Genomic DNA, 57,671 nt, shown 5'->3' with positions numbered 1-57,671 from the left:
AAAAAGCGGTAACTGACGAAATTAGTGGCAGTATTACTTCGATTGCGGACGCATCTTCTGCAGTGTCTAGTCAGGTCAGTGATGTAGATCATGTGCTGCAAGGTCTATCTTCTCAAGCCGAGCAGCTTAATGCGGAAGTATCGCAGTTTAAGTATTAAGACTACACAAATGGCCGACTCACTGAGAGTCGGCTTTTTTACTTCTTACTCTGTTTATTTTGATACATAGCTTTGTCTGACTGAGCGATAAGATCTCCAAGGCAGGGTGAGCCAAAACAGTCTTCGATATGAGAGCCAATACTTAAACTGGTTAAACTCAGCGATTCTTTGTCTTTGGTCTGGGCTAGGTACTCAGCCGAAACCCGAGCCGCGAGTTGTTTTAGCTCTCTTCGTGTATTGAGCAGCGAAAGTACAACGAATTCATCTCCGCCTAAGCGAGCGATAACGTCACTTTGTCTACACGCTTCTCTTAAAGTTTGAGCTAGTATGAGTATGCATTGGTCTCCTGACTCATGACCACCTTTATCATTGACCTGCTTTAAGTTGTCAATATCGATGTAGAGCATTCCGATAGCTTGCTGATATCTCGGCGCATCTTTTATTTTCTGCTCTCCGAGCAAAGTTAACCCTCGCCGGTTAAATGTGTTAGTTAAATCATCTTTTAAGGCGAGTTCTTCAGCTTCTTGGAGCCGGCAAGCGGTATCTAAATCTAATGTGACCAATCGAGCGAGCTGGCACAACACTCTAATTAGGGTTTTGTCATACGAAGTTGCATTGGTATCGATAACGCAAATGGAACCAAAAGGCTTACCATTTGGCCAAAAAATAGGTATTCCGCAATAAGAACGAACGGCACCCTCTGCGACAGGGGGCGCAGCAGACCAAACTTCATGGGTTGCTGCACTTGGTACGTATAGATCTTGTCGTGTTTCGACCATATGGCGACAGAAGCTTTTCATGTTCCATGGCCAGTTCATTTGCGCTTCTAAGTAGTGATCTGGATTCTGGCTCGATACAACCACATTAAACTCGTCATTTCTAAGTTGGACGATTGCTCCGGTTGCCGCTCCAAATAAATCAGCCAGCAGATTAACCATTTCCTGCCACTTTGATAGGTCAATCAGTTGCGTGTCCGGATCGGTTAAACATTGCTGTGTATCTACCATTTGTTCTTCCCTAAATGCTGTACTGTTAGTTAATTATAGAGCGCCATTATAGAGTTTTTGAGGAATAAACACCTTTTTAATTATGAATCAATATCATAGACTTAATCTGTTTTAACGGGAGTGAAAAATGGAATTAAGTGTATTTATTGAACAACTGAATCAAAGCCCAACTATGGTACAGTTTGAACAAACAATGGCAGTGATTGACGCGAATTACGAGTTTACGCCAACGGCCTTCATCAATGGCGAAACGAAAAATGAAGCTAACCAAAACAATGGTTCGTGCAAAATATTCGCGTTCGCTCGGTTGAATCAGCTAACTGAGCAGGACACCTTAGCGTGCTTTGGTCGCTTTTATCGTGAAGATGTCCTTCAGAATCCAGACGGCGACGATCACGCCAATATCCGTAATTTTATTAAGTTTGGTTGGCAAGGTATTCAATTCGAATCAGATGCACTTGTTAGTAAATGATGGTTCTAGGAGCGTTATCGCTCCTTTTTTATAGGTGAATGAATATGAACAACAAACAGCTTGCTGAGTATCTGGACACCTTTATGAGCGCAGAGTCTGATTATCCTTTTGGCCCAGAGGCGTTGGTCTACAAAGTGAAAGGAAAAATGTTCGCCATTTTGTCGATGAGGGAAGGGCGCGAATACGTAACTGTGAAAGTAAAGCCTGAAGATGGTGAAGTGCTAACCTCCCAATTCGCAGACATTACACCGGGATACCATACAAATAAAAGGCACTGGGTGACGGTTTACTATCGCGGCGACGTCGAAGATGGACTGATTCAGGACCTTTGTGAACGCTCATATGAACTGATTGTGAGTAAATTACCCAAAGTACAAAGGGCAGTGTTAGGATACGATTAGAGTTGAGTTGTGCAAAAACTCGCAGGTTAGATCAAATAAGCAACCATTTGATTTAAATGTCAGCAATCAAACAGGAAAGAGATATTTTTGTTTGACTCTCATCGCTCAATCCGTAAAGTATGCATCGAACGCAGCGGTGGGTAACTAAAGCGTTAAAAGAAAAGGCGCGTTGGCAGAGTGGCTATGCAGCGGATTGCAAATCCGTGGACCTCGGTTCGACTCCGGGACGCGCCTCCATTCTTTTACTCTTCTCATTACATATCACATAAAATCACTTTCTCAATACTAAATAGAAAACCACATCCTTGTAGTTTATTAGCTGATTACAAATCGTTTGACGTTAAGAATACAGATTTGTCGACTTTAGAAAAGATATCTTGATAAGTTTTGGCACTATAAACAGGTTGAGACCACGACGTGCCGCCAGTATTGGTCAGTGCTTTAGCAACGATGTTCAAACGAACACGAACTGACTGGGATTTTTCCTGTCCAGTTGCTGAAACTTCTACACGTCTAACCGTTTGGTAGGTGCCAGAGCCAGGCCCATAGAAGAAATCATTAAAGCTTTTTGTACCGTTATCGAGTTCCTCCAATTCCATCGCCGCAGTAACTAACCCGAGTTCTGGCTCGACAACAGTGAGGATGTAGCCTTCGTCTTGAAGAGCCCCTATCACTGCGCGAAGCACGTTTCGCTCCGATTGTTCAGAGTATTCACGGGTTTGCATCTGACGTACTTGAAGTTGAGTCATTTCTGGTTGCTGGGGACGTGTCGAGGACGCGCATCCGGCTAATAGCGTCAAAACAAGCAGCGCGAATAGCCAGCGATGGTGACTAGAACGTAGACGAGTGATATTTAAAGTCATCTACGATCCCTTCTTTAAAGTTGATAATTACTGTAAGTGTCTTCTGAGTGGTTGAAGTCACGCCAGTTTGCTCTTCATAACCTGCGGACGCACCTCCGAGAAGTGGATATTTCCCGCCTTTGCCACCGAGAATGAGCGCAGAAACGCCACCGGAACTGGTTGAGTAGGCTGTTTGTGTGCTTATTTTGTCGTAGATCCAGCTTTCTTTGTCTGTACCACCACCAGTAACGATGTTTGGCGAGCCAAGCACTGAAGCCACATCTGCTTGCGTCATGCCCTGACAAATCTCTTTCTGTACTGTTCCCACTGTTGTCGTTGATTCGACATTGTTCGGCAGCGAGTTCGCGTGCTCAGATGTACTTTTGCAGCCTACGAGTAGTAGGCTTCCCGCAGCAAGAGCGATAAGTGTATTGATGTTTTTCACTTGAATATCTCTTTGTTAAATTCCGATTGGATATTGTTGTAATTATTAGACTTTCAGGAGCTTGCACAATGCGCTGTCTGAAATTGAAAGCAATAACGCAAGATTAATGAGCGTTTAGTTTGTTTCCTGCGATAGGCTGACGAATATTTATAAAATATCCTCTAATAAATTAGGGAATTTAGATTTCGGTTCATTTATGAGACGGATAAAGTGATGGTTTAAAAATTGATAAGAGCTTTAGCTACAGCTTAATAGCGAATTTATCAAAGCGAGAATTGGCTATGTGGCTCAACAACATGGTGAGTATGTTGCCAAAACCATATTGAACCAGCGGAGAAACAAAAACCAAAGGTTACAATCGAAACCCACTTATGGCTTTGTTACCTACGGGGCAGAGAACAGGCGTTGCGGATCTGCTTTTTGCGGTTACCACATTGAAGCCTCTTGTTAATATGGAGCGGAAAGATTTATTTATTGCAAAGTGTATAAAGCTTTCAGAGGCAGACACCTTTGTATGCCAACGATTGGGCAAAGAATTTAGCGGACATCTTTTGCGCAAAGTGATCGTCAATTACTCTGTGAAGTGTGGTTTTTAACCATTTGAATCAAAAAGACAAAATTTTTATTGATCTCAAATCTCAATCCGTTAAAGTACGCCTCGTTCTCACGGCAAAGGCCAGTGAGAGATGGTGTTACCATCGCATGATTGCGTTGCCCTGGTGGTGGAATTGGTAGACACAAGGGATTTAAAATCCCTCGGCGTTCGCGCTGTGCCGGTTCAAGTCCGGCCCGGGGCACCATCTAAAAAATGAGGCGCGTTGGCAGAGTGGCTATGCAGCGGATTGCAAATCCGTGGACCTCGGTTCGACTCCGGGACGCGCCTCCATTCTCTACAAGAATACAGTAACCAGCTTTAGCTGGTTTTTTTGTATCTGCGTATCGAAAAAATCATTTTAGATAGTGGTTTATTATTGTTTGATTGTACTCTCCTCAGTTTGAACAACCTCTTCCGTTCGGTATTCCATTACCAGAAAACTCAACTCTTAAACGCTCGACCGAGTTCAGATACTGATTATTATCTACATTGTTATGATCAAAATTGTTAAGTGTGACGTTCCAGTTAGTGAACGGTGTTGGTTCGAAGTAGGCGTATGCGAATTTATCTGATAACGCCCCATCGGTTATGATGCTGACCTGATTGCTTAAAGCGTCATCAAGACGGTAATAGAAAGCACGTGTCAACGGATTCGCGCTGAACTTAAACTCTTCGCGTTCAAATCGGTCGTAATAGATACCACCATTTGAGATGCTCAGGTTGAACTGCTTGCCATAAGGAAGATTTTCACCCTCGAAGAAGACACGGATCTTATCAAGTCTAACTCGGTCAAACGCACAGAACTGAGATTGTTCTAGTGGCACATTGAAATTAAATTCTCCCGTTTTCACCAAAGCTGCGATTTGTTCAGGGTCATCAACGATGAAGTTGTCGATGTTGAAATCCTGTGGTGCTGGCTGGAATCGATTCAGAGCATTGACGTACTCGTTTTCAATGGCCGCTAAGTCAAACTGATAGTCAAGATAGGTTTTGTTCAGGCTTGGTTTAATGTCGCTGTCTTTAAGTGCCCAATATTCATAGGCTGCGACGTAGTTTGAAAGTGCTACAAACATAGGTCGTTTGAAGTGGAGCGAAACACGTGCCAATTCCTGCTCAACTTTCTCTAGTGCATTGCTGTCATCAGAGGCATTCGCAATTAGCTGATTCAGACGCTCTTTCTGATTAATGGTCACTTTACGCGTTAAAAGGAGATCAACCAGCTTGGCTTGTTCCTGAACAAGGTTGAGTTGTGAAGCGTTAATTGCTTTACCAAGCAAAACCTGTTTTTCCAACTCAAGCAGGTAGACTCGCGCCCCTTTAATGCCAAGAGAATCCGCGTAGCGTAGATTACTTCTAACCTCTGCTATCATAAGATCCCAGGCCAAGTTACTTTCATTCAAAGAAGGCACAGCGAAATCGAAAGAATCCATCGTTTCCGAGATACGCTGCATCTTAATTGTGGATTTCACTTCGGTTGTCAGAGACGCGATACCCGCGACTGTTTTTGTAATGCTATCGATAATACCTGTCACATTCTTTACGTTAGTCACAAGGTTTTTAGCTTTATCAAGAGCTTCTGGTGTTTTAGCCAATTGTTCAGTGACATCGTTTATGCCTGACAAGTTACCTGTAAACACGCCGCTGACCGCGCTACCAATTTCTGCGATGGCTTTGAATATTGCTAACGCCGCGTTAAGCTGCTGTTGAGTTTTCCATACTTCAACGCCATAGAGGTAATCACTGCGAGCACTTAAAGCAGTAAGTTCTTGAGTTTTGTACTGGCTTTCCACCTCAGTGACACTATCAAGCAGCTTGGCAATGTTTTGTTCTGACTGCTCAACAACAGCGTTCTGAGATTGTAAAACATCTTCGATATTGCCTAGTGCGAGTTGAGCGTTTTCAATCTTATCTTCAACCCGAGTATTTCGGTCCGCAACGACATCGCGTTTTTGCTCAAAAGCGATCATGGCATCAAGATATGCTTTGTATTTGTCCTGATAGAGTGAACGATCAAGGTAAGGAACGAAGTTGTCAGAACGACTGCTCAAATCAGTAAACTGTTTGAACGCAACGGTTTGTAAGTACAGATCAGTCAGTATTGGATCATCAGATACTGTCGTGCCTGCATTACGCATACTGCGCTCTACCCAGTTCAGCAAGGCTAGGCTAGTCTGAGGCTGTTCATCATACAGGCTGATGGCCATATCGAATGAACGGTTCACAATGTCTGAAAACTGCGATTTTGCAAGCTGGAAGTTGGCAGCAAGGTCATCGGCAAGCTGTTGTTTGATGTAATGCTCGCCAGAGAGAATAATCGAAGTACCCGTACTTTCGCTGGCTCCAATTGTGTCGGCAGTTACGCCTCCATCTGGGGTGAAAGCGAGTACATTAAATGGCGTTTCCATGTCTTCTGCGATAACGGTAATGGAAGCCGCCGCGCCTTGCTGACCTAGGACGAAAGTAGGGACGCCAGAACCGACAATTTTACGTGCAAAGATAACAATGTTCTGGTTATTCATCACTAGATTGAAGTTATCGGTAACTTCAAGAGTATCGGCAAAGATATACACTTTAGTGGGTTTAGTTTGATACAGATTTTGCTGTGTTACCCATTCTTTAAGATTGACGTACAGATCAGAAGTTGAACGAGTGATTGGGTCCGTTTTTGAGTATGGGCTATCAAGCCACTCCGGGTACTGTGTGTTTGCAGGCAGGTTATTGATGTCTAGCCAGTCAGAGGCCATAACCCCATTCGATACTGCTGCGGTAACAGCAAGTGCAAGGATTGTTTTCATTTTTATTTCCTTATGAGGTGCTACCCAAGCAAAATTTTGAGTAGCCTTTCCCGCACCCAGCGCGTAAGCGCGGGTGGGGAAGGTATTTAGGGACTGAATCCCGTTATTGGTTTATGCCGGAATTGTGTTATTCGGCTTTTTGTATGTATGCGTTGTTAGCGAATGTTTTGGCTTTTTCGCTGATACTGTTCCAGTTTTGCTCTGCAACTGCGGTGTTTGCCATCGCTCCCGCTGCGGCAAGAACAGCATTAGATTGTAGAATTTCAGTATTTGACTCAGCTGCTTCAAGCGCAACGATCAGTGAGTCGAAGTCGGTATTCATCTTCTGCCAGTGCAGCTTTAGCTTGTTGACATAAGGGATCGCATTCTCGATTTTGCTTGAAATGATGTTGATGCTTTCTGTTGAACGAGAGTACGAGTTGTAGATCTTCTGAGTAGTAGACAGTTGAGCCTCAAGCACCTTTGCTTCGTCTTGAAGCTGATTACGAAGCTTTCTTGCTTTCTCTGCTTTGTCACCGTAGACACCCATGATAGGAACCGCCACCGCCGGGAACCAAGCATAAGTGACGGCTGTCGCAGCAACAGTCACATAGTGATCGTAATCTTTATTAAGTTGGTCGATGCGGTTGTTCAGGTCATTTACTCGCTGCTGCAGTGCACTGCCATCATCTTCCAGATAGCCGCTATGAGTGCTCTTCAGCACATCCAGTTGTAACTTCTGCTCTTCAATCTTGGTAGCGAAAGTCAGCAAGTCTTCACTGGCTTTTTCTACCTTCTGTTGATTATTCACTGAGAAGTTCTTCAGCGCGCTTAAGTACGCAATAGAAAGCTGACGTGCTTGCTCGACAGCCTGAACATCTGCTGGTAGTGGAGAAATAGACTTGGTGAGGATGACAGTCAGCTGATCGCTCAGTGGGTCAATCATGTATTTCTGAATGTCATTGTAATTGGACAGCGACAGCGCCAAATCGACGATGTCAGGGTAAAGGTCCTCTTTCCAGTAAAACGCCTCTGCGTGGACCTTGCCGTATTGTTCCATCAACGCTTTAAAGTTTGAAAACGGGACATCATCAGCGATATCAAACGCAGATTTCATGCTCGCTTCTGTGATTGGTAGAGACAGAGCGCCTTCAACGTATGTTTGAATCTGGAACCATTCTTTCTGATTAAGAACAAACTCGTCTGTGTCCAAATCAATAAACGCACCGTTTTCACCCATAATGGTGTCGTAACTGATCTGGCCGATTTGTTGCTCAGCAGAGTTTGGAGTCAGTGCCTGATTTGACGTAGAAGCCTGCACACCAGCGGCGATTAAGCTTAAACAAAGTGTTGATAGCAGAAGTGGCTTTTTTATGTTTTTCATTCTAATACCTTATTTTTATTTGTACTCGACTCTGCCATTTAAAGCATTTTATATAGCGAAAAGAGTTGAGTTTTATATTTCTAGCAAGCTGTGTTGTTTTAATATGGTTCTTTATAAGTTTGTTTTTTATTACCTCCGTCAAGCATTTTGGCTAAATCTATAGCAATGATATCGATTAGAATGCGTTATTGATCACATAAAATATAATTTGCTGATCAATGTTTGTTCGCTCTATTTTTAGTAATATTTAAATTAGTAAAAGTTAAATAAATGGCAGGCCAGATAAATAAAGGTCTCAATAGTTATTAATTCATAAAAACAAAAGCTTAAGTGATAGAACTGTTATTCAAAATTATTTAATAATTTATTTCCCAAACGCATGTTTTAAATAACTGTATATCTGTAAAATATTTGTGGTTAATTTTTTAATGATTTATTTAAATAAATCATTGTTGGAACAAATTGCCCAAATAATTCCCCAATAATTAGATAAAAAAGTTAATAGTTAATTTTCAGAAGAGGGGAGAATAATTTAACAACGTTAGCCTGTGTACGTTCGTACTCAAATTCCGAAAGTAGTGCGCATGTTCAGTTGATGAAGATACCGATGAAGTGAACCACTATGGTATTGCGATGCACAGAGTTGGTGCGACTGAGAAGTGGTTGAAATGGTAACTTATTGAATTATTTAAAATCCTAGTATGGCACTGGTTTTGCTCGTGTTCAAAGTCGCGAGTTAGAAAAGAATGTACAACAACGTCACGGGCAATGAAGCCTCCTTCACTAAAGCAGTGGAGGAGGCTTTTTTATTTCAAGGAGTGAGTGATGACAACGGAATGTATAAAGACAGCCTGTCCCTATTGCGGAGTTGGCTGTGGGGTGAAAGTCGATAAAGGGAAGATTGTAGGTGACGATGCGCATCCTGCGAACAAAGGGGCGCTTTGTGTGAAAGGTTCAGCGTTAGCTGAGAGCCTCAATATGCCGTCTCGTTTGCTTTACCCTAAGTTCAATGGCAAAGAAATCAGTTGGCATGAAGCGACAGATGTGATTGCAGAAGCCATGAACAACTCAATACAAACGGAGGGTCCTGATTCTGTAGCGATGTATGTATCAGGCCAGCTTCTGACTGAAGATTATTATGTCGCAAACAAGCTGATGAAAGGCTTCGTTGGCAGTGCAAACATTGATACCAATTCACGGCTTTGCATGTCTTCCGCGGTAGTGGCACATAATCGTGCGTTTGGGGAAGATGTGGTACCGGTCAACTACAGCGACCTAGATAAAGCCGAACTCATTGTTATATGCGGCGCGAATACCGCATGGGCGCATCCGGTGATCTTCAGGCGTATCCAGCAAGCAAGAGAAAAGAATCCAAAGCTGAAGCTCGTGGTGATTGATCCCCGGAAAACGGTAACGGCTCAACAAGCGGATCTTCATCTTTCTATCCCCAACGATGCTGATATCGCGCTTTTCGACGGACTTATAAGGCACTGTATTGACACTGGATGCTTGGATACTGAATTTATTGAGCGGAACACCTCAGGCTTCGACCAATTAGCGGAAAAGCTCAAAAGTTCCAAATTCACTCTCGCTCAACTGAGCGATACACTTGGCATTGATAAACTATCACTGCTGACATTTTATCGCTGGTTCAGTGAAACGCGAAAAGTGGTTACGGTATTTTGTCAGGGTGTAAACCAGTCACAAACTGGTTCAGACAAAGGTAATGCGATCATTAATGCGCATTTAGCCACTGGCTCTATTGGTATGGAAGGCGCAGGACCGTTTTCGATTACTGGCCAGCCCAATGCCATGGGTGGGCGTGAAGTCGGCGGGCTGGCCAATCAGCTAGCGATTCATCGCGGCTTCGACCAAGAATCGATTGACGTTATCAAAGCGTTTTGGCGCTCACCTGATATTGCGACAAAACCGGGATTGAAAGCGGTAGAGATGTTTGAAGCGGTTGAACGCGGTGATATCAAGGTTATCTGGATCATGGCGACGAATCCCGTGGTATCCATGCCGGATCATGACTACGTTCGTCGAGCATTGGAACGCTGCCCAATGGTCATTGTTTCTGACATCACGCCTGATTCGGATGTTGCGAAATACGCCGATCTCCTTTTACCGGCTGCTGGCTGGGGAGAAAAGCAGGGCATGGTCACCAATTCAGAAAGGCGCATAACTCGGCAACGTCGATTTATTCAACCACCTGGGTGTGCCAAGCCAGACTGGCAAGCGATTTGTGAAGTGGGCCAAAAGCTCTGTGAGCGAATGGAAATAGCAAACGGATTTGGTTTCTCCAATGAAGTGGACATATTTAGAGAGTTCGCCGCCATGACAGCATTGAATCAAGACTCATCGCTGATGCTTGATCTCTCTGAACACGCAGATATTTCCGAACAAGAATATGACAATTGGAAACCTCAGCAGTGGGGTAAAGAGAAGCCATTTTCAGATGGGAAATTTAGCTTTCCTGATGGCAAGGCAAAATTTGTTGTCAGTGACCAGCTGCCGGAAGCTCAAGATCCGCACTGGTGGCTCAATACAGGTAGGCAGCGAGACCAGTGGCATACAATGACACGAACAGGGCACATTGCTCATCTGGCTGCAAGCGAATTGGAGCCTACAGTTTATATGAGCCAATTATCCGCCGATCTACTAGGTGCTAAAAAGGGTGAGTTGGTTAGGGTCGTGAACGGTGACAACAGCATACTGGCTAAAGCCACGATTGAAGAGAGCCTGCCGATAAAACAGCTGTATATGTCGATGCATTGGGCTGGAGATTATGCTGGAAACAGTCAAGTTAATGCTGTGGTAAGCCGCTTAGTCGACCCTCATTCTGGGCAGCCAGCTTTTAAGTCCAGTCGTGTTGAAGTATTGCCAGAGAAGATTGCTAGCTACGGTTTGTACATTGGTGCTCAATTCTCTAAAGAGGCTTTTGCTTACTGTGCATTTCAGGCGGAAAAGCAGTCTGGTATTTGGCGATTTGCTAATACAAAACGCGTATCCAAGTCTTACGGTCAGAAATCTAACCAACAGAGGATTACGCTTGATCTGCCAGTAGGCTGGTTGGCTTTTGATTATGAAGAGACCTCAAGTTGCCGTATTGTCACTTCTATCCTTGTTGTTTCCCCCAAGCCTGTTGAAATTGACTACACCAAACTGATTGATTTGATTGGTAAACCACTGTCATTTGCTGAGCTAATTACGGTTGCTTCGAGTGAGAAGTCCAGCCAACTGGTATGTAGCTGTTTTCGAGTTAGTGACAAACAGATTACTTCTGCTTTGGAGGGCAGTCGTTGTCACAATGTTTCCCAATTACAGAATCACCTCAAATGCGGCACTAATTGCGGCTCGTGTATTCCTCAGGTTGAAGCGTTAGTGAATGAGCATAGTGCTAATAGAGCAGTGATGAAATAAAGGGGCATAAGATGAAATACGATATCAATCTAAGGGAAGGTTCATATTCAGATTTGAAAGGTGCAAGCTTCAGCGAACACCGTCGACTGTATAACGATTCTTGTAAGCTAAACAAACTTGACCGCTATCGAACAAAAGGAAAAGTCTATCTAGTTGGCGCTGGCCCAAATGACCCTGACTTACTGACCGTCAAAGCGTTAAAACTAATTAAGCAGGCTGATGTGGTGGTTTACGACCGCTTAGTCAATCGAGAGATTTTAGATCTAGCAGAAAAGGCCGAGAAACTGATCTATGTAGGTAAACGTTGTGGTCAGCCTAGTTTAAAACAGGAAGAAATCAGCCAGATTTTGGTGGATTTAGCAGAGTCTGGCTACATGATCGTGAGGCTTAAAGGAGGAGACCCTTTTATTTTTGGTCGTGGAGGTGAAGAAGGGCTACTGCTGGCGCAAAACAACATTAATTATGAAGTAGTACCTGGCATCACCGCCGCCATAGGTTGTGCAGCGGCGTCCTATATTCCGTTGACGCACAGAGCGTTGGCACGAAGCGTGACGTTTGTGACGGGGCAAGTCGTATCAGGCGCGCTACCTGCTTGGGCTCAACTCGTATCGTCTGGGCAAACGTTGGTGTTTTATATGGGATTGGAAAAGGCCAGTGAGATACAAGATGGATTGCTTTGTCACGGTATGAGTGATGACTTTCCTTTAGCGGTAGTAACACACGGGTGTAGCTCTCAGCAGAAAGTCTATGTATCAAGCTTAAGCCGCCTAACAAGTCTGTCAGAAGCGCTGAAAGGTGTGAGTCCGGCATTGATTATCTTAGGGGAAGTCGTCACACTTCGTGAACAACTTAACGCGACCGTAGAGTCGGTGATTTCTCAAGAGGTAATATGAGCATAATTCAGGAATGTATTCGAACGGTGGGTCGAGGTGAACGAGGCCGTAAGCCGCTGACGTTTGATCAAGCTTTTCACGTCATGGATGATTACCTTGATGGACGATGCGACGATGATCAGATGGCTATGCTGCTGATGCTGATTCGAGTGCAAAATGAAACTCGTCAGGAAATTGCTGGCTTCGTAAAAGCATTTCAATCTCGCGTGCCTAACATTGGCGCCGATATTGACTGGCCATGTTACGCAGGTAAAAGAAAAGCCGCAGGCAAACCATGGCATCTGTTGGCAGCAAAAATACTGGCTGATAGTGGCAGAAAAGTGCTCTTGCACGGCTATCACGACAGGCCCGCTGGGCGAGAGCATGCAGAAGATTACCTGAGTGTTCTGGATGTCAAAATGGTCGAGTCAGCGGAACACGCCAAGAATGTGCTCGAAGAAAGCAACATTGCATACCTGCCGCTCAAGCATTTCGCGCCTCAAGCTGAAACCATGATTGGCTGGAAAAATCGCTATGGTTTACGTACCCCGATTAACACCGTGGTGAGAGCGCTAAACCCAGGTGGTGCCAAGATTGGCATTCGTGGCAGCTTTCACCCCGGATTCCAGCAGTTGCATGCCGAGGTAGAGAGTGAAATCGGGCTGACTCGCCATGCGGTTGTGTCCTTCAAAGGCCAATCTGGGGAGTCCGAATATAACCCTAAGGTCAGTCAAACGGTTTGGATGAGTACGCCTTCCGGTGTGGAATCGCACTATTGGACGGAACAAATGCTCACAGACATTCCATTGCCTGATGAGTGCCCGTTATGTACGCCAGAGGAAGAGCTGAATATGATGGCAAACACCGTTGTTACCACAATGGCTAGCATTCTGTTTGCTGAAACGGGCGATAAAGACAAATCCTTTGAGCAAGCGTATCAGCTATGGTCAAAACATTGTTAGTCTCGCTCATAAGCATTTTTTGAGTCCCTACCTAAGTTGACTTAATCACTCTGGCACATTCCTTGTTATGTCTCTTACAAGCAAAGAGATAAAACAAGGAATGTTATGCAAAAGAAAATCTCTAAAACTCCCACCATTGTTTGCTGCGATTCGCTGGAAGAACAAGCAAGGCTGACCACCTTATTGGCTCAGGATTATGACGATGTCATTGGATGTCAGCTAAGCCAATTTGAAGCCTTGTTGCAACGTGAGCCGGGTGCCAATGTTGTAGCGGGTTGGAAACAGCCCAGTGCAGAACTTCGTTTAATCATTGATGTTTGTCGCGAGAAACAGCGGCCATTACTCGTCGTGATTAAGCAGTTTTTATCCAATGATATTAATCGTTTACCAGAGCGTATGGATTACGTTTTGTTACCTGCCGATTCTGATCTTAGCCTTAAACCTTGGCTCGAACATGCCGCTATTGCGAGGGCATCATTGCTCGCGATGGAGTCTGAAATTGAATCCTTAGCAGGGAAACTGGAAGAGCGAAAAATGATAGAAAAAGCCAAAGGGTTGCTGATGAAAATGCATAATGTGGATGAAGAGTCTGCCTATAAAGCGATGCGAAAATCTGCAATGCAGTCGAGCCAGACCTTGGCTCAAGTGGCGAAAAACATATTGATCACTTTAGAAACCTTGAAATAGCGAGCTACCTCTTTAGGGTTAGACATAAATTTCCGTAATGGTGCAGTATGCACAACTTAATAGCATCAATCGTTTCGACTAAATGCTTCAGGTTAATAAGGTTATGAAATAAAAAGAAAAATAGTATTGGCACGTAACTTGGAACACATATTTTAGAAATTTGGTTCACACGCGATTCAACGTTACCAACGGCGGTAATGTAGGAATGCAACGGCGCTACTGCTCGAAAGAGCAGTAGCGCTTTTTATTTGGAGAAAGCGAATGAAATGGACGTCAACTTTTAAACAATCACTACTGGCATTTCCCCTAGCATTATCGGTCTCTGTACCGTCTGCTTGGGCTGAACTCGGCGAGCCTGAACTGGAAGATCTCAAGTTTGGTTTTATTAAGCTCACTGATATGGCACCGCTTGCGGTTGCTTACGAGAGAGGCTTTTTTGAAGATGAAGGTCTGTATGTCACGTTGGAAGCGCAAGCTAACTGGAAGGTTCTGCTTGACCGTGTCATTGACGGTGAGCTTGACGGCGCGCACATGTTATCTGGTCAACCTTTGGGGGCAACCATCGGTATTGGTACACAGGCTGAAGTTATCACTGCGTTTAGCATGGACCTAAATGGTAATGCGATCACGGTCTCTAATGATACTTGGGAAGAGATGAAGCCACACATCCCCAAACAGGCTGATGGAAAACCTGTTCACCCAATCAAAGCGGATGCACTCAAACCAGTTGTCGAAAGCTACCTTGATGAAGGTAAGCCCTTCAACATGGGGATGGTGTTTCCAGTATCGACACATAACTACGAACTACGTTACTGGTTAGCTGCAGGCGGGATACACCCCGGCTACTACGCACCTGAAACGGGTGATAACAGCGGACAGGTCAATGCAGATGTATTGCTGAGCGTAACACCACCACCACAGATGCCAGCAACTATGGAAGCAGGCACCATTAAAGGTTATTGCGTAGGTGAACCTTGGAATCAACAGGCGGTGTTTAAAGGGATTGGCGCGCCGGTCGTCACGGATTATGAAATCTGGAAAAACAATCCTGAAAAAGTATTCGGAGTGTCGAAGTCATGGGCAGAGAAATACCCAAATACCCACATACGGGTTGTGAAGGCGTTAATTCGAGCGGCACATTGGTTGGATGAAAATAACAACGCCAACCGAGACGAAGCAGTCAAACTGCTAGCGAAAAGCGAGTACGTTGGTGCAGATGCAGAAGTGATCGCGAATTCAATGACGGGAACGTTTGAATACGAAAAAGGCGACAAGCGAGCTGTGCCGGATTTCAATGTCTTTTTCCGTTACAACGCAACGTATCCTTACTACAGTGACGCCATTTGGTATCTGACGCAAATGCGCCGCTGGGGCCAAATTTCTCAGGAACAATCGGATGACTGGTACATGGGCATCGCGAAAAAAGTCTACCGACCAGATATCTACCAGCAAGCAGCCGATGCATTAATAGAGGACGGTGTTCTGACTGAGAAAGATTTCCCAGACTTCGCTAAGGAAGATGGTTTTCGAGCTCCTCAAACTCATTTCATCGACAACATTGTTTACGACGGTCGAGAGCCTAATGCCTACCTCAAGAAATTCAGTATCGGTTTGAAAGGTAAAGACAAGGTTTAGAGGCAATGAAGGGGAGCAATCTGCTCTCCTTTAAAAAGGAATTAAGAAGTAAAGGAGTAAGTATGCCTAGCAATGTCATATCGCTGGTTTCCAGCCCTAAGCTGGTGGCTAATAAAAGTAAACTGATTCTGTTCCCTATGATCGGTATTCTGATGTTTCTTATGTTTTGGCATTTAAGCGCCCGTCAGGTCGAAACATCACTCGGCACATTGCCGGGGCCAGTTCAGACATATCAACAGTTTAGTAATCTGGTTAACGAACATTGGCAAGAAAGAGACAAAGAACAAGCTTTTATTGAACGTCAGGAAAAGCGCAACGCAGCAAAGTTGGCAAAGAATCCTGAAGCAAAAGTGAAGATAAGGCCTTATACAGGAAAGCCGACATTCTTTGACCAGATCATCACCAGTCTAATTACGATGGCAGCCGGATTTTTGTTGGCGACACTGATTGCCATCCCACTCGGGATAATGCTGGGGCTCAACCAAGGGCTTTATCAAGCATTTAACCCAATCATTCAATTACTAAAACCAGTGTCGCCATTGGCTTGGTTACCTATTGTCACCATGGTAGTGAGCGCGACCTATGTGAGTGACGATCCTTTGTTTGCGAAGTCTTTTATTAACTCACTACTGACGGTGGCTTTGTGTAGCTTATGGCCGACTTTAATTAATACTGCTGTAGGTGTTACGAGTGTCGACAAAGATCTGATTAACGTCAGCAAGGTACTTCAACTGTCTTGGTGGCAGCATATCCGAACCATTGTTCTGCCTTCAGCTATTCCTATGATCTTCACCGGCCTCAGGTTATCGCTAGGTATTGCATGGATGGTACTCATTGCGGCCGAGATGTTGGCGCAAAACCCAGGGCTAGGGAAATTTGTCTGGGATGAATTTCAAAACGGCAGTTCAGCATCACTAGGGCGGATTATGGTCGCTGTTATTACGATTGGCTTTATTGGACTAATGCTCGACAGAGGAATGTTGCAGCTTCAGAAATGGCTTTCATGGAACAAACAGCAAGCATTGCGATAAAAGGAATTAATGATGTCAAAACCACTATTAGATTTGACGCAACTCGGAATGCGATTCCCGACACCCAATGGTGAATTTATCGCGCTGAAAAACGTCAACCTCCAAATTAATAAAGGCGAATTTGTGTCGCTGATTGGCCACTCTGGCTGTGGGAAATCAACGGTCCTCAACCTTGTCGCTGGGCTACACCTACCCACTGATGGTGGCGTGATTGTCGATAGTCGTGAAGTGAGCGGGCCAGGACCAGATAGGGCTGTTGTGTTCCAGAATCACTCCTTACTCCCTTGGCTAACGGTGTATCAAAACGTTGAGCTGGCGGTAAAGCAGGTGGCGGGTGGTAAAGGTAAGCACTGGATTCGCGAGCAAGTTGAGCATTACCTTGAACTGATTCAGATGACTCAAGCCGCAGATAAAAAACCGGATGAAATCTCTGGAGGGATGAAACAACGTGTTGGGATCGCTAGAGCGCTGGCACTCAAGCCAAAAGTCTTGCTTATGGATGAGCCGTTTGGTGCGTTGGATGCATTAACACGCGCACGCCTTCAGGACTCATTAATGAGCATTCAGGCGGAGCTAAACAATACCGTGATCATGATTACTCACGATGTCGATGAAGCTGTGCTGCTTTCAGACAAGATAGTCATGATGACCAACGGACCAGCAGCAACCATTGGTGAAGTTCTGGAAATTCAACTTCCTCGCCCACGAAATCGCGTGGAACTCGCTGAAAACCCTGTTTATCAGCGCTATCGTCAATCTGTTTTGAAATTCCTGTACGAAAAGCAATCGAAACAAGAGTCGCCAGCAGATAAGAAAAAAGTAAACAGTAAACCTGCACCTGCGAAGACAGCATAAGGAAGTGAGTATGGAACATGTAGTGATTGTCGGAAATGGCATGGTCGGCCACCACCTTGTCGCACAGCTCGTCGAGCGTGGGGCGCATTTGGAAAAGAAGATCACCGTGATTGGTGAAGAGAGGTTTATAGCCTACGACCGAGTTCAATTGTCGTCTTTGTTTTCGGGAAAGTCTCATCAGGATCTAATGCTGAGTAGTGAAGAATGGTATCAGAGACACGGGATTGAGTTGATTCTGGGTAGTCAGGTGACTTCTATCGATAAGCAGGCTAAACGTATCATACTGGATGGCGAAGATAATCTTGGCTACAACCAGTTGGTGCTTGCGACAGGCTCGTATCCTTTTGTTCCACCAATTGAAGGCAAAGACAGAGAAGACATCTTTGTTTATCGTACCTTGGAAGATCTTTCTCAGATCAAGCAAGCGTGCCAAGGGGCGAAAACAGGTGCGGTTATTGGCGGTGGATTGCTAGGTCTAGAAGCCGCAAATGCGTTAAAACTGCTTGGAGTTAAGACCCACGTTGTGGAATTTGCACCGCGCTTGATGCCTGTCCAGCTCGATGACGGAGCGGGCACTGTGCTAAAAGAAAAAATCGAAGCCATGGGGCTGAGCGTTCACAACTCAATGATCACAGAAAAAATCTGCGACGGCGAAACCGCTCGGCATCGTTTGGTGTTCAAAGACGCTGAACCATTGGAAGTGGATGTCATTGTGTTTTCCGCCGGCATACGGCCACAAGACGCACTTGGTCGGGAAGCAGGGCTCACATTGGGGGAGCGAGGTGGCATTGTAATTGATGATGAATGTCAGACAAGCGACGCAAACATCTACGCCATTGGAGAGTGCGCGTTGTGGCAACAAAAGATATTTGGGTTGGTTGCCCCCGGATACGCCATGGCGCGGGTAGTGGCAGACAAGCTAACAGCACGAGAAACGACAGGATTTACAGGCGCTGACATGAGCACTAAGCTCAAACTGCTTGGTGTCGATGTGGCGTCGATCGGTGATGCTCATAAAGCGACGGAAGGCGCACAGGAGATGACCCTGCAAGACACGGTGTCCGGTGTTTACAAAAAGCTAGTTGTCGATGAAACGGGTAAATTTTTGCTCGGGGCGATCTTGGTGGGTGACAACTCAGACTACGATGCGTTACTGCAATGTTATCTCAATCAAACTGAACTTCCCTATCACGCTGCCAACCTCCTGTTTGATACCAGTATGCTGCAAGGGGAAATGAACGATACAGCGATCATATGTTCCTGCCACAACGTTTCCAAAGGCGATTTAGTGTCGGCCATTCAAGCTGGCGCACATGATTTAGATACTCTGAAAACTCAAACCAAGGCTGGGACAGGCTGTGGTGGCTGTAGCAATATGGTTAAGACAGTACTCGATGCTGAGCTAATGGCGATGGGTGTTGAAGTCAATAATCATGTTTGCGAACACTTTGAAATGTCTCGACAAGAGATGTTTCATATTTGTCAGGTCGAGCAAATCAAAGACTTTGACACTTTATTGAGCAAGCATGGCAAAGGATTAGGGTGTGATCTGTGCAAACCAACCGCAGCATCAGTCTTTGCTTCTCTTTGGAACGAACACATCATGGAGCCTCAACACAGTGCGCTCCAAGACTCGAATGATGCATTCATGGCAAACCTACAGAAAGACGGCTCATATTCGGTCGTCCCTCGGGTTGCGGGTGGTGAGATTACACCGGAGAAGCTCATTGTACTCGGTGAAGTTGCGCAGAAGTTCGATTTGTACACCAAGATCACTGGCGGTCAACGAGTCGACCTTTTTGGTGCACAAGTGGAGCAGCTACCGGAGATCTGGCAAACACTGATCGATGCAGGCTTTGAAACGGGTCACGCCTATGGGAAGTCACTTCGCACAGTAAAATCTTGTGTAGGATCAACATGGTGTCGCTATGGCGTTGATGACTCTGTAGGGTTAGCTATCGAATTGGAGAACCGATACAAAGGCTTGCGAGCGCCACATAAGATTAAGTTCGCAGTTTCAGGGTGTACGCGAGAATGTGCAGAAGCGCAAAGCAAAGACATTGGTGTTATCGCAACAGAAAAAGGTTGGAACCTTTATGTGTGTGGCAATGGGGGAATGCGCCCAAGACATGCTGATATCTTGGCTTCGGACCTGACTAAAGAGCAGTTAGTACAACTTATTGATCGGGTGCTGATGTTTTATGTCAGTACTGCTGACCGATTACAACGAACCTCAGTGTGGATGGAAAACCTTGAAGGCGGCCTTGAGTATCTGAAACAAGTGGTGATCCAGGATTCATTGGGCTTGTGTGACTCACTCGAAAGCCAAATGCAGCACATTGTCGAAACCTACCAATGTGAGTGGAAGAGTACACTGGAAAATCCGGATAAGCTCAGCAAGTTCCGTCCGTTCATCAATGATGATTCTACGAGCCAAGCGCTCCCTTACCAGCGAATCAGAGGACAGCGAATTCCAGTTAAGGAGGAGCTATGATTACCGAACAGAAACTAAAAATATGCCGATTGGATGACTTAGTACCCTACGAAGGTAGGGCTGCATTAATTGATGGCGAACAAGTGGCGCTTTTCCGAATTCCTGATAAAGGTGTTTTTGCGATACAAAACTGGGACCCGATAGGTAAGGCTTACGTCATGAATCGAGGCATAGTCGGTGATGTTAAAGGAGAGCTGTGTGTCGCTTCTCCCCTTTATAAGCAGCATTTCAGCCTAAAAACAGGTGAATGTATTGAAAAACCAGACGTAAAGATTAAATGTTGGCCGGTGGAAGTTGACGAAGGAGCTGTGGTTTTATTTTAGCTATGCAGAGCAGGGGCTTTGCTTCTGCTCCATTTCATATTGACGCATCGGCATTAAGTCAATGGTCTGCTTGATGTTTTCCCAATCCGTTTCTTTGCCCCAACGCAATTTTTCTGAGCCGTCTTTTCCAATCAATATTGCGGTATGTGTACCCGGTTCAACATCGTAGACTCTGAACATACTTGATAGGTTAAATTCGTTTTTAACCCAAGATGGAATGGTAAACCCATCTTGAGTAACGACTAAGGTGATGATGTCGCGGTCGGACAATTCGCATTCATTGATTAGGGTCTCAAGTAAAAACTGCTTCACATGTTCGTCGTTGGTTGGCGCAAAGTAAATCACGCTTCTATGCGCCCATTTCGGTGAGTAGGCGGGGTAACTCCACGCGAGTCCAATACTCTGAATAAGCAATAGAGTGAGAATCAAACAGCGCATAGTCGGCCTCCGTGGAACAAGAATTGAGCTTCTAAACCTCAATCACTTTCTACGTTAAGTGTAGGTGGTAAGCTCACCACTTACCTAAGTAATACGTAAGTACCTGATATGGAAAACCTAGAAACTCACCGTTTGAAACTGCGCTTACCAACTGAGGGAGATGCAGTCTTTATTCAGTCACTCTACAACACGGAAGGCTTCCTTCGCTTTGTGGGTGACAAACACATTAGAAGCCGCGGCGATGCTGTCGAATATATTCGTAACAATATGCTTGCGATGAGAGAGGCGAAAAGTGTTTGCTTGCTTGTCGTTGAAAGTAAATCAGACAGTAAACAGCTCGGTGTTTGTGGTTTGATTAAGCGCGACGAGCTGGATGCCTATGACATTGGTTATGGTTTTATGCCAGATTCATTTGGTCAGGGCTATGGCTTAGAAGCTGGACAAGCGGTTGTAGAGTACGCAAGACAACGCAGCGATATTGAAGAATTAGTAGCGATAACATCTTCGGACAATGAAGCCAGCAAAAGTCTGCTAAATCGACTCGGCTTTACCTATGTCAAAGTCCAAGGCCAAATAAGCGATAAAATTGACTTACTTTTATATCAATTGTCGTTCGCAGATTAATGAAGTTTACCCATTCGGATGTATTACAAGGCAAGTTACTGACAGAGTTTAAGACGGTCAGTGCGATGATTGCGATTTATTGTCGCGATCACCATGGATTGCCAGACGGTTGTTTGTGTCACTCGTGCCTAGAGCTGAAAGAGTACGCTGAGGCGAGGCTTGATCGCTGCCCGTATGGTCAAGACAAGCCCACCTGCAATAAGTGTCCGATTCATTGCTATAAGCCTGAACCTAAAGAACAAATGCGCCAAGTTATGCGCTATGCCGGGCCGCGCATGTTGTTACCTCATCCTATTCTCGCGATTCGTCATTTGATTCACGAGCGCAGAGCAGTGCCCGAAAAGCCGGCTAGAGGGGCGTCTAACCGGCATAAAAGGAAAAGAAGTGATTGAATTATTCACCAGCGACAGCTTGGTGTTTTGTCTTGATGCTAGCCACAAGCATATATAGGCAAGTTGCCAGCAGTATCGCAAACAGGTAGCCCATCAATCCATGATCTCCAGACATGTACCAATCCGCAATGATTGGCCCGAAAACAGACCCCAAACTATAGCTGAACAGCATGACTTGTGTTGCTGACACAATATACTCTGACTCCAATTTATCGCAGCCTAGATTGATTGCGATGGGGTATAGAGCAAAAGCAGCGACGCCTAGCAAGAATATTCCGACCGCTAAAATCCTGATGTTTTCGTCTAGTACAATCAGGCTAATGGCCGCTGTGCCAAGTAAGCAGAAGAAAGCCATCAATAAAGTTCGACCAAAGTACTTTGACATCCATGGCACAATCGGTTGAACTGCCATGCCACCAAGAATGACAAGAGCCATCAATCCACCTAAGTCATCATGATCAATACCTTGCTGCGCGAGTTCTAATGGCATTAATCCATAAATAGCGCCAAGGATCAGGCCAGAAACAATGCAACCAATAATCGCGGCATGGCTTAATCTAGTAATCTGCTTGAACGATAGATTGGTCGTATGTGCAGACTCTGGTTGATCGGTTTCTCCAAACAGCAATACCACGATAGCGAGTAGCAGCAGAGTCAAGATGGCAATAAAAGGCACGCCACCGTTAACCCCCAATACACCAATTCCTAATTGGCCAATCGCACTACCACCGTAAAGTGCCGCCATATACAGACCAAGACGTTTTGCTCTGGCTGCTTCATCGCCATGTAGCAACCATGACTCGACAATAACGAATACGCCAGCGACAGAGATACCTGCCAAAAAGCGTGCACACATCCATGCTACTGAGTTGGTAAATACTGGCAACGCGAAAATTGTTGCAATGAAAAGACTTAAACAAAGAACAAATGCGTTCTTATGACCTAATCGAGTGACTAACGGTTCAATCGCAATCGCACCAACTAAAAGACCTGCATAGAAAACACTGGCTAACCAACTGGCCAACGAGCTGTCCAGCCCGTAATCCGGTAGCATAAGTGGGATCAAGCTCATTAAGTAGCCTGATGCTACCGCATAAAGAGCCAGCGCGATAACAGGTACTGAGATGCGAGCTTTTGGTGCAGGAGCAAGAATGTTTTCCAACGTCGTAGCCTCTTGAGTTAGTTAATAAAATGGAACGTCTTTTGGCGCGACTATGGAGCGATTTTGATATTGGGTAAAACGAATAATTTTAGTCGTGTCGATAAAAATCATTTTTCGACACGAGTTTTCGCTATAGATAAAAGAAAAGGCCGCTAGCGATGAATGCTAGCGGCCTTTTAGAGCGGAAATTTTTGTTTCTGCTACTTAGTTAAAGCTTCATTAAGCCACTGATCAAATTGGCCTTTAGGTAGAGCTCCGTTGATAACATCAACTCTTTTGCCATCTTTGAATACCATGACAGTAGGAATGCTTCTAATTTGGTAGTTAGCTGCAAGGTTTTGCTGGCTTTCCGTGTCTATTTTTACAAATCGAACATTATTTGCTCGCTCTTTGGCGACATCAGAAAATACAGGTGCGAAACCGACACATGGGTTACACCATGGCGCCCAAAAGTCAACGACGACGGGTTGGTTGCTGTTCAAAATAGCATCAAAGTTGAGTTCGGTTCCTTCAACCGGCGTACCGTCCAGTAAATCCGATTGGCATTTACCGCATTTCGGGCTTTCAGATACTCGTTCATTAGGAACACGATTTACGCCAGAGCAAGAAGGGCAACGTGTGTTGAATGTAGACATGACTTTTCTCTTGTTTGTGTTTTTCTACGCAAGTGTGACGTCTATTTTACCAATTAGGTGACACCACAGATAATCGCTAGTTATACTCTGAAAATAGTATTTACCCAAGAGTTCTATCAGTCTTACTGAACAGATCGAATGGGCCGCTAACTCAAATAAGAATAAAAGGCTTCGAATGACAACATTCTACGCAGAAATAACAGGTTGGGGTAAATGCGTGCCGCCAACCACGCTCTCCAACGATGATTTAAGTACATTCCTTGACACTTCAGATGAATGGATTCGCACGCGTACAGGCATTGAGAATCGCCGTATCAGCCATGTTAATACGTCTGATATGTCGACGGTGGCTGCCAAACATGCGCTAGCATGTGCTGGTCTTGAAGCGAGTGATATTGATTTACTTATCGTCGCAACCTGTTCTCCAGACTCTCTTATTCCGAACATCGCGTCAAAGGTATCTCAGAACCTTGGCATGATTGGGACCACGGCGTTTGACTTAAATGCTGCGTGTACAGGTTTTCTCTACAGCCTAGAGACAGCGACACGTATGATTCAGGCGGGTAACTATAACAACGCTTTGGTCATAGGTGCCGAGCGTCTATCTTTCTTTATCGACTGGACCATGCGTGATACCGCGGTATTGTTCGGCGATGGCGCCGGTGCTGTCGTGCTGAGCAAAACAGATAAGCCTGTTGGATTACAGCAAGCTCAGTTAGGTTGTGATTCGAAAGGGCGTGATATTCTCTCTGTCCCCAAATTTGGTACTTCGATGGATCGCTTTGCAGCAGATAACGGTTATTGGGAATTCAACTTCGTAGGAAAAGAAATCTTTAAGCGTGCCGTTAAAGGCATGGGTTCAGCGGCTCAAAACGTGCTTGCGCGTAGCCAGCTCTCTACCGAAGATGTCGACGTAGTGATCCCGCATCAGGCAAACATTCGCATCATTCAAACATTGTGTGACTTGTCTGGTATTAGCCAAGAAAAAGCGTTTGTGAACATCCACAAATATGGCAACACGTCAGCGGCTACTGTACCACTGGCGTTGTGTGAAGCCATGGAGGAAGGATTCGTTAAACCTGGCGATAACTTGCTACTGGCAGCATTTGGTGCTGGACTGACGTGGGGAGCAGGCCATATTAAATGGGGTGACCGCGTAACGCCTTTGGGCAGTAGTGACGCAGCACTACCCGAATGTGATAAATCTGCACTTGAATTGCTTGATGAAGCGATCAAGTTCTGTAAAGAGCATGCGCCAAGCTAGTTAAAATCAATACCATTCTGGATAGTAGACGGTTCAGAATGGTATTATCCTGCCCTAGACGATAAGAATAATGCAGGGCTTAAATGAAGTTTCTTCACACCTCTGACTGGCACCTCGGACGCCAATTCCACAATGTTTCTCTTCTGGACGATCAAAAAGCCGTTTTGGCTCAAGTGATAGAATATCTGCAATCTAACTCCGTTGATGCTCTGGTAATTGCCGGAGATATTTATGACCGCTCGGTTCCGCCGACGGCTGCGATTGAGTTGATGAACGAATTTGTCCGTCAGGTATGCAACGAACTGAAGCTACCCATTATTCTGATACCCGGTAATCATGATGGTGCTCAGCGATTAGGCTTTGGCTCCTCACAGATGAAAGGGGCAGGTTTGCACATTATCTCAAATTTTGAAGAGATGCTGGAACCTGTTGTCTTGAATACGGACGTTGGAGAAGTGGCTTTTTATGGCATGCCCTACAACGACCCTGAATTAGTTCGCCACCATTTTGGCCAGTCTGTATCAACGCACGATGACGCTCATCGACTGCTGAGTGAAGAGATTAAATCCCAGTTCAAACCCGATCAAAAGAATGTCTTGATAAGCCACTGCTTTGTTGATGGTGCGATTGAGTCCGAGTCCGAACGTCCTTTATCGATTGGCGGCTCAGACCGAGTCAGCCATGAGCATTTTGTCGATTTTGACTATGTGGCTTTGGGCCATCTGCACCAGCCGCAAAAAAAGGGTGAAGATTACATCCGTTACTCGGGCTCACTAATGAAATACAGCTTCTCCGAACAACACCAGAAGAAAGGAATGACGTTGGTTGAGTTAAATGAACAAGGTTTTGTTTCTGCAACTCACATTGATCTCACTGCTCCTCACCAAATGCGGATCATCGAAGGGGAGTTAGACGAAGTTATCGCCGCTGGTAAAACAGATCCGAATAATCACGATTACTTGTTGGTTCGTTTGCTGGATAAACACGCCATTCTTAACCCCATGGAAAAGCTTCGCGCGGTTTACCCAAATGTTCTGCATATCGAAAAGCCAGGTATGTTAGTGGGCATTGAACAGGAAATGGCTCAGGCAAAGCTTGCTCGTAGTGAAGTGGATATGTTCAAAGATTTTTTCCTTGAAGCACAAAATAGTGAGCTAAGTGAAGATCAAAACTACGCAATAACCGACATCATTAAACAACTGGTAAAGCAGTAAGGGCAAGCAATGAAACCATTATCACTGACAATGCAGGCATTTGGTCCTTTTGCTAACACTGAAAACATCGACTTTACACTGCTTGGTTCCAATCCACTGTTTTTGATTAACGGCCCAACAGGTTCAGGTAAGACTTCTATTCTAGATGCCATTTGTTTTGCTTTGTACGGCCAAACAACAGGTAATGAAAGAGAAGGGACGCAGATGCGCTGTGATATGGCAGCAGTTTCGTTACCGACCGAAGTGGTGTTCGAGTTCGCACTTAAGGATAAGCGCTACAGAGTCACGAGATCACCCGATCAACTCGCGCCTAAAGCCCGAGGTGAAGGCACAACAACACGGAAGCACACTGCCTCTTTGTATGAGATTACGAATGAAGAGCAGCTGATAACCAGCAAGACAGCGCAGGTTAAAGTTGAGGTCGCAGAACTAATTGGTCTGAATGAAACTCAGTTTCGTCAGGTGATGGTGTTACCACAGGGCAAGTTTCGTGAACTCTTGCTTGCAAGCTCCAAAGAGAGGGAAGAGATCTTCGGTCAATTGTTCCAGACTGATATTTACAAGAAAATCGAGTTTGCGCTGAAAGACAAAGCGAGCGCGATCAGCAAATCAAAGGATGAGTTTGATAACCAGATTCGCGGTGCCCTGCAAGTGGCAGAAGCCAGCACTGAACAAGAGTTAACGGAGCAACTTGATGTTGTCGCCAAGCTGCTTGAAGAGGTGAGCTTGAGTGAAAAGGTTGCCCTTGAAAAGTTGAATAAAAACAAAGAAACACAACAGAAAGCTAACCAATTACAAGGTGAATTTGAAAAGCTGCAAAGTGCAGAGAAAGCGCTGTCAGAGCATAGTGAGAAAAGCGATAGCAACGCTCAAATTCAACAAAAATTGGCCATCGCTCAGCAAGCTTCCAAGCTAGACGTGCCTTATACCAACTGGACTTCACTCTCAAAACAGGTCCATGATCTAACTGAAAAAGGCAGTTCTCTTGAGAAAGCGTTGCAACTTTCAAATGTTGCGATAGAAGAGCACAAACAGCAGTTGGATACGCTTACGCTGCAAGCTCAATCAATTCCGACATTGACAGATAAGCTTTACCAATTAGAAAGCATTAAAGTTAAGTTAAACGAAAAGTTGGAGTTGGATAAAAGCCTGAAAGATTCTGTCGCCAAGAAACAAGAGTTCAATGCGACCTTAATCAAATATCAGGCGCATAAAGAAAAGCTATTACAAGAAGCATCTAAAGCTCAACAAGAACTTGAGAATGTGAAGCTAGCCATTGCAGGTAAAGCGACGGTGGAGTCTGAACTTGCACGCTTACAGCGTCTTACTGCTGACCTCAATAAACTGCAGTTGTTGTTTAAGGAATTGGTTACTTTAGAGCAAGGTCTTCAGCCCATTCAAGCTCGTGTAAAACAGTTGAAGGTCGATTGGCAAGAGCATAGCAAGCAAGCGGATGAATATGAAATGCGCTGGCATAATGCTCAGGCAGCGGTTCTTGCTCGTAAGCTTCAACAAGGTATGCCATGCCCTGTGTGCGGCAGTGATGATCACCCGAACCCTGCTTCGTTTGATGGTCAAGAAGTGACTAAAGAGCAAGTGGAGTTTTATCGTAACCAAGAGCGTCAGTCCCTGAACTCTTTAAACGAACAAACTCGCATTGAGGAGCAACAGAATGCCCTTATCTCTCGTCAAAAAACTCAAATTGAAGCGTTTCAGGAAGAGTTGGGGGAGCATAGAGACCTCTCTTTAGATCTCGTACAGAACCAGTACTCTGAATGTCAGGCTAAGTTAGCTGGATTGGTTTCAATTAACCTTGAGCAGATGGAGTCGGAGGTTGCAACGCTCAATCAACGCTGTGAAAAAGGTGACAATGAAATTAATCGCCTGAGAGAGGATATGTCTGCTCATGATGCAACATTTCAGGCGCTTCAACAGCGGTTAGACATGCTCGTTCAGTCCATTGGTGAACAGCATCAATCTGTGGAATCTGTCGACAATGAATATAAGCAAACCAAAGCATCAATCGATACTTTGCAAAAGCAATTAGAGCACGCCAATGAACAGCAACAGCGACTTGCTAAGCATCATGCGGAGCTTGAAGGGCAAAGACAGATCAACACACAGCTTTTAGCGGAAGCAAAACGCAGCTTAGATAAAGCAGAAACGAAATGGCATGTCTCAATTGAAGAAGCACAGTTTGCTAATGAGCAGGCTTACCTAAACAGTAAGGCGACGGATGAACAAATAGAGCGTTGGAAAGCTGCGGTCGAAGCTCACGCGAAAACCGAAGTTAAACTGAAACAGACGTTGGAGGATTTGAGATATACGCTCAAAGACCAGCAAGTGCCAGATTTGATTGAGCTAGGAAAACTTGTTGAATTGAGCAGCCAAGAGTACGTTGAAGCGAGAAATGCACTAGATACTACTCGTTCGAAGTTTGAACGATTTGAGAAAGTTCGTCGTGATATTGTCTTACTGCACGAAAAGAATGCGGAATTGGAAGCTGAGTACAGGGTATATGGAACCCTGTATGACGTCGCTAGTGGTAAGACTGGAAGTCGGGTTAGCTTGCATCGATTTGTTCTTGGCGTATTGCTGGATGATGTTCTAATTCAAGCATCTCAGAGACTCAGCCTGATGAGTAAGGGACGCTATATTCTTGCGCGTAAAACCGAAGGCTTCAAAGGTGCGGCAGGACGAGGCTTGGATCTGATAGTAGAAGATAGTTACACAGGCAAAAATAGGGACGTTGCAACCTTATCAGGGGGAGAATCTTTCATGGCAGCGCTGTCTTTAGCTCTTGGTTTATCTGATGTTGTTCAATCGTACAGCGGCGGTATCAGGTTGGATACGCTGTTTATCGATGAAGGTTTTGGCAGCTTAGATCCAGAGTCATTAGATCTCGCCATCCAGACGCTAATTGACCTGCAGCAAAGTGGTAGAACCATCGGTTTAATTTCCCATGTTAGCGAGCTTAAAGAACAGATGTCATTGCGTATTGATGTGAAGTCCAGCCGAGTGGGAAGCGAATTGAAAGTCAATGTCGCATAAAGTAGTTAATAAGGCCGATATTCTGGTCGGAAGTGGCTAAATGTGCTAGTTATTAGTTAAAAGCTATAAAAGTCGAGCGGCCTTTAAAACAGCTCTTTTAGTTGGCATCAGGATCATTCATGACAGCAGTTCTGGAATCAGTTCGCAAAGTATACCAGTATGCAGAACCAAACCTCACGCTCGTAGGTTGGATGGGGTTGCTTGGCTTTCCAACTTACTACTACGTCTGGACCTACTTATTCCCTCAGCCATACGAAAGCCTGACGCTCAGGCTCTTCTGTTCATTCCTATTCGCAATAATTGCTTTTCGGCATGCGTTCCCTAAGCATATACAGCGTTACATGCCGCAATATTATCTCGTCTCGATAGCGATCTGCCTGCCGTACTTCTTTAGCTATATGATGTTTATGAACGAATGGTCGACGATATGGGCGATGTCGTTTATGGCTTCAGTTTTTCTCCATGTTCTGCTCGTTCATCAAACACGAATTATGCTTCTGCAAGCCGCGATTTCGTTGTTGTTTGCTTTTATTACTGTCTACGGATTTAACTTTAGTTTGGCCATGGAGAAGATTGTGTGGCCATATTTGCCGATTTTTCTCTTCACATATGTGTTTGGGAACCTGTTTTACTTCCGTAATCAGGTTGAACATGAGAGTAAAGTGTCTATAGCTAAGTCCTTTGGCGCAGGAATCGCTCATGAAATGCGTAACCCGCTAAGTGCACTGAAAGCATCGTTTGACGTGCTAAGTTCCTTGTTACCTGATGAAAAGTCCAAAACTGCTGAATTTTACTCAATGTCTCATCAAGAATTAACCATTGCGAGAGAAGTACTCAGTGATGCGGATGAAGTGATTCAGAATGGTAATGAAACCATTGATCTTCTGTTAACTTCTATTGATGAAAACCGTGTATCAACGTCGACATTCAGAAAGCATTCTTTGAAACGTGTTACGGAAGATTCTCTATCCAGCTTTGCTTACAAAAGCTCAAAGGACAAACAGGCTGTTCAGTTCAAATGTGAACAGGATGCCGAAGTTTTTGGTAGTGATACGCTCATCAAGTATGCCTTGTATAACCTTCTCAAAAATGCATTTTATTATCAGAATGGCAATCACTTCCAAATTACTGTTGAAATAAAGTGCTCCGATAAAAACAGTACCATCGTATTTCGGGATAACGGCGTTGGTATCGCCCCTGAAGTGCTTGAAAACATTTTTAAAGATTTCTATACCTTCGGTAAGTCAGGCAGTTATGGCCTCGGTTTACCATTTTGTCGAAAAGTGATGCAAGCTTTAGGTGGCAGAATCAGCTGTCGGTCTGAGTTGAATGAATGGACTGAATTCACGCTGACGTTCCCTCATTATCATTCTGCGAGAGTCGATTATATAAAACTGGATCTAATGAAATCTAAATCAGCCCTCTATGTTGGGGAAACAAGTGTTATTGCACGGCTCCTCAATGAACAGTCTTTCTACAAAGGCTTCACCCTTAACACCGTTGACCTTGAGCTGGCAAACAATAGGGAAGAATACGAATTTGAATACGACTTGATATTCATCGATTTAGATGCAGTGATAACCTCACCTGATCAACTAGCAGCATTAGAGAATAAGCTTCACTTTACTGAAGCGAGAATCGTGTTTCTCTACGATGAGAACAACCGCTATCACAACGATATAGAAAGGCACCTCACCATTTATCCTGTTGAGAAGCATCGAATGTCGCTAGAGCCAGGGCGTGTTTTGGACGAATTGTTCTTTGAGTCTCCTGAGCCTGACCGAAACTTACTCCCAAGAAAAGAAGTCCGCGTGGGCAAAACGATTGTCATTGCAGACGACAATCATTCACTCCGTACTTACACGTCGATACTTTTAGAACAGCAGGGGTTTGAGGTGATTCAAGCTCAGAACGGGCAAGAAGTGTTAGATAAACTGCAGAACAACCTTGTCGATTTAGTGCTAATGGATATTGAGATGCCACAACTGAATGGCCTTGATGCAGCGAATGCTATTCGTTCATCAGATAGTGAGTACGCCAATATTCCGATTTTAGGCCATACTGGTGACTCTACATCTGTAGCTATCGATAAGATTCATCAGTCAGGGATGAATGATTATATTATTAAGCCTGCCGGTACAGAAGTACTGCTGGATAAAATATCGAACTGGATTTAAAAAGGCCCGTGATGTTTGGGCCTTTAAAATTTATTTAAATAAAATACATATCTGGAAGTTCGTAAGCCGTCTGACAAGCGCGAATGATTTTATTTACTTCTTCTTTAGTGGTAGAGCTATTAAGTGAAAAACGTATTATGTTTTTATTAGGTGTCGTTGCGGGTCGACAAAATACCGCACCAAATATTCCTTGTGATTCAAAAAAATCTCTCACTTTTTCGGTGTTACGTTCATCTCCCGTTTCAACCGCTATTATTTGCGATTGACTTCGAATAGTTAGCCCGATATTTGCTAGGTTAGTTTTTAAATACTCACTTAACTCCTGTAAGTAAGCTCTTTCTTTATCTTGTTCTTTTATTATATCCAGTGTCTTATCGAGCCTATCCAACTCATGTGGTAACATCGTAGAGCTAAATATCGCGGGGTAAGCCACAAATGGTACACAATCATTAGCGCGATTGTTGCACCAAATAGCACCAGCTCGATAGGCAAACGTTTTTGCTAAACTGGCGGTCATAAAGTCGACTTGATGACTTAGTTTTAAGCTTTGTAACAAACCAGCACCATGTTTACCGTGAGTACCTAGGGAGTGCGATTCATCGACTAATATCGCACAGCCATATTCCTTCGCGAGTAACACGAGCTCGACTAAGGGGGCAATGGTGCCTATGGTACTGTAAACCGAATCGACAAGAACGATTCCAGGGCCATGCCGGTTTATCAACTTATTCAAATGCTTGACGTTATTATGCATAAAGGGATGGATGTTAGCACCGGCGATACGCGCACCTTCCCATAAAGACATATGAGCAAAAAAGTCGATGTAGACATTTGTTTCACTGTCACAAATGGTTTGTAGCAAGGCAGTATTGGCCGCCCAACCAGATTGAGAAAGTAAACAAGATTGAAACCCGACATACTTGGCGAGTTTTTCTTCTACTTCAGGCTTGGAGTTTTCATCCTGCAAAAATATACCTGACATAAATGGGCTATTTTTACGTTCCATAATAGAACTAATATGGTGATCAATGATATCGGGGTTATTGGATAAATCGAGGTAATCATTACTTTGCAAAACGAGGTCGCCACTTTGCGGCCTTTTTCCAAGAACTAAATGCTTACCGTTCTTATTGGTATTAATTAAGTCATCCAGATAGAAATTTATTTTATTATTAATAAAATCTGGCAAAGGAGGGTAATGGTTAAGCGTATTCATGATAAATATATCCTTTTTGTTAAAACCATGTGCCAGCTGACAAAATGATATATGAACCAAAATGGATATAAGTTCGAGTGCTAATATTTATTATTTTGTGGTCTGTTACAAATAAAAATATCAACTATAATAGTATATGAATTCTTTCCCTACGCTGACCCGAGCCTAACTAAAGCTAATTATTATATTTCCCATTATTTATTCGGTACGTAGTGTTATTTATAAGAGTTGCCTTTCTTGCAAGAGATAAAGATTTCTGGCCAGTACATTTTGATATAGCCAACGAACACCCAAGCTACCAGTCCGGTAGCGACACTCAGCTCAAAAAATCCAAATTTGTGAAGCCAGTGCCAATGTGGATGATATTGCTCGAAAAAACTCGTAAGGCGGTGCATCGCGATCGCACTAATGACGGAAGGGAAGGTGACGGCCGCAATCGAAGGTTGGAATTTAAGCCGCATTAGACGGAAATAACAGAGGTAGATCGTTAACGTCATGGTGATAGCAATTCCAGCCAAAGCGCCGGTAAGAATAGGGTCTGGCTTTTGGAAATTAACCAGATAGGTCGCCAACGATAGGTTGATCGGTGCCGCCATGATGGCCAGAGTCGGTCTTGCCCTACGAGGAAGTCGGCCCTCAAACATCAGCCTGTAGAGCACGAGTGGCAGCATAAAGAAATAAATAGTAATACAGATGCTAACTAAGGTTTCAGAGAATACCGTATGACCGAACTTCGTCCCTGCCAGCGAGCTACTGATTAATCCCACTGGATACAAGAACCAACTAGGGACCATATTCGACACTTTGAAACGTGTGATCTGAAAGAAGAAAAACAGCACCATCATAGTGATGTGGAGCAACAGCGCTGCAAACCATAATGGGTAGGCGATCAAGGGCGAGATCACGGCGAGGTAATCACACAAAATCAACAATGCCATGCTCATGGGAGCCATCAAGCTGCCGCTCAGTGGGTGTCGAATATCGTTGATGAAAGTGGAGTAACTGCTGAAGTATTTTATTAGCACTGGTAGCAGCAGAATAGCACCGCCTGCGGCAAGATAAGGGCGGATAAAAACGCCAATGTCAGGAATATATAACGCCCATGCGTGCCCCAGTCCTATCATGCCTAGCGCTAATGCTGCTTGTGATGGTGGTACACTCTGAAATTGTGTAAAGCGTCTCCAGTTCAACGGCTTAATCCTGACTAGCTTGAAACAAATGATTGGGGACTAAATGAGTAAGCAAATCCGTGCTACCGATCATTTAGGGCAAGGGATCATATCAAGCTCATCGGTTGCTGTGCAATTGTCATTTTGACTCGCAAGGAAGGTCTTCTTGTCTCAACTTCTCATTTTTTAATGTTCGATGTAACAGTTGGCTATAGATTGGTTGTCCTCCAAGTAATTGAGCGAAAATAACCGCGCCGAGACAGGTAATGATCAGTGGCAGTATCAGGTAGTAATTGTTGGTCATTTCGATCACCAATAATATGCCCGTAATTGGAGCGCGAACGGTAGCCGCGAACAATGCCCCCATTCCTGCAATGGCGAACATGCCCGGAGAAATCATCAGTTCAGGCATCAACCCATGGGCGATTAATCCAAACGCATATCCAAACAGTGTACCTAAAGCCAACATCGGTGCGAAGATGCCACCAGGTGCTCCAGAGCCAAAACAAATCAGTGTGGTGAGAATTCTTGCAACAAACAAAAGCAGCAACACTGTGGCTCCGTAGCCACCGTTAGTGATGGTAGGGATTAAGCCAATGCCGCCGCCGGTTATTTCCGGTAGATAAAGCAGCATCAAACCAAAAAAACCGCCGATACAGCTTCCGGTGATCAGGTAGCGTCTACGATCGTTCTTATGTAGTTTGACAAATAAGTCCTGAGACAGGGTAACTAGACGATTAAATACGACTCCAAATACGCCAAACATCGCACCTAACAGTAAGAAAAGCCATAAGGCGGCAAGCTCTGGCGGGTGATATTGCGGCATAGTGATAACCGCGTCTTGACCATTAATGTAACGAAAGACAATGTTGGCGGAGATGGCTGAAATGATAACCGCACGAATAGAAATGAGTGAGTATCGAAATTGGGGGCGCATTTCTTCAACTACAAACATGATGCCGGCTAACGGAGCGTTAAACGCTGCGGCTAAACCTCCTGCCGCACCCGATGCAAGCAGTGAGTGTTTGGTATCATCATTTTTTACCTGAAAGAGATCCGTCACCATGCGGCCAATGGCTCCCCCCATTTGAACCGTTGGCCCTTCACGTCCAAGAACCATACCAGAGCCTAGTGCACCCATACCACCGAAGAACTTTACAGGTAGAACACGCCACCAACGAACAGGGCGTATGCCATCCATCGCGCCTTCTATTTCTGGAATGCCAGATCCCGCAGCTTCAGGAGCAAAACGGTGAACGAGGTAATAGCCAACAAATGCCAACGCGGCACTGATTAAAAATGCAGCGAGCCACAGCGGTAATGCGCTACCAATCGCTTGTTTGAGCCAGTCAGTCCGAGTCTCAGAGACAAAATGAACCGCAATTTCGAAGAAGGTTCCAACGATGCCCGCAAGAATACCGACAAGTAAAGAAAGGATGAGAACAGAGACGGGCGTTTTATCTTTAGAGAGAAACTGGTTAATAGCATCCTTTGGCATACTGGCTAAAAGGGACTGCTTAATTTTCTCTCTTTTGGTCATAAAAAGATCAACCTCGTTTTATCTATTTTCTTATTAGAAATGGTGATGTCTCTAGCAAGAATTATACGCTGGTATAGGCTTAACTATAGCGTCAAGATTGAAATATTGATTTTCAAATATGGAGATTCAGAGATATCGACAAATAGCCTGAGAATTGGCAAGAGATCACGTTTATTCGCTTGCACTTTGGGAGTTTTGAACCATATTTAAATGGTAAGGCAATCTGAACCGACCCGCATGGAGGATTTTCTGCCTTACCTACAATTTGGATGGATTCAACAAGTCATTTCGAGATCCTCGTATTAAGATCAGGACGCATCAACAGACGGTTCTGATTCGCAGACTCACGATTGAGTAACGAGGGATAGGGCGCACTGTATGGTGCGCCTTTTGTCTTTTATAGGGGGCTAGTCAATTGAAGCAATTTGCTTAAGTACCTTTTCCAATTGATCCCATGGTAGAAGTTGGCTATCGATGACTTCCATACGGCTTTCAAAGCCTTCTAATGACATCTCATTAACAGAGACAACACCGTGGCTTACATTGAACGCATAGCAGCCTCTGTCGGTGTTCATCACACCTTTGACGCGTTCGGCATTTAAGTCAGATAACATAGAAAATAGGTCATCAAAATTGAACGTGATTTCTGCACCAAATAACCAACCGCAACTAAAGTAACCTTGGCCTTTGTTTTCTTTGCGAACCATTATTTGATCTGGCGCTAGGGCAAATTGAGGTTCTGCCTCAGCATGTTCATGATGGTGTTGTGCAATGTCCGTTGAAACCGATGGATCCCTTCTCTGGTTGTCCAGAAGTTCGATAGGGAAACGCCCTTGCTTGACGAGTTGACTGTAAATCTTGGGTGGATTTTGGTCAGAAACCCAGTCGTTAAATGCATCGATGTCACTGACATGACATTCGTCTACTTTATTACCAATCACAATATCTGCGATGTTGAGTTGGTCGTTAAAGTTCTGACTCTCCAGATACTTAGGGCTAGATAAGTTACGTGGGTCGACTAAGCCGATGGTTGCTCTCAGGTCGATGTAATCTCGAAACTGAGCAGAGGTTAAGGTTGCGAGAATCTTGTGGGCGTGACCCAAGCCGGTAGGTTCAACAATCAGGCGATCGGGTTGCGTGCGAAGCAAAGCAGTCAGAGCAACGGAAGTTGGGACTCCAGCAGCACAACACATGCAGCCACCGGGTACTTCTTTGATCATCGCACCTTGTTCGGTCAGCATTGCGCCATCAATACCAATTTCGCCAAATTCGTTAACCAGAACTGCCCAGTTTTCGTCAGCAGGTTTTTCTTTCAGTAGGTTTAGGATTGTCGTGGTTTTTCCGGTACCCAGAAAACCAGTAATGATATTGGTTGGGATTTTCATTGTGCAAAACTCGTCGATAACAATGCTTTGACTATATCAAAGGTTAGCGTGGAAGCTAGAATAAAAAACGGCGGTAGATACCGCCGTTGTTGTGATTAGCGTTTGTTCTTTAAGTAGCGTTTACGACGCTCTTCTTTTTTCTTGGCCTTCTCTTCAGCTTTGCGTGTCGCTTCGATCTCTACTTCGACCAACTCTTTGGTGATCATTTCTGGCAACTCAAGTGTTATTTGACCTAAGGTACCATTACGTAGTTCGTGAAGTAAGATTTCCGAACATTTATGCAGATCGACTCGTCCGCCAGAACGTAGCGCGCCTCTTCGACGACCAATCTCTTCCATTAGTTCTATGTCGCTTTCTGGCATTTCTTCGATCTGATAACGCTCTTTCAAACGCTCAGGGTACGCTTTTGCAAGGTACTCAACTGTATAGAAAGCCACTTCTTCGTATTCCATGGCCGTGTCTTTAACGGCACCGGTTGCAGCGAGGCGGAATCCGCTGTGTGGGTTTTCTACTTTAGGCCACAAAATGCCGGGAGTATCCGATAAAACAATACCGTTTTGCAGGTTGATACGTTGTTGACGACGCGTAACGGCTGGCTGGTTACCAGTAACTGCGATAGTACGGCCTGCAAGAGTATTGATAATGGTTGATTTGCCCACATTGGGAATACCCATGATCATAGTACGAATGTTCTTACCAATCTCTTCACGATGCGGCGCAAGTTTACGGCACAGCTCTAGGATCTTGTTAACTTCCTGAGTGTTGGAAGTCGTAATCGCCATCGCTTTTACATTGTGTTCTTTCTCGAAGTGTTCAATCCATAGTTGAGTTAACTCTGGATCGGCAAGGTCACGTTTATTCAGTACCTTAACGACTGGCTTCTCACCACGGATTTCAGAGATCATTGGGTTTTCACTACTGAATGGAATGCGAGCATCCAATACTTCAATAATGACATCTACTTGAGGGATCGCTTCTTCAATCTCTTTACGGGCTTTGTGCATGTGGCCCGGAAACCATTGAATTGTATTGTTAACCATTTGAAAATATTGCCTTCTAATTTAATGGTTTAATCTGCCGTGCAACTTTAAACATAACAAAGCGTTCGCTTATCACAAGTTTTTGAAGCCCAATAAGGCAGGGCAGATTGACTTGGGCGCAATATTAACACCGACTTTAGTAATCTCATAACGAAGGGCAGGAGAAAGGCGACTAACCACATCAATCGTTTACGTTGTAGCCAGTTAGTGATGTCCGGTAAGAGTCGAACTTCAATCTTTGCGTGAGCTCCATTGGTTTGGCTGACGTTATCACTACGTGTATCGGCTTCAAAAGCTCAAAGGGGTGAGCATTTGAAGCTAAGCAAAAAAATAGCCAACGCGTTGTAAAGACGCGATGGCTATTTCATAGAAATCCATCAACTCAGTTAGATGATGGGATGAACACTACGAGAATTAGTTGGCTGGTCGCCAAACGCCCCATTTGTCCTTACTGTATGTCGTTTCAGGATCATCACCGCCTTGTGTCCACCATTGTGCTTTCCACTCCTTACCAGCATATGACACAACTTCACCGCCGACGTAAGTCGTTGATGAGCTCCAAGCATTCCCTGTATCTGGGGCCGGTTCTGGAGTTGGTGGAGGAGTGACACCGCCACCATCAACAACCACCTCAAACGTAAAGGTCTCAGTTCGATCGCTGTTGGTCGCGCTCGCTGAGAAGATTAACGTTTCATTCTGAGTAATAAACTGGGTGTCGATAATGATCGAAGAAGAACCGTTATTCTGAATCTGTACAGGTGTGCCCTGAGTTTGAGTCAACGTTGCATTTTCTTCTGTTACGATGACGACTTTATCACCCGCGTTTACGACATTATCACTTTGGGATAGCTCATAGAGTTGTCCTGCTAACGGATCAACATTGCCATTGTCGTCTCGGGAAACGGTCATTAGCCCTGAAGCACGGCTGTCCTTAGAGTTAAAGAAATTGCGTGACGTATCATTCTGGAAATACATGTAGTGCTGCATTTCTTCATGCCAATCACCGATAAAGACAGCCCCATCTTTGAATTCTGCGTGCCAACCATTAATCTCAGAAGCAAGAAGACGATCCCAGTCACCAACGTTGTTTGAATCTACTCTGATATCAAAGCTACGTGCAACCGCGCCATCCTTGTTGATGATGTCATATTTTACTACATCGCCAATTTCAGGTGCTTCCAATCCACTAGGGATAAAGGACGCTCCACGATGCAAATCTGGTTCTGGTGCTGGCTCAGGAGGTGGAGTGTTACCATTCTTAATCGTAATATCAGAACAGTTGTAGAAGCCTTCACCCGCGGCATCATCTCGTTGCCAACGCACAAAGAGAATGGCGTCTCCAGATCTATCAGATGGGATAGTTACGTTGATTCGGTATTTTCCGTTCTCTACAGGTACATTGCCCGTTTCTTGAATCAAATCTAGATCGCCCCAAGCTAGGCCTTTAGACAGGTCAGCATTTGGTTTGGTTAAGTAAAATTCCCAGAAAGAAGGATTGTGCGGTGCCGTGGCATTAAACACATATTCGAATGTACCCGTGTTCATTTCTGTACGAGTCCAGGCCGTATGCGGGGCTCCCATGCCACGTTTCTGAGGATCGTTTGCGTAGCATAAAGTGCCATCTGGAATAGCGGCTCTTACTGCACTCTGGTTGTTAAAGTCGGTAATGTTCTTTGCGTATTCGTTTCGCTGTACGAACGGGTAAGATCCCGAAATGTCTTTGGCATTTGAACAAGCGGCGTTGGGTGGACTGCCAGACCAGATACCGCCTTGTTCGTAACAAATGTTTTGTCGAGCATTTGGATATTCAGACCAACCATGTGCGTAGACATCGGCTGGTAGGGCAGATAGCAAGGCGCTACCTACCGCCAGTTTTAAAATGTGTTTATTCGCTGTCATTTTCTTACTCTATTCCGTTTTATAATTAATATACCCAATCAATAGTTTTGATTTATTGACTGGAGTTTTTCTATTATTTTTATTTCTATTAGAAACGGTTGAAAGATAAGCCAAGATTATTTTTATGAAAGTTTTAATATTCGTTATATGAATTAAGATCGCAATTGTCGAACTTCTTACAAATCTGTCTTAATTTTTGCTATGTAACTTAAGTTCCTGATAAGTAAAAGGTATTTAATAACCTCTTTAAGGTTTCAAACAACGTAATGCAAAAGTTTTTTAATATGTGAATCCGATTCAATAAATAAAGTTACTGTATATATCATGTCTTTATAACTGAGATGATGACGTTAGCATGACATTTGGTTTTATTTTTTATGGCTATTGGTTTTTGATTTATTATGCTTACTGGTAATTGTATAATTGATTAAGATTTATTTTGTGAATGAGTATATGTTAATTAATTATTCTGCTTGATGGTTTTTAAGTGTACTAACGTAGCTTACAAATAGGCTCATTTATTTGTAGGCAATAGAGGTTCACTGTGGGTAAAGAATCAATGATGTTTGAATAAATGAGCAAAGAAGATAGCTTTATTGTTTAGTCTCGGCTCACTGATTTGCTTGAGGATAGTATGAAGTTTTATTTACCAGAAGAGTATCAGGATTTGTGCTATACACAATTTCAAGCTTATAAGAGAAGAGTAAGTTTGTTGCTCCCTGATGCGGTTGTCGAGCATGTCGGCTCTTCGGCAATCCCTGGTGCCATATCAAAAGGTGATCTGGACATCTATGTCGGAGTTCAGCCACGAGAATTGGAAGGGGCGATTCAACAGTTGTACAAGTTAGGATTTTCGGTAAAGCAAAATACCTTGCGGACCCCTGAATTATGTATGATTGAATCAAAGACAGAAGATGTCGCATTTCAAGTCGTTGCAAACGGCTCGCAATATGAGTGTTTCCTTAAATTCAGGGAGCAACTACGTTCAAACCCTGACTTAGTTAATTGTTACAATAAACTTAAACAGTCTTGCGAAGGTTATTCACCTGAAGACTACCGCAGGCTTAAGTCTGAATTCATCGAACAAGTCTTAAGTAAGTAACCAATTTGAGAACATAATGTAAATGGAACAGTGTACTTAAGATGTTGATTCAGCATACAGCATTTTTAATTTGTTGTATTTTGTCTGCCTACGGCAGAATGAGCGTTTGATGTGAGCTAATTTCTGACTTCAAGGGATGGCTCTATTAACATTTCAGGAGATTCCACATGTTAAAGTTTGCCTCTTTAGGTGCCATTCTGCTGTCTGCATCTATGTCAGTTATTGCTGCACAGGGTGTTGTCATGCATGAGAGCCCGTATTCTGTAAAAGAAACAGCAGATCGATTTGAAGCGATTGCTAAGAAGAAAGGACTTAATATTTTTGCCCGAGTTGATCATCAAGCTAATGCTGAAGGTGTGGGCTTAGAGCTCAGACCAACTGAACTGATCATCTTTGGTAATCCGAAAGTAGGCACGCCACTTATGCAGTGCGCACAGAGTGTTGCGATTGACCTACCGCAGAAGGTTTTGGTGACTCAAGATGAAGAGCAGAAAGTCTGGCTGTCTTACAATGATCCCAATTACATTAAGCAGCGACACGATGTTAAAGGCTGCGACGAAGTAATCACCAAGGTAACTAATGTATTGAGTGGCTTATCAAAGGCTACAACCAGCCAATAGCCTATATGTAGTAGGTGTTATAGTTGACAAACAAGCAGCAAACTAAGCTGCTTGTTTTCGTTTGCAATGTTGCTCTAACTGCTGATTCATCTTCTCAGGCCTGAATAACTTAAAAGTATTACATCTCAGGAGCAGACTCAATTATCTTCGAAACAACACTAATTAGTTGCACAATTTAAGTTGTGGCTTTGTAAGTTGTTAATGAAAGCTCCAGAGGCATAAGTTTTCCGGGGTTTTATGCATTAGGAGTAAAGATTAACGCTGCGTTTTATTGAGTGACTTGTTGTCATACATAGCGGCATCTGCTTTACAGAGAAAGTCTGTCAACTTGCTTGGATCTGTATCACTAGCCAATTCTACGCTACCGATAGAGTACTGAGGGATATGCTCCTGACATGAAGTTTTAAGGCTTTCATCCAGCCTTTCAACAAAGCGGGATTTATCCACCTCTTGTTCACTATCGAGTAAGACGACAAATTCATCACCCCCCCAGCGGGCGACTAAGTCGCTCTTTCTGACACTCTTGAGAAGGGCGGTAGCAAAATCTTTAAGTATTTGGTCTCCAACAGAGTGGCCCCATTGGTCGTTAATGGCTTTGAACCCGTCAATATCGAGATACATTAACATGCTCGAACGGTTGAATGAGTTTGAAAGGCTGATATGACGCTCGAAAGACTCCGTAAAGCCTCGGCGGTTTAGCGCTTTTGTTAGTTCATCAAAACGACTTTCTACTTTGAGTTGATTAGCTTTATACAGGTAGGCCAAATCACTGTTGATGGTGTCTCTAAGAAAACTAAGTACGGTCATGAGTTTGTCGGAATAATCCGTTGGCCGTTGGTCCATCACGCACAATGTGCCAAAGCTATTCCCATCCGGCCACTGAATGGGGTATCCAAGATAGCTTGAAAATTGGTCTTCTGTATACTCAGGGTTATCAGACCATTTTTCATCTTCACTGGCATCCGCTACATACATCATTTGGTTGCTCTGAACGACTTGATGACAGTAAACATTGGTATTTTTATCAGAATAAGCACCTGGACAATATTGCGAAGGAGCCTGCTCTGAAGCAACTAATACCTCAATGCCATTGGTTGTCGCCTGGGTAACAAATGCGGCGGGGGCGTCAAATAATAGGGCAATCATATCCACTAATTTCTGCCATCGCTCCCAGTCAACATCCTCAATTTTTCCGTAATAGCATGAGCCGTATTTATAACCAGACATTGAGTTTCAGACTCCTTAGTTCAATTTTCTTCTTATCAACAAGAGATAGACTCCAAGCTTAGCTTTAATTATAGAAGTATTGATAGCTGCATGGGGTTAGGTGCTGATAAATTTGCAATTGCCACGCTTACATCGTGAAACCACATCTTGCCGATGGCAATTTAGTTAGATGATCGAGCAGTAGGTTAGCTTACCTGAGAGATATTTCTTGATTAGGGCGGCTGGCGACGAGCTCTCTAACGGCTTGTTCCAATTGTGGCAGTAAATGTTTATTGGAAACGTGAATATAATGATAAAGAGGCTCATGCAATATCGCCTTGCTAACAGGTTTGATATTAGGGAACTGACCCTTCAAAATTTCATAAACCACCTTAGGAGCGAGCCATAGATCAGCGCGCCCTTTACTGACCATTAATGCCGCCTGTTCAGATTTTTCAACCAGGTAGAGCTGTTTGTAGTCTGAGATTTTCTCTGTAAACTTCATCCCCAATTGTGAAACGAGTACTTTTTCTGACACTTCACTGAGCTCTTCGTAAAATTGCCCTTCAAAGCCATACATAAAAATACTGACGTAATAGAGAGGAACATCGACTTTGATCATGTTCTCATCATTCGCAAGCCTCGATATTCGTAAATCTAATCCTTGATAACGGCCTTGACTAACCGCACGAATTGCTCTCGCATTAGGCAAATAAACAAAATCGACCTCAATACCGGATTTTTGGTATATAAACTCGAGATCTTCTCTCAAAGTAAAGCCAGCGAGCTTGTTTAATTCAGGGTTTTGATAAATTTCGCCTATAGCAATAACAGCAGGTTCGGCAACGGCCGACCGAATAGAATAGATGAACAAAACTAGCCAGAAGATTCTGGCAGTTTGGATGTGCATTATTGAGGCCACTCTACACAGGACATATCACTGGTATAGCCTATCTAAGGGAGATGGTAAACCTCAAGCATATTGGTATAGGTGTTTGGTGGAATATGGAAAACCACTTTTCTTATTGAGGAAACTTAATTGGCAAGAATGATTTGGTAGCCGTTTCTGCCATCTTGTTTGACCATATAAAGTGCTTGGTCCGCGAATTGGAACAAGCTTGTTAGATGTTCATACGAAGTAATGCGTTTTGATGTTGCTCCAGCACTCACTGTTATGAACGGATGAGTTGGTGAATATGCGTGTTCAAGTGCCATTTCGCTGATTGCTCCAACCAGCTTTTGTAGGTAAGCATCTAAATTGAGCTCTATGTCGCTGGCTAGGATTACGCAAAACTCTTCCCCCCCATACCGGCATACTAAGTGTTCATATGGCGATACGACGTCACGCAATGCCTCAGCGACACGCCTCAAGGCTTGATCTCCAGCCACATGACCATAGTTATCGTTGTATTGCTTAAAGTGATCGACATCGACCAGAATGACACCTATATGGTTGTAACCCAGCTCCTCAATGAAATGACGGGCTGTTTCATATAGGTGCCTACGATTGGCAATGCCGGTAAGTGGGTCGACAATAGATTGCTTTTTGAGGATTTCGCGCTTTTCATCCAGTTCGGTGATTAAATTGTTGATGTCGCGGGCAAAGCTTTTCATTTCTTTCGAGATAAATGTTGCTTCATTTGGCAGTTTGTCACCGGATTTCTGAAACTGGCGCAAGGCTTTTTGAGCCTGCCCCAGTGGCTTGATCAGCTTAGACACTACAGACAAGTTAAGAGCAAACATTACCAGAGAAAAACAAGCCAGTACGCTTGCTTCTGAAAAAGTCAGGAAATCTGGCAGCTTTTCGTTGTGAGTAATTTCAATTGCAATGTTATCGCCATCAAGGAAATCATCACGGTAAATGACGGAGACATCAATCGGCAAAGCGCCATGCAGGGAGTCATGTTCACTGTATGGGTGGACGTTGATCTCTACACCTGTTGCAGCTTCAATTTCAGAGATAAAGTCTTTGCGAATTTTACGAATAAATACGATGTAACCGAAATCGCAGGATTTGCCGTCGCTCAAGCAAATTCTGGCGGATGCGACCATATAAGGCTCACTTTGATAAACCGCATATTTGATGTGTGAAGATACCTTAGCGCTCGAAGTATTGATCGATTGTTCAAGAAGTTTGTTCACGACAGCAGGGTCATTCAGAGCAATGAATTGTGCAGAGTGGACTTGGCCATCTTTATATAAAGCGCTCCATTTTACTTGTAGCTGCTTATCAAAAATGATCATGCCGTCGACAAGCTTGGACTCGAATGCGTGTGGTCCAATACTGTCCCTGATGAACGCCTCCGTGGGGTGCTGAACGAATTTCGTCAGCGTTGTCCAAGCAGCGTAATCTTCTAAAGATGCTCTCAGTTCAAGCTCTTCCATTTTCAGGACAGTTTGTACGCGCTCTATTTCAAACTGTTGTCTCTTCTTAGACGCCTCAATCGCCAGCTCATGGCTCCATAACGCTTTAAACGAAAAGTAAAACATTAGAAACAGGAGAACGACAGAGAAAGAAACCAGAATGGTGAGCTGTTTGAGACTGAAGTGTTTTAACTTATACACTAATAACGGACTACCTGAACAATGAGTAACTGAGCAAAATTGCATCGCTATTGTAGAGATCATTTTCAACCGGAGCCAGCAATTAACGTGCTAGATCGTCGCCATATGGAGGAAGATCTTGTGTTTAAAGCAAAAAAAAACTCAAATAATCCAAAAGTGTTACATGGGACGACTTTAATATTTTGTCATAATTTAAATTATTGTTTATATTTCCGTGCCACATAATTACTACAAAAGTTTATCCACATGACTGCTAGCCAAATTTCGTCGGAACGTGAAACCCTACTAGATACCAACGAACAGTTAGTATCAACTACAGACTTAAAAGGTGTCATTACCTACAGTAACGATGCCTTTTGCCGTATTGCTGAATTCACTCAGGAAGAACTTCTGGGACAGAACCACAATATTGTTCGCCATAACGGAATGCCAAAGGCGGCATTTGCAGACATGTGGGCGAACCTGAAGCAAGGTAAAGCTTGGCGTGGAATTGTGAAAAACCGAACGAAGTCGGGCGGTTATTATTGGGTAGATGCGTATGTAACGCCGATTTATGAACGTGGAGAAATGACGGGCTATCAATCTGTTCGTGTTAAGCCAAAACGTGAATGGGTTACCGTTGCTGATGCAGCTTACAAATCGTTGCTTAAAGCTGAAAAATCTGGCCGGACCTGGTCACTACAGATCAGTGATTCACTTCGCTATGCGATTTTGCTTGGATCTTTGTCTGCGCCAGTGTTGGCTAACATGATGGATTTGGAAGGAGCGGCAAATTGGATCTCAAGTTTGTTACCACTGTCTGTCGTAGCACTTTTGTTCAGACAAGAATTGATTGATACACCAAAGCAGCTTAAGAAGCTGCAATCTAAGTACGACAGTGTCAGTCGCCTAATCTACTCTGGTAATAGTAAGTTTTCTGTTGCTGATTTCCATATCAAGCTTCTTTCAGCGCGTATTCGTACAGTCTTGGGTCGTATGACAGATTCCGCTAAGCCGCTTCAAGATCTGTCTGATGGTCTAAGCGCAACGACCTTGCAGGTAACTCAAGCCCTTGAGCAGCAAACCAAAGATATTCGCCAAGTTCGTGAAGCTACCGAAGAAGTGGAAGCATCTGCTAACGAAGTGTCCACCAGTACGCATGAAGCGCATGAGTTGATTGATGTGACGCTCAAAACCTGTCTGCTTGCGAAAGATACCATCGATCAGACACACGTGAATTTAGAACAGCTCAGCGTTCAGGCTGAGAAAGCGACTAACACTACTTACCAACTGAGTGAGCAGGCGCAAAACGTCAGTAAGATGATGGAAGAAATTGGTGGGATCGCAGAACAAACCAACTTGCTTGCTTTAAACGCCGCGATTGAGGCTGCTCGTGCTGGCGAACAGGGCCGTGGTTTTGCTGTCGTTGCGGATGAGGTTCGTGCATTGTCGGGTAGAACGTCGAATGCAACAGTGCAAATTAAAGACAGTATTGAAACCATGTTAACGACAATTGAAGGCTGGCAACGTGACATTATTGCCAACCGTGAGCAAACTGACGCATGTGGTGAAGTTGCTGAAGAAAGCGCAAAACGTTTATCGGAAGTCGAAACAATGATGCAATCGATGAACGATTTGATGACTACGGTTGAAGATGCAGCGACTAAACAGCGCCAGCTTTCCGGTGATGTGAATCTGCACATTCAGTCAATTGCCTCAGCCGCCGAGCAAAACCTTGCGGCGACCCATTCCGTTAATCAGCATTCGCAAGAGTTACGTAATCAGGTCAACGAGTTTTATCAGTTAGCTCAGCGATTTGAAGAAAAATAAACGAAGCCCTGCAAACGCGGGGCCTTTTCCTTCCGCACCCTGGTGTTATAAATTCAGCTTCAAACAGCGGTTTTTCTCTTCAACTCGCGTCAACGCGTTAATCCCGCAAATCTCCGTCTCTTAGCCGTTAATTTCCTCACCATTGTCATTCATAAAGCATAATGTCTGCGTGTTATGTCGATAGACTTTACCTATACCCATTCTGCACATACGTTTCATTAACGACATGTGTGATAAGCCAATGCATTGATAAGGATACTCTCTATGCCGTTATTGACAGGTACACTGACTCACTTTTCAAATCCGAAGTCCGACCCAACGTTGGAGTATTCGAATGCTCAGCGAGAAATTTTGAGCGTTGCAGCTTCAAAACAAGCGATTGCGGATATTTCACAGTGGCCAGGATATAAAGAAACGCCTCTTCACGCGTTTACAAGCATGGCGGCGAAGGTAGGAATCGCCCAGCTCTGGTATAAGGACGAATCTCAACGTTTTGGATTAAAAAGTTTTAAAGCCTTGGGCGGCGCTTATGCCGTGGCACGCCAGCTCCAAATAGAGATCTTCAATCGGTTCGGCAAAACTCCTTCAATCACCGAACTGCTCGATGGAAAATGGAAATCTGAAGTAGCCGAAATAGTTGTTAGCTGTGCAACAGACGGAAACCATGGGCGTTCAGTTGCTTGGGGCGCGCAGATGTTTGGCTGCGGTTGCGTCATCTATATCCACCGAGATGTATCCGAAGGGCGCAAAACTGCGATGGAAGCTTTTGGCGCCCAAGTCATTCGTATTTCGGGTAACTATGACGAGTCGGTAAGAACTGCAGATAGTGAAGCCAAAGCTCACAATCGTGTGATTGTGTCTGATACTTCCTATGAAGGCTATATGGATATTCCCAAAGATGTAGCACTTGGTTACACCGCAATGTTGGCTGAAATTGTCGAACAACTCGATGGCACAATTCCAAGTCACGTTTTCGTGCAAGGAGGAGTAGGTGGACTGGCTTCAGCCGTGTGTGGTTACTTCTGGGATCTGTGGGGAGAAAAGCGACCACGATTTGTGATTGTCGAGCCTGAACAAGCCAACTGCTTGCAGAAAAGTGCGAAAGCAGGAGAGCCCGTTGTCGTTGAAGGTGACCTTGATACACTCATGGCGGGACTAGCGTGTGGGGAAGTTTCTACGTTAGCTTGGGAAATACTAAAGAACGGTGCCGATGATTTTATGACTCTCAGCGAAGAAGCTGTTCCGCAAGCAATGAGACTGCTTGCTGGTGGATATCAATCCGATGCAGCGGTTGAAGCTGGGGAGTCTGCTGTTCCGGGTTTAGCTGCGGCCATTATCGCTTCTGAAGATGCGGATTTTTTGCAAGCTCTTGGGCTAAATAGTGAAAGCAGAGTATTGGTGATTGGTACAGAAGGAGCAACGGATCCCGAGCTTTACCACCAAATCATAAACGAATAACAACAAAGAAAAGCTCAAGAGAAGTATTCGGCGTGTAATGTGAGGTTACACGCCGTTTTTTATTCGCTAGAAGTCTCGATCGGAATTGTCATGCCAGTCTTGACGTTGTCCATCACGACATTGGTCTGGAAGCTTTTGATATTGGCATTATCGAAAAAGGCTTCACGAGTGAAATTATCATAGCCTTCCATATCTGCCGCGGTCACGATCAAGATAAAATCGGAACTGCCCGTTACGTAGTAACACTGCTGAACAGAACGATTTGCCGTCATTTCTTTCTTGAAGTTATGCATTAAGTCGACACGTTCACGCTCCAGAGTAACCTGCACGACAAACGTCATTGCTTGCCCTACCGCCTTTGGGTTGATGATAGAAACATCGGCTTGGATGACACCCTGTTCACGCATTTTTTTGAGCCTACGTTGAACTGCTGCAGGGGAGAGGCCGACTTGCTCTGCAATGTTGTCTGATGTCACTCGGTTTGATTCCTGAACGATATTTAAAATCTTTCGGTCAAAGCTATCGACTGTAAGTTCTGCTTGTTGTGGCATCTCAGATCTTCCTGATTGTCATGTGTAATTGAATTGTTAAATAACTCTGTGTTCCGTGACCTACGTAAAGGTATTTTTCTATCGAATTGAACCATATCCAATGGAGAACAAAAAACTAATATAACTCAATAAAAATGCGGAATAACTGCACAATGATATGGCTTTTTGATGAAATTCATTAAAGTGCTCGGGGCATTATTGATCTTGTGAACAGAATGTAAAGTCATTATTGATTGGCTTGTAGGTAATGTAGATACAAGTTTTTAACAATGATAGCGCTTGATAATGATTCCCGAGAGAAAGGATTGTCATGAAATCTGAAACCATCGCTCCCCAATTTGAACTGGATCAGCTTGCGTCAGCCGGGCGTGTTGGGGTTATTACTCTGGCAACGGATTTCAATATTGAGCGAGATCTGAAACAGTTTTATCCGGTGGACGTGGAGTCGTTTACCGGGAGGGTTAGAAACTATAACCCTTTAACTATGGATAATTTGCGTAAAATGGAGCCGGGAATTAGCGCATGTGCCGATTCCATCCTTCCAGGGACTGACCTTGATGTGATCATTTATGCTTGCACATCGGGCACTATCGCTATCGGATCGGAGCGCATTACCGAGTTAGTTCATCAAACAAGGCCCGGTACACCCGTCACTAACCCTGTGACTTCGGCTTTAGCAGCATTTAAGAGTCTCAATGCTAAGCGTATTTCCATTCTTACTCCCTATACCGATTCGGTGAACAAGGAAGTGGCTGACTTTTTCTTATCTCAAGGTCTCGAAGTGATGAACATCGCTGGATTCGGCTTTGAAGACGACACCGCGATGAGTTTTATTTCACCTGAAGATATTCGCCGCGCTGCGAGTCAAGTGTGTGACCCTGACGCTGACTTACTGCTCATCTCGTGTACTGCTCTTAGAACAGGCAGCGTCATTGAGTGTATTGAAGAAGGCCTGAACAAACCCGTGTTAACCAGCAATCAGGTTTTGGCTTGGCATTCGCTTAAGCTGATGCGTTATTCCCGACCTGTTAATGGTTATGGGGTGCTGCTTAAACAACACCTTATTAGCAGTTCCAACTCAGATATAGCCTAACGTAACCCCTAATTCATGTGATTTACGGAGTAAAAAGTATGTCATCAACTTTCTCGATTAATCCTGAACAGCTGCCAAACACGCTCATAGAAAGTATGACGGAGTGGCGTCAGCATCTACACCGCTTTCCAGAGTGCGGTTTTGAGGTTGATCTTACAGCCAACTTTATTGCTGAGAAATTGGAAGAGTTTGGTATCGAGGTGGTACGCCACATTGGCAAAACTGGTTTAGTTGGGATTCTTCATAGCGGTAAACATGGCAAAAGCATCGGCCTGCGTGCTGATATGGATGCGTTGCACATTCATGAACAAAACACCTTTGACCACTGCTCGCAACATGACGGAAAGATGCATGCGTGTGGCCATGATGGACATTCTGCAATGTTGTTAGGCGCCGCGTGTTATTTGGCCGAGAACAGAACGTTTGACGGAACCGTTTATTTTATTTTTCAACCAGATGAAGAACATGGATGCGGAGCTCAGGCCATGATCGATGATGGTCTCTTTGAACGATTCAATATAGATGAAGTGTATGGCATTCATAACTTTCCAGGACTCGCTGAAGGTGAGCTCATGGTTAAATCTGGTTCGCTGATGGCCAGTGAAAGTAGCTTTGAAATCACGATTAATGGAGTCGGTGGCCACGCGGCGCTGCCTCATCAAGGTGTCGATCCTCTTGTGATAGGTGCGCAGGTTGTTCTTGGGCTGCAGACGATCGTGTCCCGAAACCTCAGCGCTATCTATGACACAGCTGTGGTATCGGCGACTGAATTTATTACTGACGGCACAGTCAATGTGATCCCAACCCAAGTCATTATCAAAGGGGACTGCCGCTGTTTTACGGAAGAAACGCTCACACGTATTGAACATAGCATGGAAAGGATCGTAGCCGGTATTTGCCAATCAGCGGGAGCAAGTTACCAGTTCGAATTCATAAACACATTCTACCCAACCATTAATAGCGAAGAGCAAACTCAATATGCGGTAGAAGCGGCTAAACAAGTGTTAGGTGGTGAACACGTCAATGATACTTGTGATCCACTGACTATCTCAGAGGACTTTTCCAGCATGCTTCGCGTTAAGCCGGGTTGTTATGTCTTGCTAGGCAACGGAGTAGATTCCGTTGGGGGATGCGCTTTACATAACCCAGAATACGATTTTAACGACCGGATATTGAAGCTTGGCGCAAGCTATTGGATTCAATTGGTTAATAACAGATTAGGCCTTGGCCAATAAACAGGAACTGTATGGCTGATTTTGCAATGCGGTATCTGTAAACGAAGTCATCATTGCCGATCGTTAAACGGCACCATGCGTTTAGCGTGACATTAGAACGGAAAAAGGAAAGACAGGATGAAACGATTAAGCGTAGCCTTGCTGAGTTTAGGGGTGGTTTTGAGTGCTCATGCCGAAACATGGAAGTTTGCTTCAGAAGAAGACAAGACAGACGTTCAGGATATTTATGCACAAAAATTTGCTGAAGTGATCAAAAAAGAGTCCGATGGTGATATTCGCGTTCGAATCTATTATTACGGCCAACTGGGTACCGAAAACGATATTGTTGAGCTGGCAGCAAAAGGCACTATTCAGTTTGTATCCGTGGGGGCAGGTCATCTAGGTTCGTATGTACCTGAAGTTCAGGCGGTAAGCTTGCCGTACGTACTAGGCACTGACGAGGAAGTGACGCATAAAGTACTGACTGAAAGCCCAACTATTTACAATGAGCTCGCGCCTAAATTCGAAAGTGTGAACCTTAAGCTACTTTCCATGATGTCTGAAGGCGAGATGGTGTGGGGAGGTAACAAGCCAATCCGTACACCAGAAGATTTCGCTGATCAAAAAATCCGCACCTTTACCTCAACAATCCCAGTGGAAACCTACAAAGCGTTTGGCGCGACACCGACACCTCTGTCTTGGGGAGAGGTGTATGGTTCTCTGCAACTGAAAACAATCGACAGCATGGTTAACCCTATCTACTTCATCTACAACGCGAAATGGCATGAAGTACAGGACTACTTAATGTTCCCAGGTCAGCAACCTTACGTCAGTACCGTTTCAACAAACAGCAAGTGGTACAACGGGCTCTCTAAAGAGAAACAAGCGATGGTGAATAGGGCAATCAAAGCGGCGGATAAAGCAGCTTATGATTACCAAATCAAAATCAACAAAGAGAATATGGAGAAGATTCTTAAAGAGCGACCAAACATGCAAGTGGTTGTGCTTAATGACCAAGAACGCGAGCGCTTCAAGGTACTCAGTGAACAATTACACGACACCTATTTTGATGTGGTCGCTAATGCCTATCCAGCCGACCAGCAAAGTGAAGCGCGCGCAAGTGCCAAAGTCATCCTTGAGAACATTTTGGATGAAGTCAAAGTGGCGTCATCGCAGTAGAAGCGGTATCTCGAATGGAAACCAGCTATCCGTTGCAAGGAGTGACGGATAGCGCCTTTCCAGTCAGACAAGGTCTGTGTGGAAAGTTGCTGACTGAAGTATGGAGTTCAGCGTGTTATGAAAGACCTTTTACTTAAGATAAGTGTGGTGACTGAAAAGCTGGAACGCTTTTTAATTATGACAGCCATCCTCGTAATGATGGCGAATTCGACCGCAAACGCCATTGGGCGGTATGCGTTCAACAAGAGTTTATTCTTTTCTGAAGAACTGAATCAATTCCTCATCGTGATCGTCACTTTTGTCGGCTTCGCTTACGCGGTTCGACAGGGACGTAACATACGAATGACGGCCGTTTACGACTCACTCAGTTTCCGCTGGCAGAAAATCCTGACGACCATTATTGCGCTGCTTACGTTGGCACTCATGTTTTATCTTGCCTACCATTCGTTGCTCTATGTTGAAGAGCTCAAATCCATTAACCGCTTGAGTCCGGCACTACAGTTTCCCGTTTATTGGGTCTACGCCATCATCCCGATTGGATTTTCCATCGCTGGGCTTCAATACAGTATGAGTTTCGTTATGAATCTTTTGCACAAAGAGATTTACGTGTCTTTCGATGTGACTGAAAACAAAACCAATGAAGTAGGTGAGTTGTCATGAATGAGATTGCTCAGTTTCTATCGGATGTGATTGCCGGTGAGCTCGATATATACGTGATCACATTTACTTTAGTGACCGTTATGGTGGTGCTGCTGTTTTTGAGCTTCCCGATGATAGTACCTTTGGCGGTTGGTGCTCTTATTGGCTTGATTCATTTTTCTCAAGTTGAGCCAGGAGTGCTCATACAGCAAATGGTGACCGGAATATCACCAAACGCGCTAATTGCGGTACCAATGTTCATACTTGCTGCGGATATCATGACACGCGGTCACACGGCTTATAACTTACTGGGCCTTATTCAGGCGTTTGTTGGTCATTTACGTGGCGGCTTGCCCATTACTACGTGCATCAGTTGTACCTTATTTGGTTCAGTTTCAGGTTCGACTCAGGCAACGGTGGTATCGGTAGGGCAGATTATGCGACCGAAGTTACTCCAAGCGGGGTACAAGGATAGCTTTGTTATGGCGCTCATCATCAACGCCAGTGACATTGCTTTTCTGATTCCACCCAGTATCGGTTTGATTCTTTACGGTACGTTGGCGAATGCCAGTGTTGGAGAATTGTTTATCGCGGGTATCGGCCCGGGGCTTGTGCTGGCAGGCTTGTTCTCACTGTATAGCTATGCATACAGTGTGAAGCATAGTGATAGTCTAACGTTGGTTGATAAAGCAAATGCCGCAGAACGTATTGAGGCGGTTAAGAAGGCAATTCTGCCTTTGGGGTTCCCAGCTTTAATCATCGGTGGTATTTACTCTGGTATTGTTACTCCGACCGAAGCGGCTTCGTTCGCTGTTTTATATGCGATCATCGTTGAATGTGTCTTTTACCGTAAGCTCGGCGTCAAAGACATTTGTGACGCTGCGTTAAATACCGGTTTGATCACCGCGGTAGTTTTTGTACTGGTTGGTGTTGGTCAGGCATTTTCGTGGTACATCTCGTTTGAACAAATCCCTCAAGAGTTATTGGCTCCGCTTGATCTGGGGAGTGCTTCTCCAGAATACATTTTGTTTGTTATCGCGCTGACGTTTTTCATTGGCTGCATGTTTGTCGATTCGTTAGTTGTGCTGCTGATTTTAACGCCTATCTTTATGCCTATTGTTGATGCCGCTGGAATTGACCCGATTCTTGTTGGTGTGATGGTGACGTTGCAAATGGCAATTGGATCGGCAACACCACCTTTTGGCTGCGATATATTCACTGCGATTGCTATCTTTGAGCGGCCTTATATGGAAGTGATTCGCGGCACTCTGCCTTTCTTCATTATTTTGATTTTTATGTCTGCACTGCTGATCTTTTTTCCCGGCATTGCATTGCTGCCGAGAGATTTACTGTTCAGCTAATCCATTTGCATGGTACAGACAAACTAAGGATAGAACGTATGAATACGACTCAACTAGTCGCCCCGAATCGAGGTTTTGAGACCGTTGAATTTGAGCACCGTACGGTGGAATTACAAAAACGGATGCGAGCTCAGAATATTGGAGCTGCATTTTTTACCACAGAACCTGAATTCCGTTATTTTAGCGGCTTTAAATCGCAGTTTTGGGAAAGCCCAACTCGACCTTGGTTCTTGGTAGTACCTGCGGTTGGTAAGCCGATTGCTGTTGTGCCCGAAATTGGTGTCGCTGGGTTCGAGAGTACTTGGATTGAAGATGTTCGCAGTTGGCCATCGCCAAGGCCAGAAGATGATGGTATTTCTCTGCTGGCTTCGACACTGAAGGAGGTCAGTAAAGGCACTCACAAAATTGGCAGCATGATTGGGCCAGAAACCCATCTACGTATGCCAGCAAATAACTATGCGCTATTGCAACATTCCCTAAGCCAGTACCAATTCGTCGATGTGTCTTTGATCGTTCGCGATCTTCGCAGCATCAAATCAAAAGCTGAGATAGAAAAGATTCGCTTCGCCTGTCAGGTGACGGCGCAGGGGTTTGACTTTTTACGCAGCCACTTATCGATTGGAATGACCGAACGAGAAGCGTGTAAGGCGATGCACTTTGAGATGTTACGTCTTGGCGCTGATGCTTGTCCGTATTTGATTTCAGCGTCAGGAAAGGGTGGTTATGACAACATCATTATGGGCCCTACAGATCGTGTTTTAGAACAAGGCGATGTATTGATCATTGATACAGGAGCCAACTTCGACGGCTATTTTAGTGACTTCGACAGAAACTATGCCTTTGGTTTTGCTCAGCCAGACACCGTCTCGGCTTATGAGGCAGTTTATCAGTCTACGGAAGCGGGTCTGATGAAAGCAGGGCCGGGCATTACAACGGGCGAGGTATGGCAAGCTATGTGGTCCGTGCTGGAAAGCAACGGCGCTCTTGGCAATGATGTAGGAAGGATGGGGCATGGGTTAGGGATGCAGCTTACTGAATGGCCATCCAATGTACCCGGGGGGGATGTTGTACTCAAACCGGGTATGATTTTGACCCTTGAGCCGGGTATGGCGTTTGCCAAAAATAGAATGATGGTGCACGAAGAGAACATCGTTATTACTGACAACGGCTGTGAAATGCTACATGAGAGAACATGGAAGACGCTTCCGGTGATTAGCTGATAATAAAAGCCCAATCACTTGGGCTTTGAGTTGATCATTGCTGCTGAACGCTTTTATACAAATATCTCTGACAGGTGGGCTCGCTTATGCGTTTAAGGATCTGTGACATAACAGCGATGACGACAAAAGCAAATACCAGCCTTCCCCAAAATATCGTCACGAAGTCGGCACCAATCAACAATACGAGAATGGTGTCTTCAATCATGCTGTGAGCTAAGTTAAGCAGCATGACGGCGGTAAACACATCTCGTGCTGGTATGTGGCCTCGTTTGGCTTCGTTGATCAGCAGGCCGCCACCGAAAGAAATACCTAACGTAATACCGACGATGGTTAGGTTAGTCGCCTCTCTGCTGATACCTAGCACAGAAAGAACAGGCTTGAGTGCCATCGCCATTAACTTCTCCACACCTAGCAGCTTTAGCATCTTTAACGTAAACAGTAATACTGCAATGATGACAAGTATCGCTATCAAGTTTTCGACTTGCGACCATGCCCATTGAAGATAAGTTTGCTCTGGAGGTATTTCCGGATTCCAAACGATCTGGGCAGGCGTATTCAGCAAATCGCCGAACTGATAAATCTGGTGGAGAACCCACGCAAACAAGAGTCCACCCCCAACTCTGACTAACGTTGTCATGGCAATACTCACACCGGCACGCTTCGCAATAGCCGCTTCAATCGGGATAGAGTGTGCGATGAGCATTAATGAACCCAAAATTGATACCTGAGCAACGGTGAGTTCGCTGTTGGTGCTCATAAAGATCAATAGACCCGCGTACATATTAGTAAGCAGAGTTGTCGCCCAAACTAAGCCCATTTCATCGGGTAAACCGACAAAATTCATCAAAGGACTCAGCCATTCGCTAAGCAATGCAACACCTCCTAGCTCTTCAACAACTTTAATGACGATGATGATAGGAATCATCACTTTATACAGAGTCCAGGTGACATCGATTATTTCTTTAAAAAGGTCATGAAAGAAACTTTGTAACTTTTCCATGTTGAAATCCATACTGAATGATTCGATAGCAAGAACATTAATAAAAGCATGGGAAATATCGATGTGCGATTTGCATGCTTCCTGTGCCTCATATTTCTTTATTGAGTTAATACTGTGTTAAAGTTTCTTAAAAGTACTCTCTGGAGAAATTATGGAAATTGACCGTTTAGACAGGAAGATTTTGTCGATACTGCAAAAGAATAATCGTATTCCGAATGTAGAGTTGGCGGAAGAAGTGGGGTTGTCGCCGCCAGCTTGTTTGAAGAGGGTAAAACGGCTTCGGGAAGACAACGTGATAACGGGTGATGTCTCTATCATCAATCCCGAGCTGGCCGGTAATAAGATGAACTTGATTGTTTCAGTCGAAATGGAGCGGGATAGACCTGATATATACAGCGTGTTTCGCCAATCAATAACAAAAGCGCCTGAAGTCACTCAATGTTATCAGATCACGGGAGGCTACGATTTTATGCTGGTGGTAAGCGTTCCAGATATCAAAGCGTATGAAAAGTTTATTGAACGCGTATTGCATCAAGATAAGAACATTCGTAAATTTCAGACTTCGGTTTCTACTCGCACAGTAAAGTTCAGTACTGAAGTGAATGTAGAAGAGATTCAATAAAAAACGCCCCGCTAGTGTAGCGGGGCGTTTTCATATCAAGGTTCAGTGATTAAGCTAAAAGCTCTTTCGCTGTGTTCACAACGTTTTCAGTTGTGAAGCCGAACATCTTGAATAGTTCACCAGCTGGTGCAGATTCACCGAAGGTGGTCATACCGATGATACGGCCGTCGAAACCAACGTACTTGTACCAGAAGTCAGCAATACCTGCTTCTACCGCGATACGTGCCGTCACGTCAGATGGCAGAACCGCTTCACGATATGCTGCATCTTGCTTGTCGAATGCGTCCGTTGATGGCATTGAAACAACACGTACTTGCTTGCCTTCAGCAGTTAGTTCAGCCGCAGCGTTAACCGCTAGCTCAACTTCAGAGCCGGTTGCGATTAGGATAAGCTCTGGCTTGCCTGCGCAATCTTTCAGGATGTAACCACCCTTAGCAATGTTCGCTACTTGCTCAGCGTCACGCTC

The 57,671-nt window shown here is 44.4% G+C and carries 49 protein-coding genes and 3 tRNA genes (1 of these 52 running past the window's edge); 32 read left to right on the top strand and 20 right to left on the bottom strand.

From position 1 onward, the window contains the following. Positions 1 to 158, top strand: the 3' portion of a protein-coding gene (locus IX95_RS05905; RefSeq protein ID WP_038157803.1) for a methyl-accepting chemotaxis protein. It extends 2,155 nt beyond the left edge of the window; 158 of the gene's 2,313 nt are visible here — the last part of the coding sequence; its start codon lies off the left edge, out of view; the stop codon is at positions 156 to 158. Positions 159 to 196: 38 nt separating this feature from the next. Here IX95_RS05905 and IX95_RS05900 read toward each other — a convergent pair whose 3' ends face one another. Continuing rightward, positions 197 to 1,165, bottom strand: a complete 969-nt coding sequence (locus IX95_RS05900) for a sensor domain-containing diguanylate cyclase (RefSeq protein WP_038157787.1) — start codon at positions 1,163 to 1,165, stop codon at positions 197 to 199. 127 nt (positions 1,166 to 1,292) lie between these two features. On the opposite strand from IX95_RS05900, the gene IX95_RS05895 reads away from it, so the two are divergent. The 3 genes from IX95_RS05895 (at position 1,293) to IX95_RS05885 (ending at position 2,275) form a co-directional block, all read left to right on the top strand. Further along, positions 1,293 to 1,637, top strand: a complete 345-nt coding sequence (locus IX95_RS05895) for a HopJ type III effector protein (RefSeq protein ID WP_038157785.1) — start codon at positions 1,293 to 1,295, stop codon at positions 1,635 to 1,637. A gap of 44 nt (positions 1,638 to 1,681) precedes the next feature. Continuing rightward, on the top strand, positions 1,682 to 2,038 hold the full coding sequence (locus IX95_RS05890; protein WP_038158496.1) for an MmcQ/YjbR family DNA-binding protein: 357 nt from the start codon (positions 1,682 to 1,684) through the stop codon (positions 2,036 to 2,038). A 163-nt stretch (positions 2,039 to 2,201) separates the two neighbouring features. Continuing rightward, positions 2,202 to 2,275 (top strand) — tRNA-Cys (locus tag IX95_RS05885). Positions 2,276 to 2,361: 86 nt separating this feature from the next. Here IX95_RS05885 and IX95_RS05880 read toward each other — a convergent pair. Together IX95_RS05880 and IX95_RS05875 are read right to left on the bottom strand one after the other, a co-directional pair. After that, the gene (locus IX95_RS05880) at positions 2,362 to 2,901 is read right to left on the bottom strand and encodes a hypothetical protein (protein WP_235202587.1); all 540 of its coding nucleotides are present in this window, start codon (positions 2,899 to 2,901) and stop codon (positions 2,362 to 2,364) included. Beyond that, positions 2,870 to 3,325: a hypothetical protein gene (locus IX95_RS05875; RefSeq protein ID WP_038157783.1), complete on the bottom strand. Its 456-nt coding sequence runs from the start codon at positions 3,323 to 3,325 to the stop codon at positions 2,870 to 2,872. Before IX95_RS05875 ends, IX95_RS05880 begins: the two co-directional genes overlap by 32 nt. Positions 3,326 to 4,038: 713 nt before the next feature. Between IX95_RS05875 and IX95_RS05865 the strand changes: the two genes are divergently transcribed. Together IX95_RS05865 and IX95_RS05860 are read left to right on the top strand one after the other, a co-directional pair. After that, positions 4,039 to 4,125, top strand: a tRNA-Leu gene (locus tag IX95_RS05865). Between the two features lie 12 nt (positions 4,126 to 4,137). Beyond that, positions 4,138 to 4,211, top strand: a tRNA-Cys gene (locus IX95_RS05860). A 104-nt stretch (positions 4,212 to 4,315) separates the two neighbouring features. Here IX95_RS05860 and IX95_RS05855 read toward each other — a convergent pair. Then, positions 4,316 to 6,715: a hypothetical protein gene (locus IX95_RS05855; RefSeq protein WP_038157779.1), complete on the bottom strand. Its 2,400-nt coding sequence runs from the start codon at positions 6,713 to 6,715 to the stop codon at positions 4,316 to 4,318. A 127-nt stretch (positions 6,716 to 6,842) separates the two neighbouring features. Further along, the gene (locus tag IX95_RS05850; protein WP_038157777.1) at positions 6,843 to 8,078 is read right to left on the bottom strand and encodes an alpha-xenorhabdolysin family binary toxin subunit A; all 1,236 of its coding nucleotides are present in this window, start codon (positions 8,076 to 8,078) and stop codon (positions 6,843 to 6,845) included. 825 nt (positions 8,079 to 8,903) lie between these two features. On the opposite strand from IX95_RS05850, the gene IX95_RS05845 reads away from it, so the two are divergent. The 9 genes from IX95_RS05845 (at position 8,904) to nirD (ending at position 20,360) form a co-directional block, all read left to right on the top strand. Further along, positions 8,904 to 11,501: a nitrate reductase gene (locus IX95_RS05845; protein ID WP_038157774.1), complete on the top strand. Its 2,598-nt coding sequence runs from the start codon at positions 8,904 to 8,906 to the stop codon at positions 11,499 to 11,501. Positions 11,502 to 11,512: 11 nt separating this feature from the next. Then, positions 11,513 to 12,394, top strand: a complete 882-nt coding sequence (gene cobA / locus IX95_RS05840) for a uroporphyrinogen-III C-methyltransferase (RefSeq protein WP_038157773.1) — start codon at positions 11,513 to 11,515, stop codon at positions 12,392 to 12,394. Beyond that, positions 12,391 to 13,335 (top strand): glycosyl transferase family protein, encoded by a 945-nt coding sequence (locus IX95_RS05835; protein ID WP_038157771.1) that lies wholly within the window; start codon positions 12,391 to 12,393, stop codon positions 13,333 to 13,335. Before cobA ends, IX95_RS05835 begins: the two co-directional genes overlap by 4 nt. A 105-nt stretch (positions 13,336 to 13,440) precedes the next feature. Then, positions 13,441 to 14,022, top strand: coding sequence for an ANTAR domain-containing response regulator (locus tag IX95_RS05830; RefSeq protein ID WP_006960859.1), 582 nt, complete (start codon positions 13,441 to 13,443; stop codon positions 14,020 to 14,022). Between the two features lie 261 nt (positions 14,023 to 14,283). Further along, a complete protein-coding gene (locus tag IX95_RS05825; protein WP_038157768.1) occupies positions 14,284 to 15,657 on the top strand; it encodes a CmpA/NrtA family ABC transporter substrate-binding protein in 1,374 nt (457 codons plus the stop codon). Positions 15,658 to 15,719: 62 nt separating this feature from the next. Continuing rightward, positions 15,720 to 16,688, top strand: coding sequence for an ABC transporter permease (locus IX95_RS05820; RefSeq protein WP_038157766.1), 969 nt, complete (start codon positions 15,720 to 15,722; stop codon positions 16,686 to 16,688). A 12-nt stretch (positions 16,689 to 16,700) separates the two neighbouring features. Beyond that, on the top strand, positions 16,701 to 17,543 hold the full coding sequence (locus IX95_RS05815) for an ABC transporter ATP-binding protein (RefSeq protein WP_038157763.1): 843 nt from the start codon (positions 16,701 to 16,703) through the stop codon (positions 17,541 to 17,543). A 10-nt stretch (positions 17,544 to 17,553) separates the two neighbouring features. After that, positions 17,554 to 20,037, top strand: coding sequence for a nitrite reductase large subunit NirB (nirB, locus tag IX95_RS05810; RefSeq protein WP_038157757.1), 2,484 nt, complete (start codon positions 17,554 to 17,556; stop codon positions 20,035 to 20,037). Next, a complete protein-coding gene (nirD, locus tag IX95_RS05805) occupies positions 20,034 to 20,360 on the top strand; it encodes a nitrite reductase small subunit NirD (protein WP_038157756.1) in 327 nt (108 codons plus the stop codon). Before nirB ends, nirD begins: the two co-directional genes overlap by 4 nt. Here nirD and IX95_RS05800 read toward each other — a convergent pair whose 3' ends face one another. Continuing rightward, entirely contained in the window at positions 20,361 to 20,798 is a 438-nt protein-coding gene (locus IX95_RS05800; RefSeq protein ID WP_038157753.1) for a DUF4174 domain-containing protein, read from the bottom strand. Between the two features lie 108 nt (positions 20,799 to 20,906). Between IX95_RS05800 and IX95_RS05795 the strand changes: the two genes are divergently transcribed. Next, positions 20,907 to 21,422 carry a GNAT family N-acetyltransferase gene (locus IX95_RS05795; RefSeq protein ID WP_019275103.1) on the top strand — a complete coding sequence of 172 codons (516 nt, stop codon included), beginning with the start codon at positions 20,907 to 20,909 and terminating at the stop codon, positions 21,420 to 21,422. Beyond that, complete coding sequence (locus IX95_RS05790; RefSeq protein ID WP_029236036.1) at positions 21,422 to 21,814, top strand: nitrous oxide-stimulated promoter family protein; 393 nt, start codon at positions 21,422 to 21,424, stop codon at positions 21,812 to 21,814. The genes IX95_RS05795 and IX95_RS05790 overlap by 1 nt, the downstream gene beginning before the upstream one ends. Before the next feature lies 1 nt (position 21,815). On the opposite strand, the gene IX95_RS05785 is transcribed toward IX95_RS05790, so the two are convergent. Continuing rightward, positions 21,816 to 22,976 carry an MFS transporter gene (locus tag IX95_RS05785; RefSeq protein WP_038157745.1) on the bottom strand — a complete coding sequence of 387 codons (1,161 nt, stop codon included), beginning with the start codon at positions 22,974 to 22,976 and terminating at the stop codon, positions 21,816 to 21,818. 200 nt (positions 22,977 to 23,176) lie between these two features. Next, entirely contained in the window at positions 23,177 to 23,611 is a 435-nt protein-coding gene (gene trxC, locus IX95_RS05780) for a thioredoxin TrxC (protein ID WP_038157744.1), read from the bottom strand. 175 nt (positions 23,612 to 23,786) lie between these two features. Here trxC and IX95_RS05775 point away from each other — a divergent pair, with 175 nt between their 5' ends. The 4 genes from IX95_RS05775 to IX95_RS05760 all read left to right on the top strand — a co-directional run bounded on the left by IX95_RS05775 (position 23,787) and on the right by IX95_RS05760 (position 31,317). Further along, positions 23,787 to 24,875 (top strand): ketoacyl-ACP synthase III, encoded by a 1,089-nt coding sequence (locus IX95_RS05775; protein ID WP_006960878.1) that lies wholly within the window; start codon positions 23,787 to 23,789, stop codon positions 24,873 to 24,875. Between the two features lie 83 nt (positions 24,876 to 24,958). Then, positions 24,959 to 26,089: an exonuclease SbcCD subunit D gene (locus IX95_RS05770; protein ID WP_038157742.1), complete on the top strand. Its 1,131-nt coding sequence runs from the start codon at positions 24,959 to 24,961 to the stop codon at positions 26,087 to 26,089. A gap of 9 nt (positions 26,090 to 26,098) precedes the next feature. Next, complete coding sequence (locus IX95_RS05765) at positions 26,099 to 29,140, top strand: AAA family ATPase (protein WP_038157739.1); 3,042 nt, start codon at positions 26,099 to 26,101, stop codon at positions 29,138 to 29,140. Positions 29,141 to 29,259: 119 nt separating this feature from the next. Further along, entirely contained in the window at positions 29,260 to 31,317 is a 2,058-nt protein-coding gene (locus tag IX95_RS05760; RefSeq protein ID WP_019275098.1) for a hybrid sensor histidine kinase/response regulator, read from the top strand. A gap of 34 nt (positions 31,318 to 31,351) precedes the next feature. On the opposite strand, the gene cqsA is transcribed toward IX95_RS05760, so the two are convergent. The 6 genes from cqsA to IX95_RS05730 form a co-directional block, all read right to left on the bottom strand. After that, positions 31,352 to 32,533 carry an alpha-hydroxyketone-type quorum-sensing autoinducer synthase gene (gene cqsA / locus IX95_RS05755; protein ID WP_038157736.1) on the bottom strand — a complete coding sequence of 394 codons (1,182 nt, stop codon included), beginning with the start codon at positions 32,531 to 32,533 and terminating at the stop codon, positions 31,352 to 31,354. Positions 32,534 to 32,748: 215 nt separating this feature from the next. After that, a complete protein-coding gene (locus tag IX95_RS05750) occupies positions 32,749 to 33,723 on the bottom strand; it encodes a TDT family transporter (protein WP_038157731.1) in 975 nt (324 codons plus the stop codon). A 118-nt stretch (positions 33,724 to 33,841) separates the two neighbouring features. Continuing rightward, a complete protein-coding gene (gene clcA, locus IX95_RS05745) occupies positions 33,842 to 35,242 on the bottom strand; it encodes a H(+)/Cl(-) exchange transporter ClcA (protein ID WP_038157729.1) in 1,401 nt (466 codons plus the stop codon). 407 nt (positions 35,243 to 35,649) lie between these two features. Next, complete coding sequence (locus IX95_RS05740) at positions 35,650 to 36,627, bottom strand: CobW family GTP-binding protein (RefSeq protein ID WP_038157727.1); 978 nt, start codon at positions 36,625 to 36,627, stop codon at positions 35,650 to 35,652. Positions 36,628 to 36,722: 95 nt separating this feature from the next. Further along, on the bottom strand, positions 36,723 to 37,667 hold the full coding sequence (gene ylqF, locus IX95_RS05735; RefSeq protein ID WP_006960888.1) for a ribosome biogenesis GTPase YlqF: 945 nt from the start codon (positions 37,665 to 37,667) through the stop codon (positions 36,723 to 36,725). A 414-nt stretch (positions 37,668 to 38,081) separates the two neighbouring features. Then, on the bottom strand, positions 38,082 to 39,566 hold the full coding sequence (locus tag IX95_RS05730; protein ID WP_038157725.1) for a lytic polysaccharide monooxygenase: 1,485 nt from the start codon (positions 39,564 to 39,566) through the stop codon (positions 38,082 to 38,084). Positions 39,567 to 40,200: 634 nt separating this feature from the next. Between IX95_RS05730 and IX95_RS05725 the strand changes: the two genes are divergently transcribed. After that, complete coding sequence (locus tag IX95_RS05725; RefSeq protein WP_038157724.1) at positions 40,201 to 40,668, top strand: GrpB family protein; 468 nt, start codon at positions 40,201 to 40,203, stop codon at positions 40,666 to 40,668. Between the two features lie 167 nt (positions 40,669 to 40,835). Next, positions 40,836 to 41,288: a DUF302 domain-containing protein gene (locus IX95_RS05720; protein WP_038157722.1), complete on the top strand. Its 453-nt coding sequence runs from the start codon at positions 40,836 to 40,838 to the stop codon at positions 41,286 to 41,288. Between the two features lie 255 nt (positions 41,289 to 41,543). Here IX95_RS05720 and IX95_RS05715 read toward each other — a convergent pair whose 3' ends face one another. The 3 genes from IX95_RS05715 to IX95_RS05705 all read right to left on the bottom strand — a co-directional run bounded on the left by IX95_RS05715 (position 41,544) and on the right by IX95_RS05705 (position 45,059). After that, entirely contained in the window at positions 41,544 to 42,515 is a 972-nt protein-coding gene (locus IX95_RS05715) for a sensor domain-containing diguanylate cyclase (RefSeq protein ID WP_038157721.1), read from the bottom strand. A gap of 190 nt (positions 42,516 to 42,705) precedes the next feature. After that, entirely contained in the window at positions 42,706 to 43,404 is a 699-nt protein-coding gene (locus IX95_RS05710) for a substrate-binding periplasmic protein (RefSeq protein WP_021455908.1), read from the bottom strand. Positions 43,405 to 43,529: 125 nt separating this feature from the next. Further along, positions 43,530 to 45,059 (bottom strand): sensor domain-containing diguanylate cyclase, encoded by a 1,530-nt coding sequence (locus IX95_RS05705; RefSeq protein WP_038157716.1) that lies wholly within the window; start codon positions 45,057 to 45,059, stop codon positions 43,530 to 43,532. A 246-nt stretch (positions 45,060 to 45,305) separates the two neighbouring features. On the opposite strand from IX95_RS05705, the gene IX95_RS05700 reads away from it, so the two are divergent. Continuing rightward, the gene (locus IX95_RS05700; RefSeq protein WP_038157714.1) at positions 45,306 to 46,868 is read left to right on the top strand and encodes a methyl-accepting chemotaxis protein; all 1,563 of its coding nucleotides are present in this window, start codon (positions 45,306 to 45,308) and stop codon (positions 46,866 to 46,868) included. A 264-nt stretch (positions 46,869 to 47,132) separates the two neighbouring features. Then, the gene (locus IX95_RS05695) at positions 47,133 to 48,326 is read left to right on the top strand and encodes a diaminopropionate ammonia-lyase (RefSeq protein WP_038157710.1); all 1,194 of its coding nucleotides are present in this window, start codon (positions 47,133 to 47,135) and stop codon (positions 48,324 to 48,326) included. A gap of 59 nt (positions 48,327 to 48,385) precedes the next feature. On the opposite strand, the gene IX95_RS05690 is transcribed toward IX95_RS05695, so the two are convergent. Next, entirely contained in the window at positions 48,386 to 48,877 is a 492-nt protein-coding gene (locus tag IX95_RS05690) for an Lrp/AsnC family transcriptional regulator (RefSeq protein ID WP_038157708.1), read from the bottom strand. Positions 48,878 to 49,187: 310 nt separating this feature from the next. Between IX95_RS05690 and IX95_RS05685 the strand changes: the two genes are divergently transcribed. The 6 genes from IX95_RS05685 (at position 49,188) to IX95_RS05660 (ending at position 55,583) form a co-directional block, all read left to right on the top strand. After that, a complete protein-coding gene (locus IX95_RS05685) occupies positions 49,188 to 49,970 on the top strand; it encodes a maleate cis-trans isomerase family protein (RefSeq protein ID WP_038157706.1) in 783 nt (260 codons plus the stop codon). A gap of 38 nt (positions 49,971 to 50,008) precedes the next feature. After that, positions 50,009 to 51,205: a M20 aminoacylase family protein gene (locus tag IX95_RS05680; protein WP_038157704.1), complete on the top strand. Its 1,197-nt coding sequence runs from the start codon at positions 50,009 to 50,011 to the stop codon at positions 51,203 to 51,205. 117 nt (positions 51,206 to 51,322) lie between these two features. After that, positions 51,323 to 52,363, top strand: coding sequence for a TRAP transporter substrate-binding protein (locus IX95_RS05675; RefSeq protein ID WP_038157703.1), 1,041 nt, complete (start codon positions 51,323 to 51,325; stop codon positions 52,361 to 52,363). A gap of 117 nt (positions 52,364 to 52,480) precedes the next feature. Further along, positions 52,481 to 53,023 carry a TRAP transporter small permease gene (locus IX95_RS05670; protein WP_038157701.1) on the top strand — a complete coding sequence of 181 codons (543 nt, stop codon included), beginning with the start codon at positions 52,481 to 52,483 and terminating at the stop codon, positions 53,021 to 53,023. Continuing rightward, positions 53,020 to 54,363 (top strand): TRAP transporter large permease, encoded by a 1,344-nt coding sequence (locus tag IX95_RS05665; protein ID WP_006960903.1) that lies wholly within the window; start codon positions 53,020 to 53,022, stop codon positions 54,361 to 54,363. Before IX95_RS05670 ends, IX95_RS05665 begins: the two co-directional genes overlap by 4 nt. Before the next feature lie 38 nt (positions 54,364 to 54,401). Next, positions 54,402 to 55,583: a M24 family metallopeptidase gene (locus IX95_RS05660; protein WP_038157698.1), complete on the top strand. Its 1,182-nt coding sequence runs from the start codon at positions 54,402 to 54,404 to the stop codon at positions 55,581 to 55,583. Between the two features lie 34 nt (positions 55,584 to 55,617). On the opposite strand, the gene IX95_RS05655 is transcribed toward IX95_RS05660, so the two are convergent. After that, positions 55,618 to 56,583: a hypothetical protein gene (locus IX95_RS05655; RefSeq protein WP_038157694.1), complete on the bottom strand. Its 966-nt coding sequence runs from the start codon at positions 56,581 to 56,583 to the stop codon at positions 55,618 to 55,620. Between the two features lie 151 nt (positions 56,584 to 56,734). Between IX95_RS05655 and IX95_RS05650 the strand changes: the two genes are divergently transcribed. After that, complete coding sequence (locus IX95_RS05650; RefSeq protein ID WP_021455917.1) at positions 56,735 to 57,205, top strand: Lrp/AsnC family transcriptional regulator; 471 nt, start codon at positions 56,735 to 56,737, stop codon at positions 57,203 to 57,205. A 49-nt stretch (positions 57,206 to 57,254) separates the two neighbouring features. Here the strand turns inward: IX95_RS05650 and IX95_RS05645 are convergent. Further along, positions 57,255 to 57,671: transketolase-like TK C-terminal-containing protein (locus IX95_RS05645; protein WP_038157691.1), on the bottom strand; the 417-nt coding region annotated here is incomplete at its 5' end.

The organism is Vibrio sp. B183 (assembly GCF_000740665.1).
Taxonomy (GTDB): Bacteria; Pseudomonadota; Gammaproteobacteria; order Enterobacterales; family Vibrionaceae; genus Vibrio; species Vibrio coralliilyticus.
The sequence above is the reverse complement of the archived record's forward strand: the minus strand, read 5'-3'. Positions and strand labels throughout refer to the sequence as shown.

Coding starts and splice junctions, on each gene's coding strand:
- IX95_RS05900 (WP_038157787.1), bottom strand. CDS start 1,165: ATGGTAGATACACAGCAATGTTTAACCGATCCGGACACGCAACTGATT.
- IX95_RS05895 (WP_038157785.1), top strand. CDS start 1,293: ATGGAATTAAGTGTATTTATTGAACAACTGAATCAAAGCCCAACTATG.
- IX95_RS05890 (WP_038158496.1), top strand. CDS start 1,682: ATGAACAACAAACAGCTTGCTGAGTATCTGGACACCTTTATGAGCGCA.
- IX95_RS05880 (WP_235202587.1), bottom strand. CDS start 2,901: ATGACTTTAAATATCACTCGTCTACGTTCTAGTCACCATCGCTGGCTA.
- IX95_RS05855 (WP_038157779.1), bottom strand. CDS start 6,715: ATGAAAACAATCCTTGCACTTGCTGTTACCGCAGCAGTATCGAATGGG.
- IX95_RS05850 (WP_038157777.1), bottom strand. CDS start 8,078: ATGAAAAACATAAAAAAGCCACTTCTGCTATCAACACTTTGTTTAAGC.
- IX95_RS05845 (WP_038157774.1), top strand. CDS start 8,904: ATGACAACGGAATGTATAAAGACAGCCTGTCCCTATTGCGGAGTTGGC.
- cobA (WP_038157773.1), top strand. CDS start 11,513: ATGAAATACGATATCAATCTAAGGGAAGGTTCATATTCAGATTTGAAA.
- IX95_RS05835 (WP_038157771.1), top strand. CDS start 12,391: ATGAGCATAATTCAGGAATGTATTCGAACGGTGGGTCGAGGTGAACGA.
- IX95_RS05830 (WP_006960859.1), top strand. CDS start 13,441: ATGCAAAAGAAAATCTCTAAAACTCCCACCATTGTTTGCTGCGATTCG.
- IX95_RS05825 (WP_038157768.1), top strand. CDS start 14,284: ATGAAATGGACGTCAACTTTTAAACAATCACTACTGGCATTTCCCCTA.
- IX95_RS05820 (WP_038157766.1), top strand. CDS start 15,720: ATGCCTAGCAATGTCATATCGCTGGTTTCCAGCCCTAAGCTGGTGGCT.
- IX95_RS05815 (WP_038157763.1), top strand. CDS start 16,701: ATGTCAAAACCACTATTAGATTTGACGCAACTCGGAATGCGATTCCCG.
- nirB (WP_038157757.1), top strand. CDS start 17,554: ATGGAACATGTAGTGATTGTCGGAAATGGCATGGTCGGCCACCACCTT.
- nirD (WP_038157756.1), top strand. CDS start 20,034: ATGATTACCGAACAGAAACTAAAAATATGCCGATTGGATGACTTAGTA.
- IX95_RS05800 (WP_038157753.1), bottom strand. CDS start 20,798: ATGCGCTGTTTGATTCTCACTCTATTGCTTATTCAGAGTATTGGACTC.
- IX95_RS05795 (WP_019275103.1), top strand. CDS start 20,907: ATGGAAAACCTAGAAACTCACCGTTTGAAACTGCGCTTACCAACTGAG.
- IX95_RS05790 (WP_029236036.1), top strand. CDS start 21,422: ATGAAGTTTACCCATTCGGATGTATTACAAGGCAAGTTACTGACAGAG.
- trxC (WP_038157744.1), bottom strand. CDS start 23,611: ATGTCTACATTCAACACACGTTGCCCTTCTTGCTCTGGCGTAAATCGT.
- IX95_RS05775 (WP_006960878.1), top strand. CDS start 23,787: ATGACAACATTCTACGCAGAAATAACAGGTTGGGGTAAATGCGTGCCG.
- IX95_RS05770 (WP_038157742.1), top strand. CDS start 24,959: ATGAAGTTTCTTCACACCTCTGACTGGCACCTCGGACGCCAATTCCAC.
- IX95_RS05765 (WP_038157739.1), top strand. CDS start 26,099: ATGAAACCATTATCACTGACAATGCAGGCATTTGGTCCTTTTGCTAAC.
- IX95_RS05760 (WP_019275098.1), top strand. CDS start 29,260: ATGACAGCAGTTCTGGAATCAGTTCGCAAAGTATACCAGTATGCAGAA.
- cqsA (WP_038157736.1), bottom strand. CDS start 32,533: ATGAATACGCTTAACCATTACCCTCCTTTGCCAGATTTTATTAATAAT.
- clcA (WP_038157729.1), bottom strand. CDS start 35,242: ATGACCAAAAGAGAGAAAATTAAGCAGTCCCTTTTAGCCAGTATGCCA.
- IX95_RS05740 (WP_038157727.1), bottom strand. CDS start 36,627: ATGAAAATCCCAACCAATATCATTACTGGTTTTCTGGGTACCGGAAAA.
- ylqF (WP_006960888.1), bottom strand. CDS start 37,667: ATGGTTAACAATACAATTCAATGGTTTCCGGGCCACATGCACAAAGCC.
- IX95_RS05730 (WP_038157725.1), bottom strand. CDS start 39,566: ATGACAGCGAATAAACACATTTTAAAACTGGCGGTAGGTAGCGCCTTG.
- IX95_RS05725 (WP_038157724.1), top strand. CDS start 40,201: ATGAAGTTTTATTTACCAGAAGAGTATCAGGATTTGTGCTATACACAA.
- IX95_RS05720 (WP_038157722.1), top strand. CDS start 40,836: ATGTTAAAGTTTGCCTCTTTAGGTGCCATTCTGCTGTCTGCATCTATG.
- IX95_RS05715 (WP_038157721.1), bottom strand. CDS start 42,515: ATGTCTGGTTATAAATACGGCTCATGCTATTACGGAAAAATTGAGGAT.
- IX95_RS05710 (WP_021455908.1), bottom strand. CDS start 43,404: ATGCACATCCAAACTGCCAGAATCTTCTGGCTAGTTTTGTTCATCTAT.
- IX95_RS05700 (WP_038157714.1), top strand. CDS start 45,306: ATGACTGCTAGCCAAATTTCGTCGGAACGTGAAACCCTACTAGATACC.
- IX95_RS05695 (WP_038157710.1), top strand. CDS start 47,133: ATGCCGTTATTGACAGGTACACTGACTCACTTTTCAAATCCGAAGTCC.
- IX95_RS05690 (WP_038157708.1), bottom strand. CDS start 48,877: ATGCCACAACAAGCAGAACTTACAGTCGATAGCTTTGACCGAAAGATT.
- IX95_RS05685 (WP_038157706.1), top strand. CDS start 49,188: ATGAAATCTGAAACCATCGCTCCCCAATTTGAACTGGATCAGCTTGCG.
- IX95_RS05680 (WP_038157704.1), top strand. CDS start 50,009: ATGTCATCAACTTTCTCGATTAATCCTGAACAGCTGCCAAACACGCTC.
- IX95_RS05675 (WP_038157703.1), top strand. CDS start 51,323: ATGAAACGATTAAGCGTAGCCTTGCTGAGTTTAGGGGTGGTTTTGAGT.
- IX95_RS05670 (WP_038157701.1), top strand. CDS start 52,481: ATGAAAGACCTTTTACTTAAGATAAGTGTGGTGACTGAAAAGCTGGAA.
- IX95_RS05665 (WP_006960903.1), top strand. CDS start 53,020: ATGAATGAGATTGCTCAGTTTCTATCGGATGTGATTGCCGGTGAGCTC.
- IX95_RS05660 (WP_038157698.1), top strand. CDS start 54,402: ATGAATACGACTCAACTAGTCGCCCCGAATCGAGGTTTTGAGACCGTT.
- IX95_RS05655 (WP_038157694.1), bottom strand. CDS start 56,583: ATGGAAAAGTTACAAAGTTTCTTTCATGACCTTTTTAAAGAAATAATC.
- IX95_RS05650 (WP_021455917.1), top strand. CDS start 56,735: ATGGAAATTGACCGTTTAGACAGGAAGATTTTGTCGATACTGCAAAAG.